Origin of the sequence: Streptococcus sp. LPB0220 (assembly GCF_008727815.1) — a bacterium.
GTDB lineage: Bacteria > Bacillota > Bacilli > Lactobacillales > Streptococcaceae > Streptococcus.
This window is the reverse complement of sequence record NZ_CP044230.1, coordinates 1839970-1897640: the sequence shown is the minus strand read 5'-3', so window position 1 is coordinate 1897640 and position 57671 is coordinate 1839970. Positions and strand designations below refer to the sequence as shown.

Annotated in this window: 58 protein-coding genes and 2 tRNA genes (2 of these 60 only partly in view); 48 read left to right on the top strand and 12 right to left on the bottom strand. The window is 43.4% G+C overall.

Translation table 11 applies throughout. The features are described 5' to 3' along the window. From jag to rsmA, 8 genes are all read left to right on the top strand, one after another. Positions 1-17: the 3' portion of an RNA-binding cell elongation regulator Jag/EloR gene (jag, locus tag LPB220_RS09700; protein WP_049483648.1), read on the top strand. Its footprint begins 931 nt before the window's first position; only the last 17 of its 948 coding nucleotides appear in the window; its start codon lies off the left edge, out of view; its stop codon occupies positions 15-17. A 75-nt stretch (positions 18-92) separates the two neighbouring features. Further along, positions 93-722 carry a ribonuclease P gene (locus tag LPB220_RS09695; protein ID WP_150906605.1) on the top strand — a complete coding sequence of 210 codons (630 nt, stop codon included), beginning with the start codon at positions 93-95 and terminating at the stop codon, positions 720-722. Positions 723-869: 147 nt separating this feature from the next. Then, positions 870-1004, top strand: coding sequence for a 50S ribosomal protein L34 (gene rpmH, locus LPB220_RS09690; protein WP_003003086.1), 135 nt, complete (start codon positions 870-872; stop codon positions 1002-1004). Between the two features lie 125 nt (positions 1005-1129). Next, a complete protein-coding gene (locus LPB220_RS09685) occupies positions 1130-1900 on the top strand; it encodes a TatD family hydrolase (RefSeq protein WP_024055123.1) in 771 nt (256 codons plus the stop codon). Beyond that, positions 1872-2462 (top strand): ribonuclease M5, encoded by a 591-nt coding sequence (gene rnmV / locus LPB220_RS09680; protein WP_191904634.1) that lies wholly within the window; start codon positions 1872-1874, stop codon positions 2460-2462. Before LPB220_RS09685 ends, rnmV begins: the two co-directional genes overlap by 29 nt. Before the next feature lie 132 nt (positions 2463-2594). Continuing rightward, positions 2595-4004 carry an SseB family protein gene (locus LPB220_RS09675; protein WP_049471810.1) on the top strand — a complete coding sequence of 470 codons (1410 nt, stop codon included), beginning with the start codon at positions 2595-2597 and terminating at the stop codon, positions 4002-4004. Between the two features lie 88 nt (positions 4005-4092). Further along, positions 4093-4806 (top strand): hypothetical protein, encoded by a 714-nt coding sequence (locus LPB220_RS09670; protein WP_049471809.1) that lies wholly within the window; start codon positions 4093-4095, stop codon positions 4804-4806. A 19-nt stretch (positions 4807-4825) separates the two neighbouring features. After that, a complete protein-coding gene (gene rsmA, locus LPB220_RS09665; RefSeq protein WP_150906604.1) occupies positions 4826-5701 on the top strand; it encodes a 16S rRNA (adenine(1518)-N(6)/adenine(1519)-N(6))-dimethyltransferase RsmA in 876 nt (291 codons plus the stop codon). A gap of 43 nt (positions 5702-5744) precedes the next feature. On the opposite strand, the gene LPB220_RS09660 is transcribed toward rsmA, so the two are convergent. Beyond that, a tRNA-Ser gene (locus tag LPB220_RS09660) sits at positions 5745-5833 on the bottom strand. Positions 5834-5837: 4 nt separating this feature from the next. Then, positions 5838-5920 (bottom strand) — tRNA-Leu (locus LPB220_RS09655). 248 nt (positions 5921-6168) lie between these two features. On the opposite strand from LPB220_RS09655, the gene rsgA reads away from it, so the two are divergent. The 16 genes from rsgA to glnA all read left to right on the top strand — a co-directional run bounded on the left by rsgA (position 6169) and on the right by glnA (position 25712). Continuing rightward, positions 6169-7047 (top strand): ribosome small subunit-dependent GTPase A, encoded by an 879-nt coding sequence (gene rsgA, locus LPB220_RS09650; RefSeq protein ID WP_049491707.1) that lies wholly within the window; start codon positions 6169-6171, stop codon positions 7045-7047. Positions 7048-7061: 14 nt separating this feature from the next. Then, positions 7062-7721: a ribulose-phosphate 3-epimerase gene (gene rpe / locus LPB220_RS09645; RefSeq protein WP_049483642.1), complete on the top strand. Its 660-nt coding sequence runs from the start codon at positions 7062-7064 to the stop codon at positions 7719-7721. Further along, positions 7714-8346, top strand: a complete 633-nt coding sequence (locus LPB220_RS09640) for a thiamine diphosphokinase (protein WP_150906602.1) — start codon at positions 7714-7716, stop codon at positions 8344-8346. Before rpe ends, LPB220_RS09640 begins: the two co-directional genes overlap by 8 nt. 1 nt (position 8347) lies before the next feature. Next, positions 8348-9598, top strand: coding sequence for a DNA recombination protein RmuC (locus LPB220_RS09635; RefSeq protein WP_003012406.1), 1251 nt, complete (start codon positions 8348-8350; stop codon positions 9596-9598). Further along, entirely contained in the window at positions 9585-10529 is a 945-nt protein-coding gene (locus LPB220_RS09630; protein ID WP_150906852.1) for a 3'-5' exoribonuclease YhaM family protein, read from the top strand. Before LPB220_RS09635 ends, LPB220_RS09630 begins: the two co-directional genes overlap by 14 nt. 135 nt (positions 10530-10664) lie before the next feature. Then, a complete protein-coding gene (gene purR, locus LPB220_RS09625) occupies positions 10665-11480 on the top strand; it encodes a pur operon repressor (RefSeq protein ID WP_037599408.1) in 816 nt (271 codons plus the stop codon). A 23-nt stretch (positions 11481-11503) separates the two neighbouring features. Beyond that, positions 11504-12040 (top strand): hypothetical protein, encoded by a 537-nt coding sequence (locus LPB220_RS09620; RefSeq protein ID WP_150906600.1) that lies wholly within the window; start codon positions 11504-11506, stop codon positions 12038-12040. 205 nt (positions 12041-12245) lie between these two features. Then, on the top strand, positions 12246-12659 hold the full coding sequence (rpsL, locus tag LPB220_RS09610; protein WP_003003125.1) for a 30S ribosomal protein S12: 414 nt from the start codon (positions 12246-12248) through the stop codon (positions 12657-12659). Between the two features lie 19 nt (positions 12660-12678). Next, on the top strand, positions 12679-13149 hold the full coding sequence (rpsG, locus tag LPB220_RS09605) for a 30S ribosomal protein S7 (RefSeq protein WP_003003105.1): 471 nt from the start codon (positions 12679-12681) through the stop codon (positions 13147-13149). A 303-nt stretch (positions 13150-13452) separates the two neighbouring features. Further along, positions 13453-15534 carry an elongation factor G gene (fusA, locus tag LPB220_RS09600; RefSeq protein WP_003003071.1) on the top strand — a complete coding sequence of 694 codons (2082 nt, stop codon included), beginning with the start codon at positions 13453-13455 and terminating at the stop codon, positions 15532-15534. 279 nt (positions 15535-15813) lie between these two features. Then, positions 15814-16824, top strand: coding sequence for a type I glyceraldehyde-3-phosphate dehydrogenase (gap, locus tag LPB220_RS09595; RefSeq protein ID WP_023919220.1), 1011 nt, complete (start codon positions 15814-15816; stop codon positions 16822-16824). A gap of 234 nt (positions 16825-17058) precedes the next feature. After that, positions 17059-21849 (top strand): endo-beta-N-acetylglucosaminidase, encoded by a 4791-nt coding sequence (locus tag LPB220_RS09590; RefSeq protein WP_150906598.1) that lies wholly within the window; start codon positions 17059-17061, stop codon positions 21847-21849. Positions 21850-22052: 203 nt separating this feature from the next. Further along, complete coding sequence (locus tag LPB220_RS09585) at positions 22053-23252, top strand: phosphoglycerate kinase (protein WP_003008876.1); 1200 nt, start codon at positions 22053-22055, stop codon at positions 23250-23252. Between the two features lie 113 nt (positions 23253-23365). Next, on the top strand, positions 23366-23899 hold the full coding sequence (locus LPB220_RS09580) for an FUSC family protein (protein WP_070466639.1): 534 nt from the start codon (positions 23366-23368) through the stop codon (positions 23897-23899). Between the two features lie 67 nt (positions 23900-23966). Further along, a complete protein-coding gene (locus LPB220_RS09575; RefSeq protein ID WP_150906596.1) occupies positions 23967-24326 on the top strand; it encodes a MerR family transcriptional regulator in 360 nt (119 codons plus the stop codon). A gap of 39 nt (positions 24327-24365) precedes the next feature. Further along, positions 24366-25712 (top strand): type I glutamate--ammonia ligase, encoded by a 1347-nt coding sequence (glnA, locus tag LPB220_RS09570; protein ID WP_023919214.1) that lies wholly within the window; start codon positions 24366-24368, stop codon positions 25710-25712. Positions 25713-25964: 252 nt separating this feature from the next. Here glnA and rnjA read toward each other — a convergent pair whose 3' ends face one another. After that, entirely contained in the window at positions 25965-27647 is a 1683-nt protein-coding gene (rnjA, locus tag LPB220_RS09560) for a ribonuclease J1 (protein WP_150906594.1), read from the bottom strand. A gap of 3 nt (positions 27648-27650) precedes the next feature. After that, positions 27651-27881 (bottom strand): DNA-directed RNA polymerase subunit epsilon, encoded by a 231-nt coding sequence (locus LPB220_RS09555; protein WP_021153967.1) that lies wholly within the window; start codon positions 27879-27881, stop codon positions 27651-27653. A 292-nt stretch (positions 27882-28173) separates the two neighbouring features. On the opposite strand from LPB220_RS09555, the gene tsaB reads away from it, so the two are divergent. The 11 genes from tsaB (at position 28174) to LPB220_RS09500 (ending at position 36187) form a co-directional block, all read left to right on the top strand. Further along, complete coding sequence (gene tsaB / locus LPB220_RS09550) at positions 28174-28857, top strand: tRNA (adenosine(37)-N6)-threonylcarbamoyltransferase complex dimerization subunit type 1 TsaB (protein WP_023919210.1); 684 nt, start codon at positions 28174-28176, stop codon at positions 28855-28857. After that, positions 28854-29291: a ribosomal protein S18-alanine N-acetyltransferase gene (gene rimI / locus LPB220_RS09545; RefSeq protein ID WP_023919208.1), complete on the top strand. Its 438-nt coding sequence runs from the start codon at positions 28854-28856 to the stop codon at positions 29289-29291. Before tsaB ends, rimI begins: the two co-directional genes overlap by 4 nt. Continuing rightward, a complete protein-coding gene (gene tsaD / locus LPB220_RS09540; RefSeq protein ID WP_150906592.1) occupies positions 29281-30291 on the top strand; it encodes a tRNA (adenosine(37)-N6)-threonylcarbamoyltransferase complex transferase subunit TsaD in 1011 nt (336 codons plus the stop codon). The genes rimI and tsaD overlap by 11 nt, the downstream gene beginning before the upstream one ends. Before the next feature lie 20 nt (positions 30292-30311). Beyond that, entirely contained in the window at positions 30312-31400 is a 1089-nt protein-coding gene (locus LPB220_RS09535) for a hypothetical protein (protein WP_225305913.1), read from the top strand. A 51-nt stretch (positions 31401-31451) separates the two neighbouring features. Beyond that, positions 31452-31997 (top strand): hypothetical protein, encoded by a 546-nt coding sequence (locus LPB220_RS09530; RefSeq protein ID WP_150906591.1) that lies wholly within the window; start codon positions 31452-31454, stop codon positions 31995-31997. Between the two features lie 37 nt (positions 31998-32034). Then, complete coding sequence (locus tag LPB220_RS09525) at positions 32035-32952, top strand: hypothetical protein (protein ID WP_225305912.1); 918 nt, start codon at positions 32035-32037, stop codon at positions 32950-32952. 94 nt (positions 32953-33046) lie between these two features. After that, positions 33047-33715 (top strand): DUF443 family protein, encoded by a 669-nt coding sequence (locus LPB220_RS09520; protein ID WP_023919199.1) that lies wholly within the window; start codon positions 33047-33049, stop codon positions 33713-33715. Position 33716: 1 nt separating this feature from the next. Continuing rightward, positions 33717-34304, top strand: coding sequence for a hypothetical protein (locus LPB220_RS09515; RefSeq protein WP_023919197.1), 588 nt, complete (start codon positions 33717-33719; stop codon positions 34302-34304). A 109-nt stretch (positions 34305-34413) separates the two neighbouring features. Then, positions 34414-35109, top strand: coding sequence for an AzlC family ABC transporter permease (locus LPB220_RS09510; RefSeq protein WP_023919195.1), 696 nt, complete (start codon positions 34414-34416; stop codon positions 35107-35109). Next, complete coding sequence (locus LPB220_RS09505; protein WP_023919193.1) at positions 35096-35422, top strand: AzlD domain-containing protein; 327 nt, start codon at positions 35096-35098, stop codon at positions 35420-35422. The genes LPB220_RS09510 and LPB220_RS09505 overlap by 14 nt, the downstream gene beginning before the upstream one ends. Before the next feature lie 102 nt (positions 35423-35524). Next, positions 35525-36187: a hypothetical protein gene (locus LPB220_RS09500; protein ID WP_070665650.1), complete on the top strand. Its 663-nt coding sequence runs from the start codon at positions 35525-35527 to the stop codon at positions 36185-36187. 35 nt (positions 36188-36222) lie between these two features. Here LPB220_RS09500 and LPB220_RS09495 read toward each other — a convergent pair whose 3' ends face one another. From LPB220_RS09495 to larA, 5 genes are all read right to left on the bottom strand, one after another. Beyond that, the gene (locus tag LPB220_RS09495) at positions 36223-37395 is read right to left on the bottom strand and encodes an NAD(P)/FAD-dependent oxidoreductase (protein ID WP_150906589.1); all 1173 of its coding nucleotides are present in this window, start codon (positions 37393-37395) and stop codon (positions 36223-36225) included. Between the two features lie 138 nt (positions 37396-37533). Beyond that, entirely contained in the window at positions 37534-38247 is a 714-nt protein-coding gene (gene larD, locus LPB220_RS09490; protein ID WP_049489294.1) for a D/L-lactic acid transporter LarD, read from the bottom strand. A 20-nt stretch (positions 38248-38267) separates the two neighbouring features. After that, entirely contained in the window at positions 38268-39701 is a 1434-nt protein-coding gene (gene larC / locus LPB220_RS09485; RefSeq protein ID WP_150906587.1) for a nickel pincer cofactor biosynthesis protein LarC, read from the bottom strand. Further along, positions 39701-40468 (bottom strand): nickel pincer cofactor biosynthesis protein LarB, encoded by a 768-nt coding sequence (larB, locus tag LPB220_RS09480; RefSeq protein ID WP_023919185.1) that lies wholly within the window; start codon positions 40466-40468, stop codon positions 39701-39703. The genes larC and larB overlap by 1 nt, the downstream gene beginning before the upstream one ends. Positions 40469-40476: 8 nt before the next feature. Then, complete coding sequence (gene larA, locus LPB220_RS09475) at positions 40477-41751, bottom strand: nickel-dependent lactate racemase (RefSeq protein ID WP_049507509.1); 1275 nt, start codon at positions 41749-41751, stop codon at positions 40477-40479. 160 nt (positions 41752-41911) lie between these two features. Between larA and LPB220_RS09470 the strand changes: the two genes are divergently transcribed. The 4 genes from LPB220_RS09470 (at position 41912) to LPB220_RS09455 (ending at position 44417) form a co-directional block, all read left to right on the top strand. Then, positions 41912-42577 (top strand): Crp/Fnr family transcriptional regulator, encoded by a 666-nt coding sequence (locus LPB220_RS09470; protein ID WP_191904609.1) that lies wholly within the window; start codon positions 41912-41914, stop codon positions 42575-42577. A 1-nt stretch (position 42578) separates the two neighbouring features. Further along, a complete protein-coding gene (larE, locus tag LPB220_RS09465; protein ID WP_023919180.1) occupies positions 42579-43427 on the top strand; it encodes an ATP-dependent sacrificial sulfur transferase LarE in 849 nt (282 codons plus the stop codon). Between the two features lie 3 nt (positions 43428-43430). Further along, positions 43431-43955 carry a DUF924 family protein gene (locus LPB220_RS09460; protein WP_023919178.1) on the top strand — a complete coding sequence of 175 codons (525 nt, stop codon included), beginning with the start codon at positions 43431-43433 and terminating at the stop codon, positions 43953-43955. Between the two features lie 162 nt (positions 43956-44117). Continuing rightward, on the top strand, positions 44118-44417 hold the full coding sequence (locus LPB220_RS09455; RefSeq protein ID WP_003005613.1) for a YbaB/EbfC family nucleoid-associated protein: 300 nt from the start codon (positions 44118-44120) through the stop codon (positions 44415-44417). Between the two features lie 207 nt (positions 44418-44624). On the opposite strand, the gene LPB220_RS09445 is transcribed toward LPB220_RS09455, so the two are convergent. The 3 genes from LPB220_RS09445 to LPB220_RS09435 all read right to left on the bottom strand — a co-directional run bounded on the left by LPB220_RS09445 (position 44625) and on the right by LPB220_RS09435 (position 48159). Next, entirely contained in the window at positions 44625-45218 is a 594-nt protein-coding gene (locus tag LPB220_RS09445; RefSeq protein ID WP_150906583.1) for a 3'-5' exonuclease, read from the bottom strand. A 53-nt stretch (positions 45219-45271) separates the two neighbouring features. Then, positions 45272-45766, bottom strand: a complete 495-nt coding sequence (locus tag LPB220_RS09440) for a DUF536 domain-containing protein (RefSeq protein WP_003008835.1) — start codon at positions 45764-45766, stop codon at positions 45272-45274. 104 nt (positions 45767-45870) lie between these two features. Next, positions 45871-48159, bottom strand: coding sequence for a Xaa-Pro dipeptidyl-peptidase (locus tag LPB220_RS09435; RefSeq protein WP_150906582.1), 2289 nt, complete (start codon positions 48157-48159; stop codon positions 45871-45873). Between the two features lie 101 nt (positions 48160-48260). Between LPB220_RS09435 and LPB220_RS09430 the strand changes: the two genes are divergently transcribed. From LPB220_RS09430 to LPB220_RS09390, 9 genes are all read left to right on the top strand, one after another. Beyond that, positions 48261-49538, top strand: coding sequence for a DUF308 domain-containing protein (locus tag LPB220_RS09430; protein WP_412180391.1), 1278 nt, complete (start codon positions 48261-48263; stop codon positions 49536-49538). Between the two features lie 107 nt (positions 49539-49645). Beyond that, positions 49646-50413, top strand: a complete 768-nt coding sequence (locus LPB220_RS09425; protein WP_150906578.1) for a CppA N-terminal domain-containing protein — start codon at positions 49646-49648, stop codon at positions 50411-50413. Positions 50414-50423: 10 nt separating this feature from the next. Next, entirely contained in the window at positions 50424-51365 is a 942-nt protein-coding gene (locus tag LPB220_RS09420) for a serine hydrolase domain-containing protein (protein WP_191904608.1), read from the top strand. A gap of 172 nt (positions 51366-51537) precedes the next feature. Then, positions 51538-52416, top strand: coding sequence for a mevalonate kinase (gene mvk, locus LPB220_RS09415; protein WP_191904633.1), 879 nt, complete (start codon positions 51538-51540; stop codon positions 52414-52416). Beyond that, complete coding sequence (gene mvaD, locus LPB220_RS09410) at positions 52398-53348, top strand: diphosphomevalonate decarboxylase (protein ID WP_150906572.1); 951 nt, start codon at positions 52398-52400, stop codon at positions 53346-53348. The genes mvk and mvaD overlap by 19 nt, the downstream gene beginning before the upstream one ends. Beyond that, the gene (locus LPB220_RS09405; protein WP_150906570.1) at positions 53338-54345 is read left to right on the top strand and encodes a phosphomevalonate kinase; all 1008 of its coding nucleotides are present in this window, start codon (positions 53338-53340) and stop codon (positions 54343-54345) included. The genes mvaD and LPB220_RS09405 overlap by 11 nt, the downstream gene beginning before the upstream one ends. Beyond that, positions 54342-55346 (top strand): type 2 isopentenyl-diphosphate Delta-isomerase, encoded by a 1005-nt coding sequence (gene fni / locus LPB220_RS09400; protein WP_150906568.1) that lies wholly within the window; start codon positions 54342-54344, stop codon positions 55344-55346. The genes LPB220_RS09405 and fni overlap by 4 nt, the downstream gene beginning before the upstream one ends. A gap of 412 nt (positions 55347-55758) precedes the next feature. After that, positions 55759-57420, top strand: a complete 1662-nt coding sequence (locus LPB220_RS09395; protein ID WP_150906566.1) for a C69 family dipeptidase — start codon at positions 55759-55761, stop codon at positions 57418-57420. Continuing rightward, a protein-coding gene (locus LPB220_RS09390) for a PrsW family glutamic-type intramembrane protease (protein WP_150906564.1) crosses the window boundary here: on the top strand, positions 57413-57671 show its 5' end (the start). The gene runs 569 nt beyond the window's last position; only the first 259 of its 828 coding nucleotides appear in the window; it begins with the start codon at positions 57413-57415; its stop codon lies off the right edge, out of view. The genes LPB220_RS09395 and LPB220_RS09390 overlap by 8 nt, the downstream gene beginning before the upstream one ends.

Genomic DNA, 57671 nt, shown 5'->3' with positions numbered 1-57671 from the left:
TAGACATCGAAGGATAATCTAGCTATTATTTCCCATAAGGGAGAGACGGGATTGAGCCGATCTCTCCTTTTTTAGGTTTAGAAAGGAAGCAAATGGCATTTGCAGCGATTCGAGAGTTTTTAAAACTTCAAGGGATGAAATATCAGGCACCAGCAAAGGCAGGGGTGCTAGCCTCGGAGATGGAGCAGTATCGTGTCTTAGCTCAAGCGGCTCGTAAGGAATTCACCGATTTGGTCTCGGCCTTTCAGCAGCGTCACCCTTACTTGGAGCAGGATCGGACCAGCCAATGGATGAACCAGGCCCAGGTCTTGCGGCCTCATTTTTGGGCCTATCTAAAAGGAGAAGGGACGATGGCAGAACCTATGTTTGCCTTGAGGCTCTATGGAGATGCAGCTGATTTTGGAGTTTCCTTAGAGGTGAGTTTTATCGAGCGAAAAAAAGATGAGGAGAGTCTTCAAAAACAACACATGGTTCTCACCCTTCCCATCACTCAGCCAGTTTATTATTTCGCCCAGAAAAATGGAGAGAGTCAAAGGGTAGAAGGAACAGAAAAGAATCGCCATGATCTGTTACAAGCAGTAGCAGAAGGGGCGGTTCGTAAGGTCCTCGTTAAATACGATGTTTCTCTAGTTGAGGAGAGTTCCCTAGAGAATATCCTGGATCAGTTGCAAGAGGCGCTGGTGGCTCTGGAACCCTATTACTTGGCAACCCGTCAGGTGTAGAAAGGTGTTCTCCGACCTGTATTTGCAACAATTTTGCCATAGCTATTGACAAATAGAGTCGAATCCGATAGAATAGTAAAGTATGTTTAGTAACTGATCACAACTAGCCGGCTAAACGAATACAAAATCTATGAGGAGGTATTCATCGTGAAACGTACTTATCAACCAAGTAAACTTCGTCGTGCGCGCAAACATGGTTTCCGTCACCGTATGGCAACTAAAAATGGTCGTCGCGTATTGGCAGCTCGTCGTCGTAAAGGACGCAAAGTTTTGGCTGCCTAATTCAGATAAAAACCTAAAAACCAGTAGAAACTCGAGACTACTGGTTTTTGTTTTGTCCGAAAGTGAATTTAGAGGCGCTTTCTGCTATAATAGAAAGAAGAAAAACTCGGAAGAAAAGGAAGATCATGCAGATTTTTGATACCCACACACATCTTAATGTGGAAGAATTCGCAGGAAAAGAACAAGAAGAGCTCGACTTGGCCAAGGAAATGGGCGTTGTAGCTCATAATATTGTTGGTTTTGACAAGCCGACGATTGAGCGTGCCATGGAGTTGGCAGATCAATATCCAGAACTCTATCTCACGCTTGGCTGGCACCCCACTGAGGCAGGAGATTATAGTCCTGAAGTGGAGGCCTATTTACTTGAACAGCTAAAACATCCCAAAGTCGTCGCACTCGGAGAAATCGGTCTGGATTACCACTGGATGACGGCACCAAAAGATGTCCAAGAAAAGGTTTTTCGTCGTCAGATTCAATTGTCTAAAGACTTGGACCTCCCCTTTGTGGTGCATACACGTGATGCTTTAGAAGATACTTATACCATCATCAAGAGTGAAGGAGTCGGGCCTCGCGGTGGGATCATGCATTCTTTCTCAGGAAGTTTAGAAGAAGCGAAACGCTTCATGGATCTGGGGATGATGATTTCCTTTTCTGGAGTGGTCACTTTTAAGAAAGCCACAGATGTCCAAGAAGCGGCAGCTGGCCTTCCGTTAGACAAGATCTTGGTTGAAACAGATGCTCCTTACCTGGCACCAGTTCCCAAACGTGGTCGGGAAAATAAAACAGCCTACACTCGTTATGTGGTAGATTTTATTGCAGAACTACGTGGCTTAACAACAGAAGAAGTATCTCAGGCAACCTATGACAATGCAAGAAAGGTATTTGGCCTTGACTGAGAAAAGAAAAATACCAGAAGTGATTGTCGTGGAGGGCAAGGACGACACAGCCAATCTCCGCCGTTTTTATGAGGTGGATACCTATGAAACCCGAGGTTCTGCGATCGATCAAGATGACTTGGAACGAATTGCTACCTTGCAAGAGTTGCGTGGGGTCATTGTCTTTACGGATCCAGACTACAATGGCGAGCGAATTCGCAAGATCATTATGCAAGAGGTGCCCCAGGCCAAGCATGCCTTTTTAAATCGTGGCGAAGCAGTCCCCAAATCCAAGACTAAGGGGTGTTCCTTGGGAGTGGAGCATGCCAGTTTTGAAGACTTAGAAAAAGCCCTAGCTGGACTGGTCGGGTCTTACGAAGATGAAAATTTCTTTGATATCACAAAGACCGACTTGATGCGTCTCGGTCTTTTGATGGGAAGCGATAGTCGCAAACGACGAGAATACTTAGGAGAAGCCTTGCGCATCGGCTACTGCAATGGCAAGCAATTGATCAAACGCTTGGAGTTGTTTGGAATTAGTTTGGCTGAGGTTGAAGCTACCATGAAAAGTTATGAGAATTGAGAAACTCCCCCAAAAGCAAGGGGAAGATGACGCAATAGAAGTAAGTATATACGGTTTAATCAGGCTTGGTTGCAAGCATTAGAAAAGTGACTCCATAGGATTTGTTATGAGTGTAGATAATGAGGATAATTTATGGGAATCTTCGATTTTTTAAAAAAGACAGAAACAACTGAAGCAACAAACAAAACAGTAGAGTCAATTGACAAAACATGCTTGGGAGTTCTAGAACTATTTCCGATAAAGGAGACGAATGAGTTATTGATTATTGGGAGCTTAGAGGGCGGACTCAAGGTTGGGGATTGTCTGCAATTTTGCAATCCCGATCAAGGTATGGACGCTCTTGGTTCTGTAGTCGTGAAAAAACTCATTAATCAAAATAAGGATGTAGATGTTCTCACGGATGAATCTCTAGCTCATTTGGTCATCGATATGGAAACTTCCTTGGTTAATCTTAAAAAGGGAAGTGTTCTCTATAGTTATGGTGTCGATGAGGAACAACGGCTATCAAGCTATACAGATGCTCTTTATAACGCGTTTGTAATTGTCCAAAAAGGTCAAATGTCCAATGAAGACTATCAAGCCGCTAGTCTTGATGATAGCATAGAAATATTGCGCCTCTTTTTATGGGAGTGCCGTCAAAATCAGAAAACTGAAAGTGAAGAAAGCTATCAAGCTAACACTCGAAAGCTAGAACGCCTAGCAGAAATCGTCAAGGACAAGTTGTTAGCAGCAGATTCGATTTACGCGGTCTTTTCAGAAAAAACGGGGGAAGCGTATCTTTTCTCAACGACCTATGATAAAGGTGAAGAGGGCTATCTCTGTTCAGACCCGATGATCATGCTATATACGCCGCGTTGGTATCACCAATTTAAGGAAACCATTGATCGTCGACCAAATTCAGTTGTGAAACTGATTGAAAATACAGCAGATAAAAAAGGAATTGAGAATTTTCTTGGGACAGCCTTTTACTTAAATGGAGCTTTGGGAGCAGCCTTTAATACCAAGGAAGTCAGCATTAGTGCTTCTGTTTTGGTTCAGAAACCAGATTTTTCGAACCTACCAGAGATACAAGTTCCTGTTATGAATCCTGATATTGTAAGATGGATGCTGTTGATGGGGCAGATGGATAAGCCTACAACAGATGACGAAGAAGTAATATATAAGCTCTATTATAAATTCTTCTCAGCAGCCATGCCAAAAGCCAAACTCCTCATTCCTTTAAATGCTACTTCGGGATTCCCCGATAAGAGTCAGGGAGCCAACTCCTTTGTATTGAAAGAAGACGCTAAGTTCAGCATCCCAGTCAGAGAAGGAAAAGATGGGCGCAATTCTGTGCCAGTATTTACTGATTGGAAACGTCTGCGAATGGTCTTTGATGAAAAGTGGAATGGCATGATTGAAGAAGCTGGTGGCATGATTGAAGGCTTTGACTATGCCATAAATCCAACGGAGTATTATGAAGCGGGTGCCTATGTTAGCCTAACAGCTTTTAAGGAAATGCAAAAGTTTAGTGAGGAACTAGAAGGCAGAGATAAAGATTAGAGAGTTTCTTTCATTGGGAAACTATATAGTTTTATCTACATCTTACCTGAACCACTACCCTTTTTCAAAGATTTTGAAAGGAAATGGAATGGCGAATAGAAGTTATATTTACTTAAAAAACGGAGATGAAGCTCGTATCTTAACAGAGGGAATTTACACGATACCTTATTTTTGGCAATTGTTTTGGGATGAAGAAGATTTAAAAGCTCCTATTGCTCTCTGGGAAACAGCAGAAGAACTTGAAGAAGATGAAGAACAAGCAGAAAGATTTTACCAAGAGCAGAATGTAGATATCTTGCTTCCTATTGAAAAATTCCAGCAAAACGCCCTCCAAAATCGGTCTTTTTTAGAAGAAAATGCTTCTCAGACCTTACAATTATATGATGCCTTTGTTCGTTATATTCTTGCAAACGTAAAAGATGGTGATGTGCTCGGATTTGATGTCTTAGATGTTGTTTTTATGGACCAAGTGTCTGTTGTTTCTGATAAACTGTTAAAAAATATACGAGCTATTCGGGAAAATCAACCCAAAGATTTAGATTTTTCTTTGACAGAAAAGAACTTAATTGGTCTTGCTATGGGCTTTCCTGATTATTATGCTTCAGAATTATTGCCAGAAGACAATATTCTAGATTCGGTTGCCTATCAGGATGAACTGAAGAAAATGAACCCCCAAGAAGATAAGAAAGCGATCGATATGACTGGAGCCGATTCACAAGGGAACAAGTCTCGTGTTCTTTTAGTGTTTTGGATTTTGTTGGCACTAGGAATTATGTGGGTTTTATATATTGTTTTTAGCTAATAAATAGAAAAGAGAATACATGAGAATTGCAGATTATAGCGTGACCAAGGCAGTGCTGGAGTGTCACGGATTTACCTTTAAAAAATCCTTCGGTCAAAACTTTTTGACCGATACCAACATCCTTCAAAAAATTGTGGATACGGCAGAGATCGATAAGCAGGTCAATGTCATCGAAATCGGTCCTGGAATTGGAGCTTTGACTGAGTTCTTGGCGGAAAATGCGGCAGAAGTCATGGCCTTTGAGATCGATGACCGCCTGGTTCCCATTTTGGCGGATACCTTACGGGATTTTGACAATGTCACGGTTGTCAACCAAGACATCCTCAAGGTAGACCTCAACCAGTACATCGCAGAGTTTAAAAATCCAGACCTTCCGATCAAGGTGGTGGCTAACCTTCCGTATTACATCACAACTCCTATCCTCATGCACTTGATCGAATCCAAGATTCCTTTCCAAGAATTTGTGGTCATGATGCAAAAAGAGGTGGCAGACCGCATCTCGGCTGAGCCCAACACCAAGGCTTATGGTTCTTTATCCATTGCAGTCCAATACTATATGACTGCCAAGGTAGCCTTTATCGTGCCTCGCACCGTCTTTGTGCCAGCACCAAACGTCGACTCTGCCATTTTGAAGATGGTCCGTCGCGAAGAACCAGCAGTAGCAGTCAAGGATGAAGATTTCTTCTTCTCTGTCAGCAAGGCTAGCTTTGTCCACCGACGCAAAACGCTTTGGAACAACTTGACCAGTCGCTTTGGCAAGACCGAAGAAATCAAAACCAAGCTGGAAGCAGGAATCCAAGCTGCAGGCCTGCAACCTTCTGTACGAGGAGAAGCTCTTAGCTTAGAAGACTTCGCTCGCCTAGCAGATGGCCTTCTAGAAGCAGGAATAAAATAACAGAAAAGCCATAGGTTATAACCTATGGCTTATTTGTATCGTAAGGAAAGGACGGGATTTGAACCCGCGCGTGAATAAAATCCACTTGCCGGATTTCGAGTCCGGTGCCGTACCGAGCTGGGCCACCTTTCCAAGATGCGGAGAAAGGGATTTGAACCCTCACGCCCGAAGGGGCACATGCGCCTGAAGCATGCGTGTCTGCCGTTCCACCACCTCCGCATAGTTCTATTATACACTTTTTAGGAAAAATGCCAAGGAAAAAAAGGAAGGTGCCCTTTCCCGAATTCTGCTAAAAGACAAGTCATAACGGATACTCCGTCTTCTGTTTCTATCCGTTTAAAAAACGAACCTATTCGTTTCTAAAAGCGTTCGGAGAGGTTCACTTTTCGTTTTTTATTATCAAGCAATCCAGCCTTATTTCTCATTTTTTGGTATAATAGATAGTATTAATCTCAAAGGAGTGCGATTTGCAAGGAACAATCGTCAAGGCCTTGGCTGGCTTCTACTACGTGGAGTCAGATGGTCACATTTACCAGACACGGGCTCGTGGAAATTTTAGAAAAAAAGGACAGACTCCTTACGTGGGGGATCAGGTGGAGTTCTCTGCTGAAGAGAATTCAGAAGGCTACATTTTGAGCATTGCGCCTCGAAAAAATAGCCTCGTGCGCCCTCCTATTGTCAATATTGATCAGGCAGTAGTGATTATGTCAGCTAAGGAACCGGATTTCAATGCCAATCTTTTAGATCGTTTTCTGGTTCTTTTGGAGCATAAGGGGATTCATCCCATTGTCTATATTTCAAAACTGGACTTATTAGAAGATATGGAAGACATCCACTACTACCAAGGAATCTATCAGGCTATCGGCTATGATTTTGTCTTGTCGATTGAAGAACTCTTGCCCCTTTTGACCAATCAAACCACGGTCTTTATGGGACAGACCGGTGTAGGAAAATCGACCTTGCTCAATAAAATTGCTCCGGATCTGGAGCTTGAAACGGGTGAGATTTCAGATAGTCTGGGGCGCGGTCGACACACGACCCGAGCTGTCAGCTTTTACCATTTAAATGGAGGAAAGATCGCAGATACGCCTGGCTTCTCCTCCCTCGATTATGAAGTGACGACCAGTGAAGACTTAAATCATGCCTTCCCAGAAATCGCCGATGTGAGCCACTCTTGTAAATTTCGTACCTGTACCCACACGCATGAGCCTGCTTGTGCGGTGAAACCAGCCGTTGAACGAGAGGAAATTGCACCTTTCCGTTATGAGGATTACTTGCAATTTCTAAGTGAGATTGAAAACCGTCGCGAAACCTATAAAAAAGTTTCGAAAAAAATGCCAAAATAGGAGATACTACAACGATGAAAACAATGAAAATTGCACCCTCAATTTTGAGTGCCGATTATGCCAATTTTGAAAGTGAATTGAAACGCTTAGAAGCAGCTGGAGCTGACTATGCCCATATCGATGTCATGGATGGTCATTTTGTGCCCAATATCAGCTTTGGAGCTGGTGTCGTAGAGAGCATGCGTCCACATAGCAAGTTGGTCTTTGATTGCCACTTGATGGTCACCAATCCTGAACACCATATCGAAGAATTTGCCCGTGCAGGAGCAGATATCATCAGCATCCATGTGGAAGCTACTCCCCATATTCACGGAGCTCTTCAAAAAATTCGTCAAGCAGGTGTGAAGGCCAGTGTTGTGATCAACCCAGGGACTCCTGTAGACAGTATCAAACATGTCTTGAACTTGGTGGATCAAGTCTTGGTCATGACCGTTAATCCAGGATTCGGTGGTCAAGCCTTCTTGCCTGAAACCATGGACAAGGTGCGCGAATTAGCCGCTCTTCGTGAAGAAAAAGGCTTAGACTTTGATATCGAAGTGGATGGAGGAATTGATGGCCAAACTATTTCCCAAGCCAAAGAAGCTGGGGCCAATGTCTTTGTAGCAGGCTCTTATGTCTTTAATGGAGATGTTAATGAGCGCGTTCAAACGCTCCGAGATGCTGTAAATGGATAACATCGCAATACTGGCAGGAGGTGACAGCACGCTCTTGCCAAAAGATCAAGAACTTTACGTAGGTGTCGACGGAGGCTGTTTGAAGTTACTGGAACAAGGCCTGCCTTTAGATATAGCTGTGGGGGATTTCGATTCTGTCTCTGAGACTGATTTGAATAAGATCCGAACCCAAGCCAAGCAGGTTGTTCAGTCCGTTCCTGAAAAGAATGATACGGATTTGGAATTGGCCTTGAAAGCAGTCTTTGAGGCCTATCCAGATGCTGGTGTCACCGTTTATGGTGCTTTTGGCGGTCGTTTGGATCACTTTTTGTCCAATATCTTTTTGCCGACCGACCCAGACCTAGCTCCCTACATGGAGCAAATCCAATTAGTCGACGGTCAAAATCGCTTGATCTACAGACCAGCCGGCTGTCATGAGATTCAGCCAGATCCAGCCATGTCCTATGTTGGTTTTATGCCTGTCGGAGAAGGCCACTTAGAGATCGCAGGGGGCAAGTATCCGCTCCATCAGGAGAATTATTTTTTGAAGGCCATGTATGGCTCCAATGAATTTTTGGATCAACCGATTCAAGTGAGTCTTGACCGTGGCTATCTTGTCATTGTTTATAGTAAAGACAGAGGTTAATATGAATATCATTCTGCTTCTGATTGGCCTGCTCAATCTAGGCCTCCTCATCTATCTCTTGCAACGGTCAGATGACACAAGACCGGCATTAAGAGAGATGCTGGAAGATCATGAGGATCATTTGACAGACCAGTTGGACTATCGTTTTGAAAAAGAAAGACAAGCAAGCCAGATTGCCAATCAGCAGTTAGAGATCGCCCTGACAGATCGCTTAACCGAGATGCGAGTGGAGATCCACCAGCAGACGACGGCTCTGCGCGCTGAGATGAACGAGCACTTTACTAAAAATCGGGACAAAACAGATGAGCGCATGCGCCAGATCCAAGAGTCCAATGAAGTGCGGCTAGAACAGATGCGCCAAACGGTAGAAGAAAAATTGGAGAAAACCTTGCAGCACCGCTTACAGACCTCCTTTGAGACGGTTTCAAAACAATTGGAGTCGGTCAACAAAGGGCTAGGAGAAATGCAGACGGTGGCGCGGGATGTCGGAACCCTTAATAAAGTTCTCTCCAATACCAAGACGCGTGGGATTATGGGCGAATTGCAGCTGGGTCAAATCATTGAAGATATCTTGACTCCAGCCCAGTATGAGCGGGAGTTTGTCACCGTTCCCCAATCCAGTGAGCGCGTGGAGTATGCTATTAAGCTTCCAGGACAAGGAGAGGAGCCAGTCTATCTGCCGATTGACTCTAAATTCCCACTGGAAGACTACTATCGTCTGGAAGAAGCTTATGAATCAGGAGAGAAAGAGGAGATCGAGCGTTACCGCAAGGCCCTTCTTGCTAGTATCAAGCGTTTTGCTAAGGATATCCAACAAAAATACCTCTTTCCACCAGCGACAACGAATTTCGGAATTCTCTTTTTGCCAACTGAAGGCCTCTATTCCGAAGTGGTTCGCAATCCAGAATTCTTCGATCGCTTGCGTCGGGACGAACAAATTTTAGTGGCTGGGCCAAGTACGCTATCAGCCCTCTTGAACTCCTTGTCTGTTGGCTTTAAAACGCTCAACATCCAAAAGAGTGCAGATGACATTAGCAAGGTGTTGGGATCGGTCAAATCAGAATTCCATAAGTTTGGAGGGATTCTGGCCAAGACTCAGCGCCATTTAAAGAATGCTTCCAATAATATTGATGATTTGCTAACCAGACGGACCAGTGCCATCGAGCGGACACTCCGCCAAATCGAAAGCGATGAGGACCTGCTGGGACTAGATGTATATATAGAAGATGGAGAAGATGATGGTCAAAATTAACCAAATGAAAAAAGATGAATTGTTCGAAGGATTCTATTTGATCAAGTCAGCAGAAGTGCGTCAAACGCGGGCCGGGAAAAACTACCTCGCCTTTGTCTTCCAGGATGAGACCGGTACAATCGAAGGTAAACTATGGGATGCCCAACCTCACAATGTAGAGAGCTTTACAGCTGGGCGCGTGGTCCATATGGCTGGTCGTCGGGAGGTCTACAATAATACTCCGCAAGTTAATCAATTGAATATGCGCTTGCCACAAGCAGGAGAGCCCAACAATCCAGCAGACTTCAAGGAAAAACCACCAGTAGATCCCAAGGAATTGCATGAATACCTGTCAAACATGATTTTCAAAATTGAAAATCCAGTTTGGCAACGGATTGTCCGTGCCCTCTATGGGAAATATGAGAAAGAGTTTTATAGCTATCCAGCTGCTAAAACCAACCATCATGCCTTTGAAGCAGGTCTCGCTTATCATACAGCGACCATGGTCCGCTTGGCAGATAGTATCGGCGATATCTATCCTCAGTTGAATAAGAGCTTGCTCTTTGCAGGGATTATGTTACACGATTTGGCCAAAGTGATTGAGTTGACGGGACCTGAAAATACAGAATACACTGTTCGAGGCAACCTCATCGGCCACATTGCACTGATCGATGAAGAAATCACCAAGGTCTTGCAAGACTTGAAGATTGATGATCAAAAAGAAGAAGTGATCGTCCTTCGCCATGTGATCTTGAGTCACCATGGCTTGCTCGAATACGGTAGTCCCGTTCGTCCAAAAATCATGGAAGCAGAGATTATTCATATGATCGATAATTTGGATGCGGAAATGATGATGATGACAACAGCACTTGGCTTAATTGGTCCTGGCGAGATGACCAATAAAATCTTCGCTATGGAAAATCGTTCCTTCTATAAACCGAATCTCGACTAGTAAAAACAGAGATAAATACGGGAATGATTCTGCCAAAAATAAAATAATCAGGAAAAAACGGCCTTCTGTAAATCAGAATGTTCGTTTTTTTCGCTTCTTATGGTATAATGATAGAAAAAACTACATGGTGAGAAAATGAAATTAAGAAGAAGTGAACGGATGGTCGTAATTTCTAATTACTTGATCAACCATCCCTATGAATTGACTAGCCTCAATACGTTTGCGGAAAAGTATGAGTCTGCCAAGTCTTCCATCTCAGAAGATATCGTGATTATTAAGCGGGCTTTTGAAGAGATGGAAATCGGAAATATTGAGACCATTACAGGAGCTGGTGGAGGCGTGATCTTTACACCGTCTATCTCAGATCAAGAATCCAAAGAAATCGTTGAGGATCTTTGCAAGCAACTGTCTGAAAGTGATCGTATCCTTCCTGGTGGCTACATTTACTTGTCTGATCTTTTGAGCAATCCGAAGATTTTGAATCGGATCGGACGCATCATTGCCAAAGCCTTCCGAGATAAGAAGATTGATGCTGTCATGACCGTAGCGACCAAGGGAGTTCCACTAGCCAATGCAGTAGCTAATGTCTTGAATGTTCCATTCGTCATTGTCCGTCGTGATTTGAAAATCACAGAAGGGTCAACCGTTAGTGTCAACTATGTTTCAGGCTCAAGTGGGGATCGCATTGAGAAAATGTTCCTTTCAAAACGGAGCCTAAAAGCAGGAAGCCGGGTCTTGATTGTCGATGACTTCCTTAAAGGTGGCGGAACGATTAACGGGATGGTCAGCCTCTTGTCTGAATTTGATTCTGAATTAGCAGGAGTAGCTGTCTTTGCGGATAATGCTGCAACCGACCGTGAATTCTTTGAACACAAATCCTTATTGCGCGTGACCAACATCGATGTAAAAGAAAATAAATTGAGTGTCGAAGTTGGGAATATCTTTGATTAAGAGCAGCAAAGGAGGATCAAAAAGTGAAAAGAATTTTAGATCGATTTGATAATAGCCCTTTGTGGATTCGCTTGGTGACAGTTCTGTCTCTATCCTTTATATTGGTAGCTGGTTTGTATACCGTTAAAAAGAATACGGCTGCCCAGGTAACGACAGAAATTCAACCTGCTAAAAAAATAGGTTCCCTTCCAGTGAAAAAGGAAACAAAGGAAGAAAAAGAAAAGAAGGAAGAAAAGAAAAATACAGAAGCTGCTGAAAAAGCAGTCGTTCAAATGGAAACAACCCCAAGTCAAGATTCTGTGAACGCTGCCCAAGCTGCTGTGAAGAAAGTCAAAGATGCGACTCAAAAGCAATCGCTTGATGCCCGTATCCAATACATCGCTAACTATTATGGACTGACCTATGAGAGTGACACAGCGGCAACGCAGCAGACTCAAACAGACGCTAATACCAATGCTGGAGTAGCTGGAGCCAATGCGACAGTTCAACCACAACAGCAACAACAGTATGCTCCGGCTGCAGATGCAGGGGCAGAAGTACCTGCTGAAGCTGGTCAATAATGAACTTTTTCGACTTCTTTAAAAAATAAAAAAACATCTTGCAATCAAAGTGCCGTCATGTTATAATAATAGACGGTACTTTTTACTTTTGGTCTCTCAAGAGTGTACAGGGACGTGCTGACAAATGTTGCAAAAGTACACACAGATGGTAGCTGTCACCAAGTGTACCATCACCAAAAATAAAAAATTTCACAGGAGAATGTAGATGCCTACAATTAACCAATTGGTTCGCAAACCGCGTAAATCAAAAGTAGAAAAATCTAAATCACCAGCTTTGAACGTTGGTTACAACAGTCATAAAAAAGTTCAAACAAACGTTTCTTCACCACAAAAACGTGGTGTTGCAACTCGTGTTGGAACAATGACACCTAAAAAACCTAACTCTGCCCTTCGTAAATTTGCCCGTGTACGTTTGAGCAACTTGATCGAAGTAACTGCTTATATCCCAGGTATCGGACACAACTTGCAAGAACACAGCGTGGTTCTTCTTCGTGGTGGACGTGTAAAAGACCTTCCAGGGGTACGTTACCATATCGTCCGTGGAGCACTTGATACTGCAGGTGTAAACGATCGTAAACAAGGCCGTTCTAAATACGGTACTAAAAAACCAAAAGCATAAGGAAAGGGGATAAAGAAAAATGAGTCGTAAAAACCGTGCGCCTAAACGCGATGTATTGCCAGATCCGCTTTACAATTCACAATTAGTTACTCGTCTTATCAACCGCGTTATGCTTGATGGTAAACGTGGTACAGCTGCTTCAATCGTTTACGGAGCTTTCGAACAAATTAAAGAAGCTACTGGAAACGATGCTCTTGAAGTATTCGAAACAGCTATGGAAAACATCATGCCTGTACTTGAAGTACGTGCTCGCCGTGTCGGTGGTTCTAACTACCAAGTCCCAGTTGAAGTTCGTCCAGAACGTCGTACAACACTTGGACTTCGTTGGTTGGTAACAATCGCTCGTCAACGTGGTGAACACACAATGGTTGATCGTCTTGCAAAAGAAATCTTGGATGCAGCGAACAACACTGGTGCAGCTGTTAAGAAACGTGAAGATACTCACCGTATGGCTGAAGCTAACCGTGCATTCGCACACTTCCGCTGGTAAGATCATGATGCTAGGAACGGTAAGGATGCAAAGTGAAAATAGGAAACTGACGCAGTATTCGATGAATACAAGGAAGTTTATCTTTTTCACACAGCATCCCGTTCCGGCTCAAATCGGCTAACTAACTTTAGCCCTGGTTCAATTAAGCTTCGTCAGCTCTTGGACCCAATTCAACTCTTCTTACAAGTTGGAACCAAAACTTAGCATGAAAACACTGAAAACGGGTAGGTCCTGCCTATCCGTTTTTATTAAATCATGTTATAATAGAATATAGAAATAAAAAATATAGGAGAAACAAACCTCATGGCACGCGAATTTTCACTTGAAAAAACTCGTAATATCGGTATCATGGCTCACGTCGATGCTGGTAAAACAACTACAACTGAGCGTATCCTTTACTACACTGGTAAGATTCACAAAATCGGTGAAACTCACGAAGGTGCGTCACAAATGGACTGGATGGAGCAAGAACAAGAACGTGGTATCACTATCACATCTGCCGCTACAACAGCTCAATGGAAAGACACTCGTGTAAACATCATCGACACACCAGGACACGTGGACTTCACTATCGAAGTTCAACGTTCACTCCGCGTTTTGGACGGTGCTGTAACCGTTCTTGACTCACAATCAGGTGTTGAACCTCAAACTGAAACAGTTTGGCGTCAAGCAACTGAATACGGAGTTCCTCGTATCGTATTCGCTAACAAGATGGATAAAATCGGTGCTGACTTCCTTTACTCAGTAAGCACACTTCATGACCGTCTTCAAGCAAACGCTCACCCAATTCAATTGCCAATCGGTGCTGAAGATGACTTCCGCGGAATCATTGACTTGATCAAGATGAAAGCTGAAATCTATACTAACGACCTTGGTACAGATATCCTTGAAGAAGATATTCCAGCTGAATACCTTGAACAAGCTCAAGAATACCGTGAAAAATTGGTTGAAGCAGTTGCTGAAACTGATGAAGACTTGATGATGAAATACCTTGAAGGGGAAGAAATTACTAACGAAGAATTGAAAGCTGGTATCCGTAAAGCTACAATCAACGTTGAATTCTACCCAGTACTTTGTGGTTCTGCCTTCAAGAACAAAGGGGTTCAATTGATGTTGGATGCAGTCCTTGACTACCTTCCAAGCCCACTTGATATCCCTGCAATCAAGGGTGTAAACCCAGATACAGACGAAGAAGAAGAACGTCCAGCATCTGATGAAGAGCCATTTGCAGCTCTTGCCTTCAAGATCATGACTGACCCATTCGTAGGTCGTTTGACATTCTTCCGTGTTTACTCAGGTGTCTTGAACTCAGGTTCATACGTATTGAACACTTCTAAAGGTAAACGTGAACGTATCGGACGTATCCTTCAAATGCACGCCAACACTCGTAAAGAAATCGAAACAGTTTACTCTGGAGATATCGCTGCTGCCGTTGGTTTGAAAGATACTACAACTGGTGACTCATTGACAGATGAAAAAGCAAAAATCATCCTTGAATCAATCGAAGTTCCAGAACCAGTTATCCAATTGATGGTTGAGCCTAAATCTAAAGCAGACCAAGACAAGATGGGTATTGCCCTTCAAAAATTGGCTGAAGAAGATCCAACATTCCGCGTTGAAACAAACCCTGAAACTGGTGAAACAGTTATCTCTGGTATGGGTGAGTTGCACTTGGATGTCCTTGTTGACCGTATGAAACGTGAATTCAAGGTTGAAGCTAACGTTGGTGCTCCTCAAGTATCTTACCGTGAAACATTCCGCGCTTCTACACAAGCACGTGGATTCTTCAAACGTCAATCTGGTGGTAAAGGTCAGTTTGGTGATGTTTGGATCGAATTCACTCCAAACGAAGAAGGTAAAGGATTCGAGTTCGAAAATGCGATCGTCGGTGGTGTGGTTCCACGTGAATTCATCCCTGCAGTAGAAAAAGGACTTCAAGAATCTATGGCGAACGGTGTTCTTGCTGGTTACCCAATGGTTGACGTGAAAGCTAAGCTTTACGATGGTTCATACCACGATGTCGACTCATCTGAAACTGCCTTCAAGATCGCTGCATCTCTTGCACTTAAAGAAGCTGCTAAGACTGCACAACCAGCTATCCTTGAACCAATGATGCTTGTAACCATCACAGTTCCTGAAGAAAACCTTGGGGATGTTATGGGTCACGTAACTGCTCGTCGTGGACGTGTAGATGGTATGGAAGCACACGGTGCAAGCCAAATCGTTCGTGCTTATGTGCCACTTGCTGAAATGTTCGGTTACGCTACTGTCCTTCGTTCTGCAACTCAAGGACGTGGTACCTTCATGATGGTATTTGACCACTACGAAGATGTACCAAAATCAGTACAAGAAGAAATCATTAAAAAAGCTAAAGGTGAAGCTTAATTTACCAATGCTTAAAAACTCTTCCCACTTTGGGAAGAGTTTTTGTTCGTTCCAAAAGTGAGTACAAGTAAAATAGCGCTTTTCCTATCGATCAAGACTTTGTGAAAAACTTTAATAAAAGAGGTGGTGATCTATGATAAATCTTGCTTTTCGTTGGGAAATAGTTGCTTTTTAATGCAATAAAGTATATAATAGAGACTGTTAAAAGATGTTTGGCGCTGTGTCAAGTTACTCTTTTCACAAAAAATTTTTTTGATTTTCATAAGGAGGAAATCACGAATGGTAGTTAAAGTTGGTATTAACGGTTTCGGTCGTATCGGACGTCTTGCTTTCCGTCGTATCCAAAACGTAGAAGGTGTTGAAGTTACACGCATCAACGACCTTACAGATCCAGTTATGCTTGCACACTTGTTGAAATACGATACAACTCAAGGTCGTTTCGACGGTACTGTGGAAGTTAAAGAAGGTGGATTCGAAGTTAACGGTAAATTCATTAAAGTTTCCGCTGAACGTGATCCAGAACAAATCGACTGGGCTAACGACGGTGTAGAAATCGTTCTTGAAGCAACTGGTTTCTTTGCTACTAAAGCAGCTGCTGAAAAACACTTGCATGCTGGTGGTGCTAAGAAAGTTGTTATCACTGCTCCTGGTGGATCAGATGTTAAAACAGTCGTATTTAACACTAACCACGATATTCTTGATGGTACTGAAACAGTTATCTCAGGTGCTTCATGTACTACAAACTGCTTGGCTCCAATGGCTAAAGCTCTTCAAGATAACTTCGGTGTTGTTGAAGGATTGATGACTACTATCCACGCTTACACTGGTGACCAAATGATCCTTGACGGTCCACACCGTAAAGGTGACCTTCGTCGTGCACGCGCTGGTGCTGCTAACATCGTTCCTAACTCAACTGGTGCTGCTAAAGCAATCGGTTTGGTTATCCCTGAATTGAACGGTAAATTGGACGGAGCTGCACAACGTGTTCCTGTTCCAACTGGATCAGTTACTGAATTGGTAGTTGTTCTTGACAAGAACGTTACTGTTGATGAAGTGAACGCAGCTATGAAAGCAGCTTCAAACGAATCATACGGTTACACTGAAGATCCAATCGTTTCTTCAGACGTTGTAGGTATGTCTTACGGATCATTGTTTGACGCAACTCAAACTAAAGTTATTGACGTTGACGGTAAACAATTGGTTAAAGTTGTTTCATGGTATGACAACGAAATGTCTTACACTGCACAACTTGTTCGTACTCTTGAATACTTCGCAAAAATTGCTAAATAATTCATGCGTATGATGAGAGGAGGGAAACCTCCTCTTTTTTTGTACTTTTTTTAGGGCTTTCTCATCATATTATAGGAATTGGCAAAATAGATTGACAGTGCTAAATAGATTAGGGTATCCTATTCTTGATTGGAGATTTCTAATACAATAAAATGAAAGCGATTACAGTTCGTAGAGAAAGGAGCCAATGGAAATCGCTCAAGAAAAAGAAAAAAACCATACAAGGAGGTCAAGATGAAAGGTCATCTATTTGAAAAGAAAGAACGATTTAGTATACGAAAATTCAGTGTGGGAGTTTGCTCCGCATTGATTGGGTTAGCATTTTTAGGAACAGGAGCTGTCTCTGCAGATGAGACAGTTTCTACTAGTGAACAACCCTTAGAAACATCTTCAGTAGCGACAGAAGATGTCAATCATCTAGTGAGAGAAGCTGGCGTCTATACTGCAGATGCGGCCTTGCCTGCTGCAGAAACGGAAAAACCAGTCGCAGAAGCGGTCGCTCCGGAGGCTAGTCCTACAAGTACAGAAGCTAGCTCGACAACTACAGATACTCCAGCTGTTTCAGAGACTGAAAAACCGAAAGCTGCTGCAGAAAAAGTGGCCGATTTACCAACCAATGAAGAAAAACAATTAAGACCCAAAGAAGTTAAGTTCGATACCTGGGACGATCTCTTGAAGTGGGAACCAGGAAAACGAGTGGATGACGATATGAACAGAGCAAGCGTTCCACTTGCGAGCCGCTTTCAAGGGAAACAAATTAATGAACAAGCCAACCCTGAAGCGAAGATCCAAGCGCTGTCAAACATGAACTCCAAAGCCAAGGATCATGCGTCTGTCGGCGGGGAAGAGTTTAAAGCCTATGCTTTTGATTACTGGCAATATTTGGATTCCATGGTCTTTTGGGAAGGACTGGTTCCATCAGCAGATGTGATCGATGCAGCCCACCGAAATGGGGTTCCTATTTATGGAACAATCTTTTATAACTGGTCTAGCAGCATCAAGGATCAAGAACATTTTGCAGAAACCTTGAAAGAAGATAGTGAAGGCTCTAAAACTTTCCCGATCGCTCGTAAATTAGTCGAACTTGCCAAGTACTATGGCTTTGATGGTTACTTTATCAACCAAGAAACGACCGGAAATCTTGTAGAACCATTGGGTCCAAAGTTGAGAGATTTTCTTCTTTATACCAAGGAATATGCGAAGAGTCTGAACTATCCGATTAAGTATTCCTGGTATGATGCTATGACCTATGAATATGGCCGTTACCATGAGAATGCGCTGGGGGAATACAACTACAATTTCATGCAGCCAGAAAATGGGGAAATTCCAGTTGATACCTTCTTTGCTAACTTTAACTGGGGCAAATCAGAAGTTGATTATTCCATCAGTACAGCCAAATGGATTCATCGGAATCCTTATGATGTTCTTGCTGGACTCGAGCTCCAAAAAGGAGGCTCTTATAAGACTAATGTAGACTGGAATGCCATTTTAGATGAACATGGCAAGTTGCGTCTATCCCTTGGTCTTTATGCGCCAGATACCATTACGGGCCTAGGAAAGACTGGTGAAGGTTACCATACCCATGAAGATCTATTCTGGACAGGTTTCCAAGGAGATCCGACTAAAGGAAAACCAGCAGACCAATCTTGGTACGGTATGTCCAATCTAGTAGTGGATAAAACTCCTATTACAAGTGAAGATTTCAATACTTCCTTCAATACTGGACACGGAAAACACTGGTTTGTCGATGGCAAGATTTCTAAAGAAGGGGAGTGGAACTACCGTTCTGTTTCTGGCTACCTTCCAACCTGGCGTTGGTGGGTAGAGCATAGTGAAGATAGTGCGCCATTGAAAGGTCGTTATGATTTTGATCAAGCCTACAATGGAGGAAATTCTCTAGCCTTTGAAGGAGATTTAAAAGCCAATAGCAGTCAAAATGTCATGCTCTATTCGACCAAGATTCCTGTGACAGAAACGACAAAATTGAGCGTCAGTCATAAAGGTGGGATCGGAGCTGCTGCCTGGGTAGCTGTTGCCACCAAAGAAGACTACTCTGAATACGAATGGAAAGAATTGACACCGAGTGCGGATTGGTCTACTCAAACCTTTGATTTGGGAAGTTTGGCTGGCAAGACCATTTATGCTGTGAAGATGTTCTTTGACCATGATACGGATGTCAAAGACTACAAATTTAATCTTGGCCAATTGTCGATTACGTCGAATCAAGAGAAACCAGCGACTCCAGCAGAAGTATCCGTTCGTGCAAAACGTCTACAAAATGCGCAAGAAGCAGAAGCAGTCCTTAATTTTAAAGGGGTAGCAGATGCGGATTATTATGAAGTCTATGAAAAAGATGGCGATAACTGGCGTCTCTTAACAGGGTCTTCTGCGACAACCGTCTATCTACCAAAAGTTAGCCGTTCAGCAAGTGCCGAAGGAACCACTCAGGAACTCAAGGTTGTGGCAGTTGGGAAGAACGGTCAACGTTCAGATGCGGGAACTGTAGCCTTTGATTGGGGCATGACCGTGTCAGATACCAGTCTACCAAAAGCTTTAGCGCCAAACGTAGTCATTGGAGCCAAAGTGATCGGTTCGAGCTTCCCAGATGCGGATGGTAGTGAAGGCATTGAAGGCATGTTAAATGGGACCATTACCAGTCTTTCAGATAAATGGTCTTCTGCTCAATTAAGTGGAACCGTCGATATCCGCTTGACACAACCTCGGACAATTGTTCGTTGGGTCATGGACCATGCCGGTGCTGGTGGGGAATCTGTCGATGATGGCAAGATGAATACCCGTGACTTCGACCTTTACTACAAGGACGAAGCCGGTGAATGGAAGCTCGCTAAGGAAGTTCGTGGCAATAAAGCCCATGTATCTGACATTACACTTGATCATCCGATCAAGGCTCAAGACTGGCGTCTCCATGTCATTACAGCCGATAACGGCACCCCATGGCAAGCCATCCGGATTTACAACTGGAAGATGTATGAAAGTCTGGATACTGAAACGGTCAACATCCCGATGAAACATGCTGCAGCGCAAAACCTAGGTAATCATTTTGTCCAAGTCGGTTTCAAAGATGTTCCGGCTCATACTACTCTGACTCTTTATGCCGATAAAGAAGCCACTAGTCCAATTGCGACCATGACAGCCGATCAAGCTGGAAATCTCATCTTTAAACCACTCGCTTTTGAATCAACCCCGTCTCTTCTTTACTATCGCGCACAAGTTCCTGGTAAAGATATCAGTAATGTTTTGGCGATCGAAGTTCCAAAGAATGATAAAGAAATTGCAGGACTTCAATTTGAAGATGGATTGACTAAGAAGGTCTACCGGGAAGGTGATGCCCTTTCCTTGAAAGGGGCAACTCTCCGCGTTCATTATAAAGATGGCCAAGCAGATCAACTGGTCAACCTCACCAACTCAGGTATAGAGATTCATGGATTTGACAGTAGCAAGCTGGGAGAACAACATCTAGAAGTCTCTTACCTTGGTCAGAAATTGGATAAGACTCTCACTGTTTTTGTGGTCAGTGCAGAAGAAGCAGGTGAAAAAGCAGTTGCTGGTCTAGAATTGACCGACAAACCAAAAGTGGAATATATTGTCGGAGAAGCATTGGAGAAAGAAGGCGGACGCTTTACAGTCGTCTTTGAAGATGAAACGACCGAAACACATGCCTTGACAGATGAAGGTGTGGAAGTAACTGGCTTTGATACGACTAAGGAAGGTCGTCAAACCATCACGGTCCATTACAAAGGAGCTAGCACAAGCTTTGATGTCCTCGTGAATCCAAAACCAGCTCTCAACGATGAATACCTCAAGCAAAAATTGGCTGAAGCTGAAGCTGCAAAAGCCAAAGTAGACTTTACTTTTGCGACTTCTGAAGTCAAAGAAGCTTTGCTGGCTGGAATGGCTGCTTCTGAAAAAGTCTTGAAAGAGCATGATACCAGCACACAAGATCAAGTCAATGAGCAGTTGAACCAATTGACCGCTCTCTTGAAAGCCTTGGATGGTCAATCCAATCTAACAAAAGAAAAAGAAGCTCTCTCTGCTCTGACAACAGAAGCGACTGCTCTATTAACAAGCAAGCCAAATCACCCTTCTGGAGAGGCTTTGCAGGCACTGGTTGAGAAAAATAAGGAGCTCCTAGCTTCTTCAGAGCTCACTCCTGAAGCGCTTGAAACAGCTAAGACAGGTCTAGAGACCTTGATTGCGCTCCTGAAAGAAGATAAGCCAGCGGTCTTTGTAGACCCTGCGACTGGAGTCGAAGTTCAATTCTCCAACTTAGAGCCAACCGTTGTCAAAGGACTAAAAGTCGCAAAAGTTGAAGCCAATCAGGTAGAAAAAGAAGAGCTGAAGGGCCGAGAAGGAATCGTATTTGATATTGAAGGCGTGGATGCAAGCGGTCAAGATATCGATACCCACCATCCATCCCTTGTGAAAATCCCTGTGGATAAGGATAAAGAAGTGGAGCAAGTTCTCTTCTTCCCAGAAGGTCAAGCTCCTCAATCCTTGGCCTTTGAGAGAGTTGGAGATGTAGTCATCTTTACAGCTCCTCACTTTACTCACTATGCGATTGTCTATAAGCCAGCACAAACGGAAGGACCAGATCAACCGATCCAACCAGAGGAACCGGCTAAACCTGATCAGCCTGTTCAACCAGCTCAACCAAATCAACCAGTCCAACCAGCTGCCCCAGTGACTCCGGATCCAGCTAATCCATTGAAGCCTACAGAGTCTTCTCAAGTGGATCAGTTGGCCCCAACGACTTCTACTCAAGCGGGTCATCAAGAGGAAGAACACAAGGATATGGTTGATCAAGAGATCCATCAGTTGTTAAGTGCCCACCAAGGAGCGAACTCACAGCCAACAGTTCAGCAAGAAACAAAAGATGCCAGCAAAGAAAGTCAATCGGAACACTTACCAAATACGGCAAGCCTAGAAGCTTCCTTTGCAGCTGAAGCTGTTCTCCTATCAGCCTTAGGCGGATTCCTCTTGGCTGGTAAGAAGAAAGAAGAGTAAGCCTTTTACAGGATTCTTTCGTTCTTTTAAAAAGTCACTCTCAAAAAAACCTCTCTGGTGAAAACCAGAGAGGTTTGATCTTGTATCTAGAAGTGTCGTTCGGATCCTGTGAATTAGAGGGGAAAAGCATTGGATTTTTCTACCTCTTTTACAGCTTTTGTGATATAATTATCATGTATTAAAAAAAGAAGGAGTCATATCTAATGGCAAAATTGACTGTTAAAGACGTTGACTTGAAAGGGAAAAAAGTTCTCGTTCGTGTTGACTTCAACGTTCCTGTAAAAGATGGCGTGATCACTAACGATAACCGTATCACTGCAGCTCTTCCAACTATCAAGTACATCCTTGAACAAGGTGGACGTGCAATCCTCTTCTCTCACCTTGGACGTGTAAAAGAAGAAGCAGATAAAGAAGGTAAATCACTTGCTCCTGTAGCTGCTGACTTGGCTGCTAAATTGGGTCAAGAAGTGAAATTTATCCCAGGTGTTACACGTGGTGCTGAATTGGAAGCAGCTGTTAACGCTCTTGAAGATGGACAAGTTCTCTTGGTTGAAAACACTCGTTTCGAAGATGTTGATGGCAAGAAAGAATCTAAAAACGATCCTGAACTTGGTAAATACTGGGCATCACTTGGAGATGGTATTTTCGTAAACGATGCATTTGGTACTGCTCACCGTGCACACGCATCTAACGTTGGTATCTCTGCAAACGTTGATAAAGCTGTTGCTGGATTCCTTCTTGAAAACGAAATTGCTTACATCAAAGAAGCAGTTGAAGCTCCAGAACGTCCATTCGTAGCTATCCTTGGTGGATCTAAAGTATCTGACAAGATCGGTGTTATCGAAAACTTGCTTGAAAAAGCTGATAAAGTCCTTATCGGTGGTGGGATGACTTACACATTCTACAAAGCACAAGGTATCGAAATCGGTAACTCACTTGTAGAAGAAGACAAATTGGATGTGGCGAAAGCTCTTCTTGAAAAATCAAACGGTAAATTGATCTTGCCAGTTGACTCAAAAGAAGCGAACGCATTTGCTGACTACACTGAAGTGAAAGACACTGAAGGTGAAGCAGTTGACCCAGGATTCCTTGGTCTTGATATCGGTCCTAAATCAATTGCTAAATTCGACCAAGAATTGACTGGTGCGAAAACAGTTGTATGGAACGGACCTATGGGTGTATTTGAAAACCCTGACTTCCAAGCTGGTACAATCGGTGTGATGGACGCTATCGTGAAACAACCAGGCGTTAAATCAATCATCGGTGGTGGTGACTCAGCAGCTGCTGCGATCAACCTTGGACGTGCAGACAAATTCTCATGGATCTCTACTGGTGGTGGAGCTTCTATGGAACTCCTTGAAGGTAAAGAACTTCCAGGATTGGCTGCTCTTACAGATAAATAATCTAATGAGAATGAAAAGAGTTGGGAAACCAACTCTTTTTTTCTTTCTATTTTTACCTGTTCTCTCCTTTCTGAAAATATGGTAGAATAATAGAAATAGAAAGATAGGTGACCATGGATTACTTTAAACGACACAAATTTGATTGGTCCAAATTCCGTTTGGGGATGAGAACCTTTAAAACAGGGATTGCCGTTTTTATTGTGCTACTTATTTTTGGAATATTTGGCTGGCGAGGCCTTCAGATCGGGACTTTGACAGCTGTTTTTAGTTTGAGGGAAGACTTTGATAAGAGTGTCCACTTCGGTGCTTCGCGTGTCATGGGCAATAGTATCGGAGGTTTTTATGCTGTATTGTTCTTCCTTTTAAAAACGCTCTTTCATGGGGCATATTGGGTGACTCTGATTTTTGTACCTATTGCGACCATGTTAACCATTATGACAAATGTCGCTATGAATAACAAAGCAGGAATTATCGGAGGAGTTTCGGCAATGCTGATCATTACCCTTTCGATTCCTAACGGAGAAACCTTCTTGTATGTTTTTGCCCGAATATTTGAGACCTTTATTGGCGTTTTCGTTGCGATTTTGGTCAATTCGGATGTGGATCGCATTCGCGATTTTCTCAAGAAACACAAAAAAACTATGTAAGATTATATAACATTTAATCTTGACATAGATTTTTTTTTCGATATAATAGAATAGAAAGAGGAATGGTATGAAGGAAAAGGAATTACGACGCTCGCTGGCAGTCTTTCCGATTGGAAATGTTATGAAGCTGACTGACTTGACAGCTCGCCAGATTCGTTATTATGAAGATCAGGGATTGATTTCTCCTGATCGGACAGAAGGCAATCGCCGCATGTATTCGTTGGACGATATGGACCGCCTACTTGAGATCAAAGATTATATCTCAGATGGCTTCAATATTGCGGATATTAAGAAGAAATATGCGGAAAAAGAGCAAGAGCAAACCAAGGTTGTCAGTCAAGAAGAGATCCGTAAGGCTCTTCATCGTGACATTCGTCAGCAAAGTCGCTTCACATCTTCCCCATCGCCATATGGTCAATTTCGTTGATCATTTCATAAGCTTGTAATCTATTTTAAGGAGACAAAAATGTCAATTACTGCTGCAGATATTCGCCGTGAAGTAAAAGAAAAAAATGTTACTTTTATTCGCTTGATGTTCTCTGATATTTTGGGAACCATGAAGAACGTCGAAATTCCAGCTACCGATGAGCAACTGGACAAGGTTCTTTCAAACAAAGCCATGTTTGATGGTTCTTCTATCGAAGGATTTGTCCGTATCAACGAGTCAGACATGTATCTTTACCCAGATTTAGATACATGGACAGTTTTCCCTTGGGGAGATGAAAATGGTAGCGTAGCTGGCTTGATCTGTGATGTCTATACGACAGAAGGGGAACCATTTGCAGGAGACCCACGTGGCAACTTGAAACGTGCCCTTCGTCATATGGAAAAACTTGGATTCAAATCCTTTAACCTTGGACCAGAACCAGAATTCTTCCTCTTTAAGTTGGACGAAAATGGAGATCCAACTCTTGAAGTAAATGACAAAGGTGGCTATTTTGACTTGGCTCCAACAGACCTTGCAGATAACACTCGTCGTGAAATCGTAAATGTCTTGACCAAGATGGGTTTTGAAGTAGAAGCCAGCCACCACGAAGTAGCCGTTGGTCAGCATGAAATTGACTTTAAGTATGACGAAGTTCTCCGCGCTTGTGATAAGATTCAAATCTTCAAGCTTGTCGTGAAAACCATTGCCCGTAAACACGGTTTGTATGCAACCTTTATGGCCAAACCAAAATTTGGAATTGCCGGATCAGGTATGCACTGTAATATGTCTCTCTTTGACCAGGATGGCAACAATGCCTTCTTTGATCCAGAAGATCCACGTGGAATGCAATTGTCAGAAACTGCTTATCACTTCTTGGGTGGTTTGATCAAGCATGCCTACAATTTTACAGCTGTGACCAATCCAACCGTCAACTCTTATAAACGTTTGGTTCCTGGATATGAAGCACCTGTTTATATCGCTTGGGCAGGTCGCAACCGTTCTCCATTGGTACGTGTGCCAGCATCACGTGGTATGGGAACTCGTTTAGAATTACGTTCCGTAGACCCAATGGCCAATCCTTATGTAGCTTTGGCAGTCTTGCTTGAAGTCGGCCTTCACGGTATTGAAAATAAAATCGAAGCACCTGCTCCGATCGAAGAAAATATCTATGTGATGACACCGGAAGAACGTAGAGCAGCTGGAATCACAGATCTACCTTCTACCCTTCACAATGCCTTGAAAGCCTTGACAGAAGACGAAGTGGTGAAAGCTGCCTTGGGTGAACACATCTACACCAGCTTTCTTGAAGCCAAACGAATCGAATGGGCAAGCTATGCGACCTTCGTATCCCAATGGGAAGTAGACAACTATTTAGATCTTTATTAAGAAACAAGAGTAAAGAGGCTGGGACAAAAGTCCTAGCCTCTCAATTATTTTTGGATTGTCGAGCAAGACGCAGTGGTTGAGTGGGCTCTACTACGTTGATTTCATCAGCTTTTACAGCCCTACTCAACTGTGCGGAGGTGGGACGACGAAATCGAATTCTAACGAATTACCGATTTCTGTCCCACTCTCTTTTTGATCCTCAAAAAGTCATCATAAAACCAGTTGAAACAGTGGTCTCAACTGGTTGTTTTTTTAATTTTCGTCATCTGGTGTGAGAATCATTGGGATAATGATAGGTTCACGTTCCGTGCTCTCGTATAAGAATGGACGAAGGGCATTAACAATCGCACCATTAACGGTTTGGATATTGGCATCTTTGTTCTTCAAGGTGATACGAATAGCATTGAAGAGAATGCGTTGGCTTTCACGAATCAGATCTCCTGATTCACGCATGTAGATGAAACCACGGCTCAAGATGTCTGGTCCAGCCAGTATCATCTTCGATTTGAAGTCAACAGTCGCAACAGCAAGCACAACACCGTCTTCGGAAAGGTCTCTCCGGTCACGAAGGACAGCAGCCCCGATTTCACCGATACGATTTCCATCGACATATATATCTTGGGCGTTAAAGCTTCCTGCGATCCGAGCAGAGTTGGCTGTAAGAGCGAGGACATCACCATTACTCATGATGTAGATATTGTCTTTTTCCACTCCGCAATCACGCGCAAGTCCTGCGTGGATCTTCTGCATCCGGTATTCACCATGGACAGGCATGAAGTATTTTGGTTTGATCAAGCGGAGCATAAGTTTTTGTTCTTGTTGCCCCCCGTGTCCAGAAGTATGGATATTGTTGATCTTCCCGTGAATGACCTCTACACCCGCTTCAGAAATCGTATTGATCAATTTATTCACACTGGTTGTATTTCCAGGAATTGGACTAGAAGAGAAGATCACAGTATCTCCTGGTTGGAGTTGCACTTGGCGGTGCGTTCCGTTGGCAATCCGAGAGAGGGCTGCCATTGGCTCTCCTTGGCTTCCTGTACACATGATCAGGATCTCATTGGCCGCATAGTCTTTGATCTCATTTGGCTCGATAATGGTTCCAGCGGGGACCTTGATGTAGCCAAGCTCGATTCCATTGACGATGGCTTTTTCCATCGAGCGTCCAAAGACGACGATCTTGCGACCGGTCTTGACAGCAGCCTCAGCAGCTTGTTGGAGACGGAAGATATTCGAAGCAAAGGAAGCAAAGATGATGCGTCCGTGGATCCCTTCGATGATCTTCATGATGGATTGGCCAACCACTTTTTCAGAGTTGGTAAAGGTTGGGATTTCCGCGTTGGTTGAGTCTGAAAGCAGGCAGAGAACGCCTTCTTCTCCAAGAGCTGCCATACGATGGAGGTCAGCTGGTTCCCCAACAGGTGTGAAGTCGAATTTGAAGTCTCCGGTACAAACAATCTTTCCTTGAGGGGTGTGAATCACAATCCCTAAAGGTTCTGGAATCGAGTGAGTCGTACGGAAGAAGGTTGCTTTAAGATTTTTAAATTGAAGTTCAGTGTTTTGGTTGATTTCGTAGAGTTTGGCATCACGAAGAAGACCATGCTCTTCTAATTTTCCACGGATTAAGGCAAGCGCCAAAGGCCCAGCATAGATAGGGACATTGGCTTGCTTCAAAAGGAAAGGAATCCCACCGATGTGGTCTTCGTGCCCGTGGGTAATGAGGACCGCTTTGACGCGATCGATATTGTCAACGATATAAGAGTAATCTGGGATTACATAGTCGATCCCAAGGAGGTCATCTTCTGGAAATTTGATCCCGGCATCGACAATGATGATTTCATCTTGGTATTCGATCCCGTAGGTATTTTTTCCGATCTCTCCAAGTCCACCAATGGCAAATACACCAACTTCTTCAGGTTTTAAGGTATAAGCCATGGATTAGTACTCCGTTAGTTCAAAAGCACCTGACTCTTTCTCGTAAGCAAGATGTTGCTCAGAAAGTGGTGTGATAAATTCAATGTTGAAATCTGTGTTTGCTTCAACCAATTGACGTGCTTGGATGCGTCCTTCGCGTTCATTCGGTGCATCAATATCGAGATAAAGTGCATGCGTCGTTTCACGACGAGGGTTCCGTTCTTTTGTTTCCTGATAAAAAACTTTGTAAATCATGAAGTAATTTTCCTTTCATTATTTCGGTCTATTTGTTAGCTGCGAAGGAGTGCAATCACTAGAGTTTTCTACTCGCAACTAGTGGACCTGATTCGATACAATTAATTATCATTATATCATAAATTCGCCTGTAAGTAAAAGATAGACTGGAAAAGTCAGAGAGGCAAAGACCTATAATAGAGAAGCTTTTGAGAGGTTTTGGATATGAAAATCCTGCACTCTAAGGGAAAGTTTCGCTGGGATTTGAAGGGAATTTGTAGTATAATATAATCCAGTTCAAGAGGAGTAGGAAATGAAATTATTAGCATTTGATACCTCGAGTAAGGCTCTTTCTGTAGCGATTTTAGAAGATGAGACTCTACTTGCAGAAACAACTTTAACCATTAAAAAGAATCATAGTATCACCTTGATGCCGGTCATCGATTTTTTGATGCAACAAATCGACTTGACACCCAAGGACTTGGACCGCATCGTGGTGGCAGAAGGTCCTGGGAGCTATACTGGGCTGCGCATTGCAGTCGCAACCGCAAAGACCTTGGCTCATACTTTAGGGATTGAATTGGTCGGGGTTTCAAGCCTCTTAGCCCTAGTGCCGGATGATCTAGAAGGTTTGGTAGTACCTGTCATGGATGCCCGTCGGAACAACGTCTATGCGGGTTTTTACCAAGGAGATCAGCTGGTCGCGCCAGAAGGGCATTTTCCATTTGAGGAAGTCCTAGAGCGTGCAGCAACGAGTGAGCAGGTCACCTTTGTCGGAGAGGTCACGGCTTTTAAGGAGCAGATTGCCTCTAGCCTGCCAAGTGCTACTTGCTCTGAAACACTGCCAGATGCAGTGAAAATCGGACGTCTCGGCCTCAAACAAGTACCTGCTAGCCTCCATGATTTTGTCCCCAATTATCTCAAACGGGTCGAAGCGGAGGAAAACTGGCTCAAAGACCACACGGAAACAACGACCTCCTACATCAAGCGTCTATGATCAAAGTAGAAATCAAAAAGGGGCGAATTCAGGATGCAGCCGCTATTCTCTCTGTGATGGAAGATGTCTATGAAGCTAGTCCCTGGAAGTTGGAGCAGATCGAAGCCGATTTAGAGCAGGAATCGATCTCCTATTTCCTAGCTGTGGATGAGGGACAAGTCCTTGGGTTTGTCGCCATTCAAGATACTCTCTATGAAGCAGAGGTTTTGCAGATTGCGGTCAAGCGCGCCTTTCAGGGCCGAGGCCTAGCTCAGCAGTTACTCGCGCAGTTGCCGGACCAAAAAGAGATTTTCTTAGAAGTGCGCGTGTCCAATCAACCGGCCCAAGGCCTATACAAAAAAATGCATTTTGAAGAAATTGCACGGAGGAAAAACTACTATCACGATCCGATAGAGGATGCCGTGATCATGAAGAGGAACCCAAATGAAAGATAGATATATTTTGGCTTTTGAGACATCGTGTGATGAGACCAGCGTGGCTGTCTTGAAAAATGACGACCAACTCTTATCCAATGTCATTGCCAGTCAAATCGAAAGTCACAAGCGTTTTGGTGGAGTAGTGCCTGAGGTAGCCTCTCGTCACCATGTGGAAGTCATCACGGCATGTATTGAAGAAGCCCTAGAAGAAGCCGGCATCACAGAAGACGAGGTCACTGCTGTAGCCGTTACTTACGGCCCAGGCCTGGTTGGGGCTCTTTTAGTCGGCTTGGCTGCAGCTAAGGCCTTTGCCTGGGCGCATGGACTCCCTTTGATTCCAGTCAATCATATGGCAGGGCACTTGATGGCCGCTCAAAGCGTCGAGCCCTTAGAATTTCCGCTCTTAGCCTTGCTGGTGAGTGGAGGACATACCGAGTTGGTCTATGTCAGTGAAGCGGGGGATTATAAGATCGTCGGAGAGACCCGTGATGACGCTGTAGGAGAGGCTTATGACAAGGTCGGGCGCGTGATGGGCTTGACCTATCCAGCAGGACGTGAGATTGATCAGCTAGCCCACCAAGGGGCTGATATTTATGATTTTCCACGGGCCATGATCAAAGAAGACAATCTGGAATTTTCTTTTTCAGGGCTCAAATCGGCCTTTATCAATCTGCACCACAATGCCCAGCAAAAAGGGGAAAGTCTCTCTAATGCGGACCTGTCAGCGAGTTTCCAAGCAGCCGTCTTAGACATTCTCATGGCCAAGACCAAGAAGGCTTTGGAGAAATATCCAGTCAAGACTCTAGTCGTTGCGGGTGGGGTCGCAGCCAACCAAGGTCTCCGTGAACGCTTGGCTTCTGACATCACGGATGTTAAGGTCATCATTCCGCCTCTGCGTCTCTGCGGGGACAATGCAGGGATGATTGCCTATGCTAGCGTTAGTGAATGGAACAAAGAAAACTTCGCAGGCTGGGACCTCAATGCCAAACCAAGCTTGGCCTTTGAAGGAATTGAATAAGAAAAAGGAGCCAATTGGATGTGCAAGGTCCAATGGCTTTTTTGCTGGAATCTCACCAACTAGTAGCGGATTTGCGAGGTGAAAGAAAATTCGGTATGATAGAAGGAATGAAACTGAGGTGGAAGAGAATAGATATGAAGAAAGAGAAGAGCTATAAATATAGAATTGGTACGATTCTTGTCTTTGCTGTCTGTTTGCTACTGGTTGCAGGATGTGAATCAAAAAAGAAAATTGAAAAAAGTGACAAAGATAAAGAGTCTTACGAATTCTCGGTCTATAATGCGAAATCTGATATTAAAGACTTTCAATTTATCCATGCAAAAAATGGGCTTGTGGTCGAATGGAAGTTTGATGAAAAAGAACGGAAGAAATCTTTGAAGTCTCCTGATTCATCAGATTGGGTTGAGGTGAACTCTAATTATTTGGTTAGACAAAGGAACAGAGTAAGAGGTATTATTCCATCGAAAAAAATGAAATCAGATGAATTTGCCCATTTAGAGATTTATGATTTGACAGGGAGTAAGGCGAAACGAAAGGAAGTCGATCTTTGGAAGATGATGGTGGAGTATGTAAAAAACGATGATTTTGAGCTCTATAGTCCTTTCCCTACTCTTCGAAAAATGAATGGGAATGACTACGCTATCATTAAAATTATGAAGCAAACTCAGTCACGTTATTTCTTGCTTAATCTTAAAACCCTTAAAATCGATAAAGAAATAACGGAAGAAGAAGTTAATGAGAAAAATAGAGTGTATCTCTCCATTTCTACCCGTAAAGGCTACACTGCTGGAGTTCTTCCGTTTGATAATTATTTTTGGAAGGAAAAATCTTTCAAAGGGGATATCAATTTAAGAGCATCTTATCCGACAGCATTTAAACTCTTTTCAAAACCAGAAGGTTTTGCGTATAAAGTGATCAATTCTGAGAATGGTGCCATTACGAATGGAAAAGAATTGATAGATCTTGAATCAGAATTTCTTAAATTAGGTTCTTCTGTGTACGATCATGCTTACCTACCTAAAGAACTGAGTATAGAAAATAAGGATACGAAAATCTCTCAGTTCGACGAGATTCAAAAGTATTATAACGGTAAATCTTTTTCATATTGATACTGAGAGAATTTTTAGAAAACATACAAGGAGAGTGAAAAAGAGGTTGTTATGCAAACAATGATTAATTTAGGAATATGGGAGAACAAGAATTTCCATTTTGATTGGGAGGAAAAAGTCATACTAGAAGAGACATCTTCTCTTAACTACTGGTCTTATGTACTGCTCCCTATTACATTATTTATTATCAACAAAATTTCGGATGGATTAGCGGAGGCTGGAATATTTGACAATCAGTTGGTACGACTTGGAACGATTCCAATTTTAGGTGTCTTCTCCTACTTTCTTGCGGCGTGGATCATTCGATATTACCATGCGAGTCTGAAATTACAGCCATCCAAGTTAGAGGAGGATCAAGGAAAAAAATTGATCAGTTCCTTGAAGAGACGAAGGGTGTACTTCACCTGTATCCTTAATCTTTTTAGACTCCTAACTGTAGCCGCGATTCTTTTGTTTGTGATTGGCAATGAAACCATTGCAGTCCTCTTTTTGCTCATTAGTTTTTTAGTGATATTTATGTTTAAATTTGATTACCAATTATCCAAATGGCCTTATATGATAGAGATCATATCTCAAGAAGTGGAAAATGGTAAGTAAGAAAATCTCTGATGGTCAAGAGGATTTTGAAAAGTAGGTGGATGTATTGAAAAAAATTTTAAGTTTGAAACTGGTTTTCATATTGGGTGTTATAGTTGGTTTGGTGTTTTATTTTAAACCTTCAGAGACTAAGAAAAAACCTATCGAAAAGAGACCTAGCTCAACAAAAATCATTCATGAAGGGAATCTCAAGGATGTTCAGCTATTTGGTGAGAAAAATCAATTTGTTTTGAGTAAGGATCTGACCTTGGTTGATGGGAAGTATCTGGTTGGTTTTGACTATGTAAAAACCGATGACAGAATAAAATGGGAGTATGTCGGATTCCGATATTACGAGATTGACAATCATTTTAAAGAAACAACCGTAAATGCTTTAGATGAGATTCGTAAGACAGCACCAAAAGCCTTTATTTATGATTATCAAATAAATGTTAATAGTGGAGTAAGTGTTGTAGATCTAATCTATTTTGATTCTCGTAGCGCAATGGAACGTAGTATTGGAAATGGGAAAAATATTTATTACAAGTTGGATGAACAGAAATACTATAGCAAATATGCCATCCCAGAGGGCAGTGCAGTTAAGGAAAAAATAATAGACTATACAAATTTAATGGAATTAATCGATAAGAATACCGGTTTTGACCTTCAAGCAGGATTTAAATTTCAGAAACAGGCTAAGAATGTAAATACAGATATCAATTTATTTGTAATTTATCCGGAATTCAAAGAGAAAATGTTGAGTGGTGAGTACTGGATTGAACCTAGATTACAGTTGTTAAGTAGTAAGGAATGGTTTGATACTCTTCTTCACTGGTTTGCACCTAAAGGACAGGACACCTTACCTGGTGTAAAAATTGAAGCTCGGTACTCAATAGATGGTCAAGAACATGAAATTCGTTCTTATGATGAGTTTAAACAATACTACAATGGAAAAGGTGGTGAATTGGCTGAGTAAAGCCTCATCTGGAAGGTTGGGAGAAGAAAGCTGGATTTGATCAGGTTAGTACCGTCTAGGACGCTATGTTGAAAGCATGTAGGAAGTAAATAGGATGTTAGAATATAAAGAAACAAGTATTTTCTGTCACCAACTGGTAGAGTACAATGGCAAAAAATTTCTGTTAGATGCTAGTACCATGAAGCCTAAGCTCTATTATTGGGGGATGCCAACGGAAGCTATCACTGTTGAGATGATGGAAGTAAATAAAAAAGTTGAAATTCCAGGCACACCCATCAATAAAATAAAAGGAGGGACAGCAGCCATTATAGTCCAGCCATTTGTTGGAGTGGTTTATAGACTCTTACAAAATCTATTCAGTGAGTATGATATTAGTCAGCAAATTTTTCTAAAGATGGTCTTATTCATGGTTGCCATGCTTATATCTTTTGCGTTCTTTCGATTTTCTATAGCAAAGGCTCGTAAAAAAGTTAAGAATCTATTTCCTACAGCGAGGAAGAGATACAGGGTGACTTTCAAGCCGATACCAGAAAGAAAGCAAATTTTTGATGCCCATCTATTAAATGTTGTCTTACTGGCCTGTTTAGCCATGTATTTATTCAACAATAATGGACAAGAGGGGATCTTTTTGGTGATAGGCGGTATTCTTACGGCTTTTCTATTGACCTTTGAATTTGGTAAAGTTCCAGTTCTTTTAGGAGCTAAAACAGGGAATTTACAGTTTGATAGTGTAGAAGAGATAGTCATCGAAAAAAGTAACTAGAATGAAATGGACAAGAAAAAGGAGTAGAAATGATGAAAAAACGATCGTTTTGTTAGTAGCGCTTCTATCATTAACAGCATGCGTCCAGTCTCGACAGGAATCAAAAGATTCTTCGCAGAGCAAAACGGAGCAGATTTCAAAAGAGTCTTCAACTGTTAAAAATGAAAAAGGCTTGCAGTTTGTGGTGGGACCACAGTATGAAGGAAAAGAATCAAATGTAATTGAATTAGGGAAGAAATTAACCAAGGAACATCCAGAACTTGGAAATAAAGGAAGCCTATCGATCAACTATACTGGAGCAACTTTCTCATCTAATCAACAAGAATATGCCGTTTTTCTATTGATTAACAAAGCTGGATTTCAAATTGATAAGGATTTTGACTTTTCATTAAATTGGAAATATGATGGGCAATTCATTTATCAACATCAACGGATTGGCTATAAAATTAGTGACAGTGGAGCATTGCCGGATCAATCTGCTACGATTTTGATCTTGCCAATATCCAGCGAGCAAAAACAAATTGTCGAGAGCATGACACAAGAAGAAAAGATGTCATTAGAGATGTCGGATTTAAAAGTGAATCATTAGGGGAGAGATAGAAATATATCGAGGCTTATCCATTCTCTCTCATTGGTCCCTTTTCAACTTTTTTTCTTGTGTTATAATAGAGGTCAATGATTCAGAAAGGAGTGAGAGAGTGGAAAAAGATTTTTGGCAGGGGGTGAGGGACGCGCTACCGACTGCTTTGGGCTATATCAGTATTGGCCTAGCTTGCGGTGTGGTGGCGTCTCCCTATCTTTCTCCTTTGGAGATGGCCTTGATGAGTGTCTTGGTCTATGCTGGGGCAGCTCAGTTTGCGATGCTCTCTCTGATTGCGGCCCACTCTTCGATTCTGAATATGGCCTTGACGGTGTGTTTGATCAATCTCCGGAATATGTTGATGAGTCTGCATACGTCCACGGATTTTAAGGATGCGAGCCTTGCTCATACCATTGGGATTGGAAGTCTCCTGACCGATGAGAGTTATGGGGTCTACTTGAGTGAGAAGTTAAAGACGGATACCATTACAGTTCCTTGGATGCATGGGAACAATCTAGTAGGCTATGTGGCTTGGATCAGTGCGACGGTTATCGGAACAGCTCTGGGATCTCTCCTACCTGATCCAAAGGCTTTTGGGCTTGATTTTGCCTTAGTGGCTATGTTTATTGGGATTTTTGCAGCCCAGTTTCAAGGAATGCAACTAACAGAAAAGACCAAGACCATGCTCATGGTGCTGTTAGCAGTAGCAGTGAGTTTCTTTCTCTTACTCTTTTTTGTTTCGCAACCTCTAGCAGTGTTAGCTGCGACCTTGATCGGCTGTTTTGTGGGGGTGGTCTGTGATGCGCGTGAATAGTTATATCTTCATGGCCATTCTGGCCTCAGCCCTCGTTACCTGGATTCCTCGGATCTTGCCCTTCCTCTTAGTCAAATACAAGGGACTGCCGGCTCCTGTGACCCGCTTTCTCAAATACCTGCCCATTTCCATTATCTTTGCCTTGGTTTTATCAAGCTTAGTAGATGGAAAAATTGGAAGCCTCCCGCAGTTTCACTGGTTGGACCTAGTAGTGACCATTCCCAGTCTCTTTGTCGCCTTTCGTTACAAAAACCTTATGGGAACCGTTTTGTTTGGAATTGTCTTGATCGCCCTATTGCGATTGGTGTTTTAAATGGAAAAATATGTTACAAAAAAATTACAATTGTTACAAAAAAACTTGATTTTTGTAACAATTGGAGTATAATGGAAGTCAGAAAGATAAAGAGGTGATCGTATGAAAAAATCAATCTTCCGTTGGAGTGCCGCTGTTCTGGTGGCTGCTTCACTTGGTCTAGCTCTCGGTGGTTGTGGTGCTAAGGATAAAAAAACAGCTTCCTCATCCGAAAAAGCATCTACCAGCAAGGTAGAGAAAAAAGCCAAAAGTAATAGCAAAAAGAGTGCGGCATCTTCCTCTCAGGCAAACGATACAGCTAGCTCTTCGACTCAAGCCAGTAGCGCGACAGCTGCAAAAGACTCTAGTAAGACTGACAATGCGTCTACTACGACGCAAGCTACTGTCCCTGCAGAACTGGTGGGAACTTGGGTAGGATCTAGCCCACAAGCGGATGCGATTAAAATGACAGTGGATGCCAATGGAGATGTGACAACAGTGGTTAGCTTCAAAAATGATAGCGAACCAACTCGGACAGCTACCTATACAGCAAGAGCAGTAAAAGCAACAGGCAATATCTACTATTGGGAGTCAGAAGGATTGGATGGAGCTGATGCCTTGCTTCCTGGGATCACAGGGCTAGGTGTAGCCAACTTCCGACTGGAGCCAGGTTTTGTCTTGGAAGAAGGCCATTATACCCCGATTGTTTTCACAGCGCCTGTCAATACAGAATTTGACTACACCAAATACAATGATTTCCGTTTTTCATTAACCAAAGAACAATAAAAAGACGAACTCGATGGAAAATCGAGTTCGTTTTTTTAGTAATGAGGGCTCCCTGCTACCCAACCGGTGCAGAGGGCGGCTGTAATATTGAAACCGCCTGTATGGGCATTGATATCGAGGACTTCTCCTGCAAAGTGGAGTCCAGGAACGAGCTTACTTTCTAGGGTTTTAGGATTGATTTCTTTAAGGCTGACACCGCCCTTGGTGACAAAGGACTTGGCTAGTGACATCTTCCCAGTGACGGGGATAGGCAGCTCTTTGATCTTTTGAATGAGCTCTTCTGTTTGAGGAGGAGTGAGTTGCTTGGCTTTTTCAGGGAATCCTTGCGCCAAGAAATCAGCTAATCGTTCAGGAAGCAGGGCTTTGAGGCTATTTTTAATCGCCTTTTCTCGATGCTCTTCTAGAAAGTCTTTTAACACTTGAGAAGAAGTGGTCGGAAGGAGGTCTAGAGATAAGATTTCCCCGCCTTTAACAAAGCTAGACATCCGAAGGGCTGCAGGGCCAGAAAGTCCAAAATGGGTAAAGAGCAGGTCGTGTGTGATGATGTGTTTGCCGTAGCTGAGGGTCACATCTGTCAGAGAGATCCCTTGGAGGGCCTTGTGTGGAAAATCTGTCAAAAGAGGACTTTCTGCCGCTTCTAGATCGGTGATGGTGTGTTTGAAGTGGCGGGCGATTTCGTGTCCGTAGCCAGTAGAGCCGGTAGAAGGGTAGGATTTGCCTCCAGTCGTAACGATCAGCTTATCGGCTGTCCAAGTATTTTCAGATGATTTGACGATGAAGACGTCTTCTGGCTTGGTGACAGAGACCACTTCACAGTTGGTGGCAATGCTAGCACTAAGCTCAAGAATCTTATTTTCTAAGGCTTGAATAATGGTGCGAGATTGATCACTAACAGGAAAGACCCGGCCATGGTCTTCGACTTTTAACTTGACGCCATTATCGGTAAAAAATTGGATGATATCATGATTATCAAATTGGGAAAACACACTGTAAAGGAAACGGCCATTTCCAGGGATACCGGCCATCAAATCGTCTAAGGTCCCGTTGTTTGTGACATTACAGCGCCCCCCTCCGGTACCTGCAAGTTTCTTACCCAGCTTTTTATTTTTTTCGATCAGTAGCGTAGGTTGGCCATAAGAGGCGCTGGCAATGGTCGCCATCATACCTGCTGGGCCACCGCCGATGACAATGGTGTGAAAATGAGTCATGTCGTTCTTCCTTCTTTTGTTTCTTTCATGATTTGCTTTGTCCATTATATCATTTTATGGACGGCTTCGGAAAATGAAGGAATCAAAAAAACAAGCATCTTTCGATGCTTGCTTTTGAATGATTCTTCGATCAACTTATTACATGATTCCAAGGAAGTAACGGATGAAGAAGAAGGCAAGGACAGCACCAACAAATGGAGCAGTACCTGGTACAAGAAGACCATATTGCCAGTCGTTGTTTACTTTATCTTTGATTGGCAAGATTTGGTAAGCGAAACGAGGTCCAAGGTCACGCGCTTGGTTCATCGCGAAACCTGTAGTACCACCAAGACCCATACCGATAGCCCAAACGATCAAACCAACAGTGAATGGAAGCATTGCTTCGTTGGCGTGTTCAGCAGCCATGATAGATGTCAAGAAGATAAATGTTGCGAACGCTTCGACGAAGTAGTTACGTGGAAGGTTACGGCAGTTAGGGTTAGTTGAGAAGATGTTACGGATAGCAACACCATCAATTTGACCTTCAGAAATCTTGAAGTGGTCTGCGTACATAAAGTAAGCAATGACTGCACCAAGGAAGGCACCTATCATTTCAGCGATTGCAATTGGGAAGAATTGAGCGATTGTCAATTTACCAAGAAGGACTTTCAACAAAGCCATAGCAGGGTTCATTGAAACGCCGCCAAAGACGAACAAGCAGACAGTGATACCGAATGCCCATGTAGTGATCGCGAATAAGTGTCCAGTTCCAGCATATTTTGTTTTCTTCAAAACGTCGTCACAGTGTACGCCAACCCCGAAGATAATCATCAAAGCTGTACTCATAACTTCTGCAAGTAATTGATGTGTCATGTTAATTAATGTCTCCTAAATTAATAAATGTATTTTTGTAATTGGTGATAAACTTCTTGAATCGGCAACTGCATCTCCGTAGCAATACGCTGACAGTCTTCGTATTCAAGTGTTTTTTTAGTGGTAGATCCGTACTGGTTAATTTTTACCGTAACGGGTCCAAATTCCGTATCGATTTGTTCAAATCGACGTTGCATGACCTTTCGGTCGACTTGTTGGTATCGAAAACCAATGGTACTGGTTTCTTTGAACAAGAGGGCTGAAAAATCTTCCAACTGACTTCCTTGAATCAAGAGAATCAATTCAAAGCCAGGGCGATTCTTTTTCATAACGACGCTACGATAGTAGACATCTAAAGCTCCAGCGTCCAGGAAACGGTGGATAATATAACCAAGTTGCTCTGGTGTTTGATCATCGATCGTAGTGGTGATCTCAATAATTTGATCTTCCGTGCGATGAACAACAGTGGTGCTGTGAGTGGTGTCTTCTTTCAATAGCGAACCGCGTAAAGCATTGAATTTTCCAGTCTCTCTTTTACCAAATCCATATCCCACACTTTCGATGGAAAGGTGAGAGGGGATTGGTTCAAAGATTGGTGACAATGCTTTAAGGAGGGCTAACCCTGTCGGAGTAATCAACTCCGTTTTAACTGTGAAGTCTTGAGTAATCGGAATAGTCGTTCCTTTTCTCAACTGCATCACAGCGGGAACCGGAACAGGCATTTCTCCATGGGCAACTGAAATGGTCCCACTTCCCTCAGTGAGAGGAGTAGAGTAAACTGTATCGATACCGAGCGATTCCACTAGGATGAAAAAGCTAACGATGTCGACGATGGAATCAATTGCACCAATTTCATGGAAATGAATCTGTTCGACAGGCATGTTATGCACAGCTGCTTCGGCCTTTGCGATATCAAGAAAGACTTCAAGACTCTTTTCTTTCACAAAAGGACTCAACTGTGAAGCGGCAATCAGATCGTGGATATCCGCATAACTGCGAGCATCCGCGTGGGAATGGTGATGATGGTGTTCATGATCGTGATGGTGTTCATGATCGTGATGATGTTCGTGATCGTGATGATGTTCGTGATCGTGATGATGTTCGTGATCGTGATGATGTTCGTGATCGTGATGATGTTCGTGATCGTGATGATGTTCGTGATCGTGATGATGTTCGTGATCGTGATGATGTTCGTGATCATGATGATGTTCATGATCGTGATCAAAATCACCTTCAATCCCCGTATCTTTCTCCCCGTGGTGAAGGTGAACATCGAAATCAGTTCCCCAAATTGCGCTTTTTGCGACGCGATGAACGTGGAGGTGGAAACCATCCACTCCCAGTTTCTCGAGTTCTGTGTGAAGAAGCTCGACATCTGCCCCAAGGTCCACAAGAAGACCATTGAGCATATCGCCACTTATTCCAGAAAAAGGTTCTAAAAATAGACTGGTCATCAGTTTTCCTTTCGATTGTGGTTGAGTCGATTGATCATACATGCTGAATAAGCTGCACCAAATCCGTTATCAATGTTGACGACCGTTACGCCAGAAGCGCAAGAGGTCAACATACTCATCAGGGTCGTTAGCCCTTGAAGGTTGCTTCCGTATCCAATACTAGTCGGAACGGCAATAACGGGGACATCCACAAGGCCTCCTACGACACTGACAAGAGCTCCTTCCATACCAGCAATCACGATGATCACACTGGCTTTTTGGATCTCTTCTAAGCGATTGAAGAGGCGATGGATGCCGGCGACTCCCACATCATAGATTCGGCGAACCGAATGGCCAAAGGTTTCTGCAGTGACTGCAGCTTCTTCTGCAACAGGAACATCACTTGTCCCTGCTGTGACGACCGCAATGTAGTGTTCAGGATCGGCTTCTTCCTTTTTAGAGTTGAGAACGAAGCAGCGGGCTTCTGGATAATAGTGGCCAGTCGGAAAGCGCTGAGAAAGAGCCTCTCCCTTTTGGAGAGAGACTCTTGTTGTGAGGATCGGCAATTCTTTTTGTGAAAGAAATTGCAGGATTCCTTCAATTTGCTCAACTGTCTTTCCTTCGCCGTATACGACTTCAGGGAAGCCGTTGCGACGTTGCCGGTCAGTATCAATTGCTGCATACCCTAGTTCTTTAACCCCGTTGATTTGCTCAAGCGCATCCTCAACGGAGAGATGACCTGCTTGCAAAGAACGGAGTGTTTGTTCTAGATTGGGTTGAAAATCCATGTTTGATTCTATTCAACAACGACAGAAAGTCCGTCGCGGATAACTGCTACTTTAGCATCTTTTCCTTCACGAGCAAAGGCTTTTTCAAGCGCTTCGTCAAATGAAGTTGCAAGTTCCATATGCATACCTGTGATCAATTCAGGATCTACAAGGTCAGATACAAAGATAACATGGTGGTGTACCAAAATACGTGCCAAGATTTGAGAAGTCCATTGGTCTGGGACAGTCTCTAAACGAGGTGTATTGATGGCTTGTTCCAAGAATTCTTTTGGATCTTCTACGTCAGCAAGGTTGCGATAGAAACCTTCTCCACCGTGACCATCTGCACATCCAGCCACCATGATGATTGTTCCGCCTTCTTTGTTAGAAGCTTCGGCTGCAGTCATCCCTTTAACAGCTTGGTAGATATTTTGGTCAAGTGGGAAACCACCGTTTGTTGAAATTGTGATGTCGCTTTCGATCTTAGACACATGTGCCAAGTCTGCAACGAAGTCACAACCAACTTTGTGGGCTTCAACCATGTCCCCAGCGAAAGATCCGATGATGTGTTTTTCGCCGTCCAATACAACGTTGACGATGAAGGCCAAGTTTGCAGTACGAGCAGCGTAAAGCATATCTTCGTGGATTGGGTTGTGGTCAAGGTTACCAGTACGTGCCTTATCAGAATTGATGAAGTCACCTGAGTGGTTCGCCATGATAGTTTTGTATGATGCGATACCTGGAAGGACTGATTTACGTCCACCTGAGAATCCAGCGAAGAAGTGAGATTCGATGAATCCTTCTGCTATCAACAAGTCAGCTTCAGCAGCGATTTTGTTGATGATACAGTCACCACCTGAAGGGAGTTGTCCAATTTTAACCATGTCATCGTCGTTTGTTGAAATGTGCATAACGATTTCTTCATTGTCAACGATTTCTTGGCCGTATTTATTGATCAATTCTTCACGAGTTGAAGGACGGTGGAAACCAGTAGCAACCAAGATACGCACGCGTGCATCAGGGTTAACTGAGCGAATACGACGCAAAATGATTGGAGTGATGATGTGAGAAGGAACGGGACGAGTGTGGTCAGAACTGATCAACACGATGTCTTTTTTGCCTTTAGCAAGTTCTTCCAAAGTAGGGCTGCCGATAGGGTTGTCCATTGAACGTTCAACAGTTTCTTCTTCAGACAGTGGGTTATGGAAGTTTTCCGCCTTAGACTCTAACAATCCTGCAAAGTTTTCATCTGGAATCTTTGCAACAATCGATTTTTTGTCGTACGGTAATTTAATTTCTACCATTATTTGCGATCTCCTTTATTAATACTGATACTTATAGTATAATTCTTTTTAAAAAGAGGTGTGCATCAATTGATGTCAACAAATGTTAACTATATTGTTTAAGAACAGGTGTATCATTAGTGTGATTTCAAGAAAGAGCAGATGGGGAGGAAAAACCGTCGTGAATTCAGAATTTTTAGTGAAATTTTTGGAAGATAGGCGAACGCCGATCGTCAAGAAAAAATACCATAGTTACCTCTCCTATCGTGGGATCAAAGAGGATTACATCTACATCTTGAAAGAAGGTGTGGTCAAGACAAGTGTCATCATGCGTGATGGGCGTGAGTTTAACTTTTCCTATCTAAAAGCCATTGACATTGTCTCTTTGATTCGTGATGAGGTGTCCAACTATACAGACTCACCTTTCAATGTGCGAGTGGAGACAGAAGAAGCAAGTTTTTATCGTATTCCTCGGGTCAAGTTTTGGAATTTTGTCAAAGAGCATAAAGAGCTGCAGGACTATGTGAGGGACTATTATCGTAATAAACTGTCTGAAAGTATGGAGTCTCAGCAGTATATGATGATGAATGGTAAAAAAGGGGCGGTTTGTTTTCATTTGCAAAAACTAAGCAGTTTGTTTGGTGTGGAGCAAGAAGACGGCTTCTTGATTGATTTTAATATTACCAACGAAGATATTGCTGGTTTTTGTGGGATCTCAACCCGAAACAGTGTCAACCGCATCCTGAACGAATTAAAGCGGGAGGGTGTTTTAGACATTCGACAGCAAAAGATCGTTATTTTGGACATCGAACGAATCGAAGAATTTATTGGAAGGGAAACATTCTAACATGGCAACAGAAGCACAAATCAGAAAAGAAAAAGAAGAAAAATTACAAGATATTTTACGAAAAATCGGAAAGGTAGCCGTTACCTATTCAGGTGGGATTGACAGCTCTTATCTCTTGAAGGTGGCCTTGGATACCTTGGGACCTGACAATGTTATTGCGGCCGTCGTGAACTCTGAGATGTTTTCAAATGAAGAATTCGATCTAGCGCTCGACTTGGCCGATCAGCTAGGAGCACCTGTGCTTGGACTGGAAATGAGAGAATTGAGTGATCCACGGATTGCTGCCAATACGCCCAATATTTGGTATTACACCAAACAATTGATGTACCAAACTATTAAGGATTCAGTTACAGAACTGGGCTTTAAGCAATTGGTAGACGGCAATATTATGGATGATATCGACGATTTTCGCCCTGGTATCAAGGCTCGGGACGAAGCGGGTGTCCGCAGTGTCTTGCAAGAAGCCGGCCTCTATAAGACAGAAATTCGTCAATTGGCCAAGGAAAGAGGGGTCTCCAATTGGAATAAGGTGCCATCTTGTAGCGTTGCCTCACGCTTCCCATACGGAGTGAAAATCACTTCAGAAAATGTACAACGGGTTTTTGAAGGGGAAGAGTTCCTTGTAGGACTTGGCTTTGAGCAAGTCCGTGTGCGTGTGCATGGAGACTTGGCGCGCATCGAAGTGGAAGAAGACCATCTGCTTAAAGCCATCCAACTGCATGACAAGATCAATGACTACATGAAAAAAATCGGATTTACCTATGTAGCCTTGGATTTGGCTGGATATAAGTACGGCCGGATGAATGATGCATTGGATGAAAAAACAAAAGAAAAAATTATGGCAGGTTAAGCAATGAAGGAAGTGATAAGGTTCTGGTTCGAAGAGTTGAAGCCAGAGGATTGGTTCAAAAAATCAGAAGCACTGGATCAAGAAATGCGGGAGCGCTTTGAGGAACTTTATTGGAAGGCCAGTCGTGGGGAATTGTTTCACTGGCGGGCTACGGCAGAAGGGCGTTTAGCAGAGATTTTGCTCTTGGACCAAATTCCTCGCAATATTTTTCGAGGGACTGCCCAAGCTTTTGCGACAGATTCCCTGGCCTTGGTCTTGGCCCAAGAAGGCTTAGAGCAAGCCTTGGATCTACCAGTTGTACAAAGAGGATTTTTCTACATGCCTTTTATGCATTCGGAATCTTTAACCATTCATGAAGAAGCTCTGCGCCTATTTGATCAACCGGGCTTAGAAAAGCGTTTGAAGTATGAGAAGATGCACATGGACATTCTTCAACAATTTGGGCGTTATCCACATCGGAATGCCATCTTAGGACGGCCTTCGACCAAGGAAGAAGAGGAGTATTTGAAAGAACATTCTGGCTTTTAAGGGAAGATGAGGCCCACAGATTTCAAAACTCTTTTCTCTCTTCATGAAATTGCCTGAAACAGCAGGCATGATGTCAGAGTTCCCTCACCTAGGCTTTTCCAAGCGTCTAAAAAATGGTATAATGAACTGTAAATTTCAGAAGTTGGAAGGAATGTCATTACTATGATGAATATGCAAAATATGATGAAGCAAGCTCAAAAATTGCAAAAGCAAATGGAGCAAAGCCAAGCAGAATTAGCCGCAACTCAATTTGTAGGGAAATCTGCTCAAGACTTGGTTGTTGCAACTCTTACAGGTGATAAGAAGGTTGTTTCCATCGATTTCAATGCTGCAGTGGTCGACCCAGAAGATACAGAAACTCTTTCTGATATGACGGTGCAAGCCATCAATGCTGCCATTGAAGAAATTGATGCGGCAACCAAGAAAAAACTCGGTGCTTTCGCAGGAAAATTACCATTTTAAGCTAAAGAAGTTTTCATTAATTCAAAAGAGGCTGGGACAAAAGTCCTAGCCTCTTAATTGTTTTTGGATTGTTGAGCCAGACGCAGTGGTTGAGTGGGCTCTACTACGCTGATTTCTTCAGCTTTTACAGCCCTACTCAACTGTGCGGAGGTGGGACGACGAAATCGAATTCTAACGAATTACCGATTTCTGTCCCACTCTCTCTTTTTATTCATCAAAAAATCCGGATAAGTCCAAGCCTCCGAAGGGGTTGGTGGAGAAGTTCTCTTGTTCTTCAAGGAGGGTGCGGCCTTGATCAAATTCGAGGAATTGTTCGTAGACAAGAGCTGTCATGCGGGCGTCTTCTAAGCTATCGTGTGATTTTCCTGCTACCCCCAAAAATTCTGCAACGGTGTGGAGTTGGAGATTTTTAATGCCGTGGAGGTCAGATGGACGACGTTCGAAAGCCTCGTCAAAGACATCGACAGCGTACTGGTCTTCTAGATCCAAGCCATTTTCAAGTAGGATGGGTAGGTCGCTCTTTTTGGCATTGTATCCGATCAAGGGCCGGTCTCCTACAAAGGCCTTGAATTCACTGAGGACCTGCTCGAGTTGAGGAGCATTTTGGATCTTGTCCTGGGTTATGCCAGTGAGGCCGTTAATAAAGCTTTTTAGAGGCTTATCGGTGTAGACGTAGGAGTCGTAGTGGTCGACTTCTTTACCGTCCGTAAAACGCACGGCAGACACCTGGATGATCTGATAGGCACCTTCGTATTGGTTAAATTCGAGATCGAAGGCGATATAATCTTCTAATGTTTTCATGGAAAATCTCCTGTGGTAGAAAAGAAAAGGGACTGGTAGGATCCAGCCCCAGATTATCGACGGAAAACGCGTGCCCAGAAACCTTTGCTTTCTTGCTCTTGAACTTTTTCATTGGCTTGTTCGAGTTCAAGTTTCAAGGTGTCGCGGTCATTCATTGCTTGTAAAGTCAATTGTTGTTGTTGGTCCAATTGCTTGTCTTTTTCAGCAATTTGAACGTCTTTCACGCGCAACTGTTCATCTTTCTTAGCGAGTTGCTCGTCTTTGGCTTTGAGTTGCTCGTAAAGACGGACGATTTCAGCATTTTTTTCATCCACTAAAATTTCCATCAATTCGCGTTGCTTCACATCATCGCTGACTGGCTCATCTTCAAAAATAGTTTTTTTGTAGATTTCTTCGAGCTTGATCAAGCCACTACGGGTTACAACGGTAACCCCTTTTTCGTTTTTTTGTGTATCTTCTGGAGCCAGCGCCTTGACACGGTTATTGACCGCCTGGCGGCTGACTCCTAAAATTTCAGCAATTTCGCTGACAGTTTTTTCAATCGCCATAACTTCCTCTAATATCTTTTTCTATGAAATACTCTATTAGATAGTAACATAAGTAGGCTAAGCTGTCAAATGAAGCAAAGAAAGGCTAAGCCTTGATACCACGATTAGTGGACCTCTGTCATTTCAGGAAGATGGAGGCTTGATTGTGCTAAGTCAATGGTGAGTTGGTAATCGGTTTGATCACGCACAGTGATTTCAAAGTCCGTCGTGTAAAGGACCAAGCGAAGAGTTGCACCTTTTTCGAGCTTGTAGATGGTTGGTTGGAGATCAAAGTCAAATTCCATCCACTCGCCTGGTGTTACGGCCTCAACCTCTAAGAGGTCATGCCGGTTTTGGAGGTTGAGATAACCTTTCGAAATCACTCGTTGGCCCGCTTCCTTGAATGGCAACTCGGTCAAGTTGTCTAGCATATGGTAGCGACCGTTATCCAGTGTACGGACCGATAAGACTGCAGGATAGGGTTGGAGGTATTTCTTGCTTCCAAACTCTAAGAGTTGGGCTGAGAGAAGGCCTTTATTGGTGCTGGAGTAAAGTCGCAGGTGAAGGCGAGCTTTCCCGTTGAGGTGCAGGTCTTCTTCGATTGGAAGATCGATTGTCACCTGTTGGGCCTTGTCTTGGTAAAGATCGCTTAAGAAGGTCGGATAAGCCTTGCCATAGCGCTCGTAATCTTTTGTCTCGTAGCGGTTTTGGATGACTTTTTCGTCATCTCCCAGGGAGAAGGTCCGCTGACTTGTTTGGTTGCCAAAATCATCCAAGGAAGTCCAACTTTGTTCTCCTGTGTTGTCCTGCCAGATGACAGTTGGCAATTCATAGTTTGAATCGTAGCCCAGCAATTTTTTAGAGAGAAGGGCATTCATGCTCTCACGGAAGTCAATGGATTGCCAGTTGTTGAGGTAAACATGGGCACCATTGTGGTAGAAGAGGTGCTTCTTGATGCTTGCTGGAAGAGCCTGGAACATATTAAAGACGTGAAGCGGTTTGACGTTCCAGTCTTGGGAACCGTGAGTGAAAACCACCTCAGCCTTCACCTGATCAGCATGTAAGAGATAATTGCGGTCGTGCCAGAACTGGTTGTAGTCCCCTGTTTTGCGATCCAATTGCTTTTTAACCTCTTCCAAATCAGCGACATGGGCTGCGTGGTGGCGGAGATAGTCTCCAGCCCGAAGGGCGCGGGAATAGGTCAACTCAGCAAGCGAATCAAAATCCTCTCCAGGATAGCCACCAGGACTCGTCACGAGGCCGTTTTCGCGGTAGTAGTTGTACCAAGAAGAGATCCCAGCCTCTGCAATGATGACTTCAAGACCGTCCACACCTGTGGTCGCAAGGCCGTTAGACATGGTTCCAAGGTAAGAGATCCCGGTGGTTGCGACCTTTCCATTAGACCAATCAGCTTTGACTTGGCGTTTGCGTGTGTGATCTGTAAAGGCCCGGCAACGGCCATTGAGCCAGTCGATAACGTTCTTGTAGGCTTCGATTTGTTGGTAATTTCCATTGGTCATCAAGCCTTGCGAATCTTTTGTCCCCACTCCAGATACGTAGAGATTAGCGTAGCCGCGTGGAAGGAGGTAGTCGTTGAGGGTATAGCTGGAATTGATATGGGTGAGAGTTTCTTCAGCTTCATCGACTAGCTCAGCTGAACCGACAGGATCCACCAATTCTAATTGAGGTACTTCTACTTGAATGGTATGAGGTTCTTTGACCTGGAGGTTCACATTCATATTGTAGAGGGCCTTGTCGCTGGCCTTATCGTTGGTCCCTTGGTGATAAGGACTTGCGGTCATAACAGCTGGAATCTTGCCTTCATAGCGAGGACGGATAATGCTGACCTTGACCAAGTCTGGCAGACCATCTTGGTCGGTATCGACCCGACTTTCCACATAGACGACCTCGCGGATGGCATCATGGCTCGTAAAGGTTGCGAGGCTCTTGCCGTTAAAATAGTGATACTGGTTATCTTCAGGAATCAAGCCATCGCTGACCAACTGATCGATGAGTAAATTTCCTTTTACTGTTCGAGTATTGAGAAGGTGATAGAGGTTTTCTACCAAGTTTCCATACTCAATCGGAAATTGGACTTCTTTCAAGAAGCTATCCGTATCTTCAAAATCAATAAAATAGCGGAAACCGAGTAATTGGAGGGCTACTGTGTAAAAAATGTTCGGAGACCATTCGCAGTCAGATTGGATATACGTTAAAAAGTCTGTTTTAGAATCCACCACTAGGTTAGAGAGGGGATAATCTGTATCTTTATAGGTGAAGTAAACCTTGCGGACAAACCATTCAAACAGTTCTTTTTCTGGGAGGTGGGTGGGAAGGTCAAACCCAATTTCTTTTAGTTCCTTAAGAATGTCTTTTTGGTCAACAGATAGATAGCTATATTGATTGTATTTCATAGACTGCTCCTTTTATCAGTTTCTTTTTTCTTTACTTCTTATATTATACTTGATAAAATAGTATTTGTCTAAAGACCTTTCGTCTATAAGGAGAAGGAATATTGAAAAAAATATCTTTTGAACAAGTTGCAAGAAGACGGACCTTATTGTTTGGGGTTCTTGCCGTCATTTTTGGGATTCTCATTTTTCGAAACGGCGTTGGTTTCACCAAATTTTCCTTGGATCTATTAGCCATTTACTTTTTAGTTGATGGACTAGGAAGCTTTCTTCTTCGCTTTTTGTTACGTAGCAAGTCTATTTCCTATAGCCACTCTATTTGGTTTATTTTTCTTTCACTTGCGTTGATCTGGTTGAATCGACTGAGTAGTCTGCCCGTAAACTTAGTTGTGATTTGTTTAGGGGCATATCAGTTGGGGAGTGCCATTGTCTATGGGATCACATTTTGGCTTTATAAGGCCAATCGGGTAAAAGGAGGCTGGCTCTATTTATGGGATGCGCTTTTAAACGGTGGGCTTGGTCTAGCAACTGTCTTGGAACATGGTTCAGATGGGCACTTCCAATTTATCCTCTTGGGGGCTTATCTGGTCTTGTTGGGGATTTCTAATATTCGAGATGGTATTTTATTTGACAAAGACCAACAAGGCCAAGAGTTAAAACGTCGCTTTCGTATTAGCCTACCGGTTATCTTTGCAGCCTTTATCCCTGCTAAGGAGTTAAAACGGTTTAACCAGTTTCTTCAAAAAGGGAGCTCGGCGGGACACACAGGCCCTTATCGATTGGTGAAAAAAGAAGAAGAGGCAAGGGAATTAGAAATTTTGGTTCATACTTCTGACAGCAACTTATTTGGAGCGATTGGGCATGTAGATATTTGTTATCAGGGAAAGGTCATTTCTTACGGAAGTTACGATCCCTTTTCAGAGCGTCTATTTGGGACGATTGGGGATGGCGTACTGTTTAAAGTGGATAAGGAACCATACATCGAACTATGTAAAAAAGAGAGTCAAAAGACGCTGTTTGGCTACAGCCTATCCCTTACCGAAGAAGAGAATCAGGCAGTAGAGAAGCGTCTAGCTGAAATTGATCAGTTGTTAGAACCTTGGGATCCACCTAGTAGGTTACTGGAAGACGGTCAGCCGACCTACGCTTACAAATTGAAATATGATTTAGGGGCTGAGCTATATAAATTTACTTCTTCGCGTTTTAAATCTTACTTTGTTCTGTCTACGAATTGCTGCCTGTTAGCAGATTCCATTGTGGGACAGGCGGGAACGGCTGTATTAGATGTGCGTGGAGTGATTGCACCAGGGACCTATCAGGATTACTTAGAATACGAATTTGAAGCTCCAAACGGGCGGGTCCATACACGAACAGTATATTAAGAAAAGAAAGACAGATTCTAAATTTTGAGAAATCTGTCTTTTCTTGCGCAAAATTTCTTGTAAAAAACCAGAAAATTATTTACAATAAAAAGAGCTTGGAGGAAGTTATGACAGCAAATCAGATCGTAAGAGTGATCCCAGTCTTGAAAGTGAATAACCGAAATGTCAATCAACGCTTTTATGAAGAGACATTGGGAATGAAAGTATTAGTGGAAGAAGGAGCTCTCCTATCTTTAGGAGATGCCTCAAAAGTAGAAAAAATCGTCTTAGAAGAGTCACCGAGTATGCGTTCGCGTAAGGTCGAAGGTCCAAAGAAATTGGGTCGCATCGTGGTGAAAGTGGCACAAGCTCAAGAAATTGATTATTTGTTGGCCCGCCAGCCAGAAACAAGCGCCCTTTACCAAGGAGCTAATGGTCGCGCCTTTGAAGTTGTGTCTCCTCAAGGAGATACCATTTTCGTGCATGCTGAAGAAAATCTTGAAAGCCTAGAACCGTTGGAGAAAGCGCCTCTTGTAGAAGCTCCCGAAGATTTCAAAGGTTTGACGAACTTTGATGTGGACTTTCTTGAGGTCAACGTGGCTGATCTTGCTGAGTCTGAGAAGTTCTATAGTAGCTTGCCAGATCTTGCCCGCTTTATCCATTTGCAGGAAGCTCAAGGAGAAGATCTCCAAGTGGAGAACAAGGTGACCTGGGATTTGAGCATGATCAAGATTGAATTGGCATCTTTTGATGTGGAAGTCTTGAAAGAACGCTTGGGAGAAGCTGTCGATTTTGTGCACCGTAAGGGAACTTTCTTGATTGCCAAGGATCCAAGCCAGATCGAACTCTGGTTTGAAGCCAATCAAGATCAGGTCCATATTTCTTATGAAGAATAAGAATGGAGTGATGAGCGTGAATGCAATCATCGAAAAAATTACCGAACAAATCCAAGAAGGCATCTATCCAGGTGCCTCTCTTGCGCTTTACCGCAATGGTCAGTGGAGTGAGCACTATCTAGGACTTGCGGACCCTGAAAAAGAAGAGCCAGTAGTGGCTGACCTGGTCTATGATTTGGCCAGTGTCAGTAAGGTCGTCGGAGTCGCTACCATCTGTGCCTTTTTGTATGCGAAAGGGGAGCTTCCGCTCGATCGCCCCTTTAAAGAGCTTTACCCGTGTTTTGCTCATGAGAAGACAACCATCCGGGAACTCTTGACCCATACGTCAGGACTTGATCCTTTTATCCCCAACCGGGATCAATTGGATGCGAGACAGTTGAAAACGGCCCTTGAAAATTTGCAGTTAAAAGAAGACAAGAGTTTTCATTACACCGACGTCAATTTTCTTTTGCTGGGCTTTTGGTTAGAAGACAGGTTTCACCAGCCCTTGGATCGCTTATTTGAAGAGTTGATTTTTGCGCCCTGGAAGATGATGGAAACACGGTTTGGACCGGTCGAAAAGGCGGTGCCAACGGTCCGTGGCCTTGCTTCTGGAAGTGTTCATGATCCCAAAGCGAGAGTTCTGGGTCGTCATGCGGGAAGTGCTGGACTTTTTTCAACTGTTGCTGATCTAGAGCGCTTCTTAGAGCATTATCTGAAGGATGATTTTGCGCGTGACTTGTCTCAGAATTTTGCGCGTGAAGAGGGCAAGACCCGCGCTCTCGGATGGAATCTAGAGGGTGACTGGTTGGATCATACGGGCTATACTGGAACCTTCATCATGTACAATCGAAAGAGGCAGGAAGCTGTGATCTTTTTGTCTAACCGGACCTATGAGAAGGACGAACGGGCCCAATGGATCTTAGACCGCAACTCTTTGATGGACTTGATCAAACAAGAATGTGAAAAATAGAAATGGATGGCTGGGATGACGGATCCCGGCCTTTTCTTGTCTGTCCATAAGAAGGAGCTCTTCTGGGTGATTCATTTTTGGACTCCGTCTTAGGTTGGATTTCCTTCAAAAGCATCGCTTTTTTGGCTGATTTATATTAAAATAGTAATGACCTTAGTAGAGCGAGATGAATATGCATAAAGAGATAGGCGTCGGAAAGGCGCATAGTAAAATTATCTTAATTGGAGAGCATGCGGTGGTTTATGGTTATCCGGCTATTGCCCTGCCACTCCATCATATCGAAGTGATCTGCCAGATCATCCCGGCAGACAGTCCATGGATTTTGTTTGAAGATGACACATTGTCCATGGCGGTTTTTGCGTCTCTTGAGCACCTCGGGATTCGTGAGGCCCGGATTCGCTGTCGGATTCAGTCTATGGTACCGGAAAAACGGGGGATGGGGTCCTCTGCGGCGGTCAGTATCGCAGCTATTCGTGCAGTTTTTGACTATTATCAAGAGGAGCTGGACGATGAGACCTTAGAAATCCTGGTCAATCGAGCAGAAACCATTGCCCATATGAATCCAAGCGGTCTGGATGCCAAGACTTGTCTGAGCGATCAAGCCATTAAATTCATCCGGAATGTCGGCTTTTACCCGCTGGAGCTGGGTATAAAAGCGAGTTTGGTGATTGCGGATACGGGGATTCACGGCAATACCCGTGAGGCGATTCAAAAGGTTGAAGCTAAAGGGCAGGAAGTTTTGTCCCATTTCCATGAGATTGGTCAGTTGACCCAGCAGGTAGAAGCGGCTCTGAAAATGAATGATCTAACGAACCTAGGACAGGCTCTGACTACTTGCCATGAGCACTTGAGAGCCGTAGGTGTCAGCTGTGAAAAAGCAGACCACCTGGTCGCCGTTGCCCTTGGAAATGGGGCCTTAGGTGCTAAAATGAGCGGAGGCGGTCTTGGAGGCTGTGTGATTGCCCTCGTCAAGGATTCTCGTGAAGCAGCAACCATTGCCCATGCATTAGAAAAAGAAGGAGCGCACCATACATGGATCGAAAACCTGTAAAGGCTAAGTCCTATGCTAATATTGCGATTATCAAATACTGGGGAAAAGAAGATGCCAAACAGATGGTCCCTTCGACCAGTTCGATTTCGTTGACCTTAGAGAATATGTATACAGAGACGAGTCTCTCTCCCTTGCCAGCAGATGCGACTGCGCATAAATTTTACATCGATGGGGAATTCCAAAATCCAGCTGAGCAAGCCAAAATTGGAGCTGTGATTGATAGCTTGAAGCCAGCAGATGAAGCAGGATTTGTTCGGGTGGATACCAGCAACAACATGCCAACCGCAGCAGGCTTGTCCTCTAGCTCGAGTGGCCTCTCTGCTCTTGTCAAGGCTTGCAATCAGTATTATGATTTGGGCTTGAGCCAGGAGGAATTGGCTCAAAAAGCCAAGTTTGCTTCGGGCTCTTCTTCACGGTCTTTCTTTGGTCCCTTAGCAGCTTGGGACAAAGAAAGTGGAGAAATTTATAAGGTTAAAACAGACCTGAAACTCGCGATGATCATGCTGGTTCTCAATGACAAGCAAAAGCCCGTTTCCAGCCGGGAAGGTATGAAACGCTGCATGGAGACTTCGACTAATTTCAAAGAATGGATCGAAGAGTCTCGACAAGATTATAAGGACATGCTGGACTATCTAGCTGGCAATGATTTTGAACAGGTCGGTCAGCTGACAGAGCGCAATGCCCTTGCTATGCATACGACGACTAGAACAGCCACTCCAGCCTTTAGCTACTTGACAGAAGAAAGCCACAAAGCCATGGACTTTGTCCGTGAGCTTCGCGCAGCAGGCCATGCTTGTTACTTTACTATGGATGCAGGGCCAAACGTTAAGGTTCTCTGTTTAGAAGAAGACTTGGATCAGCTGGTGCCTTTATTTAAAGCCCGCTATCGGACCATCGTATCTAAGACAAAGGACCCTCAAGATGAAGACTAAGTATCAGGTACAGACTGGAGGCAAGCTCTATCTAGCTGGAGAATACGCGGTGCTAACGCCTGGCTATGGAGCCGTGATTCAGTTTATTCCCATTTATCTGTCAGCTACTATCCAAGAATCTAGAAGCTATCAGCTAGCCTCAGATCTCTTTGGTTACCGGGTGGATTTGACCCCAAATAAGGACTACGCCTTGATTCAAGAGACCATTCAGCTCATGGAAGAGTGGCTGAAAGATCAGGGGATAGCCCCTAAACCCTTTGATCTTCACCTTAGAGGGACACTGGGCGAAGAGGGGAAAAAGTATGGGATTGGTTCCAGCGGAAGTGTGGTCTTGCTCGTGATCAAGGCCATGGCCACTCTGTATGAACTAGACCTAAGTCCAGATCTGCTCTTTCGACTAGCAGCAGTGGTCTTGGTGCAAAGAGGGGACAATGGTTCCATGGGCGATTTGGCTTGTATCGCCAACGAGGACTTGATTTATTACCAATCCTTTGATCGGGCTTGGTTGCATGAAGTCTTGACTTCTCAGCCTCTTTCACAAGTTTTAGACCTGGATTGGGACTACCAGATCCGCTTGATCCAGCCAGCCATCTCTTATGATTTCCTGGTTGGTTGGACCAAGGAACCAGCGATTTCAAGTGATTTGATCCGTCAGGTCAAGGGAGCGATCAAGGAAGAATTTCTTCAGGAGAGTCAGAGTGCAGTGAAGAATCTTGAAAAAGGCCTCCGTGAAGGGAACCAAAAGGAAATTGAGGCCAGTATCAAACGTGCGGATAAGAACCTAAAGGCCTTGAACTCTTTGATCTATACCCCAGCTCTAAAAGAGCTGCAAGAAGCGACAGAGGGACTTTCTGCCTGTGCCAAATCCAGTGGTGCTGGAGGAGGCGACTGTGGAATCGCCCTTAGTTTTGACCCAGTTGAGACTCAGACCTTGATAGACCGCTGGAAGGAAAAGAATTTTGAAGTCATTTACCAAGAAAGGATGGGAGATTCGTGAGCGAAAATCGAAAAGACCAGCATATTCGCTATGCCTTGGAGCAAAGCTCCTCCTATAATAGCTTTGATGAGATCGAGCTGATTCACCGATCCCTCCCCCTTGTGGATCTAGCGGAGATTGATTTGACAACCCATTTCGCAGGGCGTGATTGGGAGGTTCCTTTTTATATCAATGCCATGACAGGCGGGAGTAAACGGGCTAAAGAGATCAATCAAAAGTTGGCAGCAGTAGCCGAAGCTTGTGGGATTCTCTTTGTGACTGGCTCTTACAGTGCAGGGCTGAAGGATCCGAGCGATCAATCGTATGCGGTCAAAAAAGACCATCCTCATCTTCTTTTAGCGACCAACATTGGCATCGATAAAGAGCCAGATTTGGGCTTGCGAACAGTGGAAGAGCTACAACCCCTCTTTCTTCAAGTTCATGTGAATCTGATGCAAGAGCTGCTCATGCCCGAAGGGGAGCGGATTTTCCACACTTGGAAAGACCATCTCAAGAGCTATGGGCAGGGCTTTCCTGTACCTGTAGTCCTGAAGGAAGTCGGTTTTGGCATGGATCCTAAAACAGTCCAGTCGGCGCTAGATGCTGGGATCACAACCGTTGATATTTCTGGACGCGGTGGCACTAGTTTTGCTTATATTGAGAATCGTCGTGGTGGCAATCGCGCTTATCTGGATGATTGGGGACAATCAACTGCGCAGTGTCTCTTACAGTTACAGGATCAGATAGATCAGGTTGAGATCCTCGCAAGTGGGGGCATCCGTCATCCCCTTGATATGGTCAAGGCCTTGGTCCTTGGAGCACGTGGCGTAGGACTTTCCCGCGTTTTTCTTGAGATGGTTGAAAACAAAAGCATTGAAGAAGTGATCGTCCTTGTCCAAGGATGGAAAGAAGACCTCAGATTGCTCCTTTGTGCGCTCGGTTGTCAGAACCTGAAAGAGCTCCGTGAAGTTGACTATCTCCTCTATGGAAAATTATGGCAAGCGAAGCAACAGAGAAAATGAAGAAAAATCATTTTAGAAACTTTCCTTAGGTGAGTACGGACGTCAGCGAACTTCTACGAAGTTCTATGACTTAGTTTTGAACCTAAGGTTTCAAAACTCCCGAGTGCCTGAAATAAAAACGTTTCAGGCACTTTTCTCACAGCGGAAAGTTTTCGTATATTATGATTCATTTTGAAAATTAGAACTCTTTTATAGTTCTTTGAAGAATCACTTAACCTATTTTACTTAAAAATTAGTTTCTATACGTTTAGGATTGGCTTTAAAAAGTCAATCCTTTCTTTTTTTGAAAAAGTGTTCTCCTCAAAAATTCTGATAGTTTACGAATCGTTTACGGTTACTGGAATCGCTTGCAAAATAGGCTTGTAAAAGAGTATACTAAATAAGGAAAAACATTTTTAAAAAGGAGTTTAGGATGAAGAAGCACTATTTTCGATCAGCTGTAGCAGCCTTGCTTCCGCTTTTGTTAATTGCTCAACCTGTTGAAGCTTGTACAGGGTTCATCATAGGTAAGAAACTGACAGCCGACGGTTCGACCTTGGTAGGGCGTACCGAAGATTTAGAGCCCAACCATAATAAAAATTTTGTGGTCAGAGAGCGTGTCTACAATAAAAAAGGAGCCATTTTTGAAGATGCTGCCAACGGTTTTCAATATCCCTTGCCAGAGATTAGCTATAAGTATACAGCGGTTCCAGATGTCACCCCTGATCAGGGAATTTTTGACGAAGCAGGATTCAATGAATATGGGGTTTCCATTTCTGCCACTGTATCTGCTTCAGCAAATGATAAGATCCAAAAAGTGGATCCCTATGTTAAGGATGGCCTCGCAGAATCGGGCTTGACCAGTATCGTTCTCCCTAGTGTGAAAACCGCAAGAGAAGGGGTTGAACTCATTGCTAAAATCGTCGAAGAAAAAGGCGCTGCAGAAGGAAATATTGTGACCATTGCCGATAAAGAAGGCGTCTGGTATATGGAAATCCTATCTGGCCATCAATATGCAGCGATTCTCTTCCCAGAGGATCGATTTGCGGTCTTTCCAAATACCTTCTTCTTAGGGCATGTCGATCAATCGGATACCGAACGCACGATCGCTTCAAAAGATCTTGAAAAAGTCGCCAAAGAAGCCAATAGCTATAAGGAAGTGGACGGAAAATTCCACGTTTCTCAATCCTATAATCCGCCTTTGCAAGAAGCAGATCGCTCTCGGGTTTGGTCGGGAATCAAATCGCTAGACCCAAGCTCTCCTGTTAAATATGACGATGCGTCCTTTGACCTTCTTCATACAACCGATCGAAAATTAACCCTCCGCGATGCCATGAATCTCCAACGCAATCGTTTGGAAGGAACCAAATATAAACCACAGGATCAAATGGAGTTGGATGGAAAAGGCATTCCGAAAAAAGGGGAGTTTGATGCGGTTTATAAATACCCTATTTCCAATCCAAATGTCATGGAGGCCCATATTTTCCAACTGAAAGATGATGTCCCAGCGAGTGCAGGTGGAGGCACCATGTGGCTGTCGATGGGTAGTCCACGAAATGCTCCATACCTACCCTACTATGGCAATATTCTCAACACCTATCAAGCCTACCAAGAATTAGGGGATCATTACAATGATCGCTCTTGGTATTGGACCATTTCAAGAATCAATGACCTTGTGGCCAAGTATCCAGATTTATTCGAAGATGGGGCGATTCGTACTGAAATGGAACGATTGGAGTCTCAGTGGATGGTTGAACAAGATCTGAGTGATAAGGAACAAATTGCTCTTGCTTCTCAGCCTGAAGAAGCTAGTAAGAAGTCAACAGAGGAAAGCTTGGCGAGAGCTGAGAAAACCTTCGAACGCTTGCAAGAAATCAGAAAAGAAGCAGAGCAAAAGGTAGCAGATGAACACGGAAAAAGTGCCCTGCAAGATCTAGATGACGAAGAAGATGCTGCTTATGAAGAAAAGATTGATCTCGTTGAATTTGACTATGATTACATTCTAGCAGCAGGCTTATTCGGGGCAACCCTTCTAGCGATTGTGATCTACCTGATTCGCTCAAAGAAACAAAAGGGAGGAAAACAAGATGACTAAAATTCAAAGAGCCTCGATCTATCTTTTTCTACTGTTGGCAGGAATTGGCTTGGAGTTTGAACTCGGTCATCTTTCTCAACAAGAATTTAGCCAGTCTGCAGGCAGAGATTTGGTCTTAAACTTGTCTGTCTTAGCTGCTATTATTATCCCGCTCTATCTCTTTTCAAAACGATTGGCCAAGAAGTTGACTGTCCCAACCTATCTCTTATGGATTGCCATGTTTGGAGGAGCCTTCGTAGCAGGCTGGTTGA

Bases quoted from the DNA above. Each gene is read 5' to 3' on its own strand.
- LPB220_RS09590 (WP_150906598.1), top strand. From the start codon at position 17,059: ATGAAAGGTCATCTATTTGAAAAGAAAGAACGATTTAGTATACGAAAA.
- LPB220_RS09675 (WP_049471810.1), top strand. From the start codon at position 2,595: ATGGGAATCTTCGATTTTTTAAAAAAGACAGAAACAACTGAAGCAACA.
- tsaD (WP_150906592.1), top strand. From the start codon at position 29,281: ATGAAAGATAGATATATTTTGGCTTTTGAGACATCGTGTGATGAGACC.
- LPB220_RS09495 (WP_150906589.1), bottom strand. From the start codon at position 37,395: ATGACTCATTTTCACACCATTGTCATCGGCGGTGGCCCAGCAGGTATG.
- LPB220_RS09500 (WP_070665650.1), top strand. From the start codon at position 35,525: ATGAAAAAATCAATCTTCCGTTGGAGTGCCGCTGTTCTGGTGGCTGCT.
- LPB220_RS09685 (WP_024055123.1), top strand. From the start codon at position 1,130: ATGCAGATTTTTGATACCCACACACATCTTAATGTGGAAGAATTCGCA.
- LPB220_RS09585 (WP_003008876.1), top strand. From the start codon at position 22,053: ATGGCAAAATTGACTGTTAAAGACGTTGACTTGAAAGGGAAAAAAGTT.
- LPB220_RS09515 (WP_023919197.1), top strand. From the start codon at position 33,717: ATGAAATGGACAAGAAAAAGGAGTAGAAATGATGAAAAAACGATCGTT.
- LPB220_RS09460 (WP_023919178.1), top strand. From the start codon at position 43,431: ATGAAGGAAGTGATAAGGTTCTGGTTCGAAGAGTTGAAGCCAGAGGAT.
- LPB220_RS09575 (WP_150906596.1), top strand. From the start codon at position 23,967: ATGAAGGAAAAGGAATTACGACGCTCGCTGGCAGTCTTTCCGATTGGA.
- mvk (WP_191904633.1), top strand. From the start codon at position 51,538: ATGCATAAAGAGATAGGCGTCGGAAAGGCGCATAGTAAAATTATCTTA.
- rnmV (WP_191904634.1), top strand. From the start codon at position 1,872: ATGCAAGAAAGGTATTTGGCCTTGACTGAGAAAAGAAAAATACCAGAA.
- larA (WP_049507509.1), bottom strand. From the start codon at position 41,751: ATGGTAGAAATTAAATTACCGTACGACAAAAAATCGATTGTTGCAAAG.
- LPB220_RS09445 (WP_150906583.1), bottom strand. From the start codon at position 45,218: ATGAAAACATTAGAAGATTATATCGCCTTCGATCTCGAATTTAACCAA.
- rpsL (WP_003003125.1), top strand. From the start codon at position 12,246: ATGCCTACAATTAACCAATTGGTTCGCAAACCGCGTAAATCAAAAGTA.
- LPB220_RS09425 (WP_150906578.1), top strand. From the start codon at position 49,646: ATGACAGCAAATCAGATCGTAAGAGTGATCCCAGTCTTGAAAGTGAAT.
- LPB220_RS09395 (WP_150906566.1), top strand. From the start codon at position 55,759: ATGAAGAAGCACTATTTTCGATCAGCTGTAGCAGCCTTGCTTCCGCTT.
- larC (WP_150906587.1), bottom strand. From the start codon at position 39,701: ATGACCAGTCTATTTTTAGAACCTTTTTCTGGAATAAGTGGCGATATG.
- LPB220_RS09580 (WP_070466639.1), top strand. From the start codon at position 23,366: ATGGATTACTTTAAACGACACAAATTTGATTGGTCCAAATTCCGTTTG.
- rpe (WP_049483642.1), top strand. From the start codon at position 7,062: ATGAAAACAATGAAAATTGCACCCTCAATTTTGAGTGCCGATTATGCC.
- gap (WP_023919220.1), top strand. From the start codon at position 15,814: ATGGTAGTTAAAGTTGGTATTAACGGTTTCGGTCGTATCGGACGTCTT.
- rsmA (WP_150906604.1), top strand. From the start codon at position 4,826: ATGAGAATTGCAGATTATAGCGTGACCAAGGCAGTGCTGGAGTGTCAC.
- glnA (WP_023919214.1), top strand. From the start codon at position 24,366: ATGTCAATTACTGCTGCAGATATTCGCCGTGAAGTAAAAGAAAAAAAT.
- purR (WP_037599408.1), top strand. From the start codon at position 10,665: ATGAAATTAAGAAGAAGTGAACGGATGGTCGTAATTTCTAATTACTTG.
- LPB220_RS09695 (WP_150906605.1), top strand. From the start codon at position 93: ATGGCATTTGCAGCGATTCGAGAGTTTTTAAAACTTCAAGGGATGAAA.
- LPB220_RS09630 (WP_150906852.1), top strand. From the start codon at position 9,585: ATGGTCAAAATTAACCAAATGAAAAAAGATGAATTGTTCGAAGGATTC.
- LPB220_RS09670 (WP_049471809.1), top strand. From the start codon at position 4,093: ATGGCGAATAGAAGTTATATTTACTTAAAAAACGGAGATGAAGCTCGT.
- LPB220_RS09530 (WP_150906591.1), top strand. From the start codon at position 31,452: ATGCAAACAATGATTAATTTAGGAATATGGGAGAACAAGAATTTCCAT.
- LPB220_RS09440 (WP_003008835.1), bottom strand. From the start codon at position 45,766: ATGGCGATTGAAAAAACTGTCAGCGAAATTGCTGAAATTTTAGGAGTC.
- LPB220_RS09640 (WP_150906602.1), top strand. From the start codon at position 7,714: ATGGATAACATCGCAATACTGGCAGGAGGTGACAGCACGCTCTTGCCA.
- larE (WP_023919180.1), top strand. From the start codon at position 42,579: ATGGCAACAGAAGCACAAATCAGAAAAGAAAAAGAAGAAAAATTACAA.
- LPB220_RS09405 (WP_150906570.1), top strand. From the start codon at position 53,338: ATGAAGACTAAGTATCAGGTACAGACTGGAGGCAAGCTCTATCTAGCT.
- LPB220_RS09435 (WP_150906582.1), bottom strand. From the start codon at position 48,159: ATGAAATACAATCAATATAGCTATCTATCTGTTGACCAAAAAGACATT.
- fusA (WP_003003071.1), top strand. From the start codon at position 13,453: ATGGCACGCGAATTTTCACTTGAAAAAACTCGTAATATCGGTATCATG.
- larD (WP_049489294.1), bottom strand. From the start codon at position 38,247: ATGACACATCAATTACTTGCAGAAGTTATGAGTACAGCTTTGATGATT.
- tsaB (WP_023919210.1), top strand. From the start codon at position 28,174: ATGAAATTATTAGCATTTGATACCTCGAGTAAGGCTCTTTCTGTAGCG.
- LPB220_RS09555 (WP_021153967.1), bottom strand. From the start codon at position 27,881: ATGATTTACAAAGTTTTTTATCAGGAAACAAAAGAACGGAACCCTCGT.
- rimI (WP_023919208.1), top strand. From the start codon at position 28,854: ATGATCAAAGTAGAAATCAAAAAGGGGCGAATTCAGGATGCAGCCGCT.
- LPB220_RS09520 (WP_023919199.1), top strand. From the start codon at position 33,047: ATGTTAGAATATAAAGAAACAAGTATTTTCTGTCACCAACTGGTAGAG.
- larB (WP_023919185.1), bottom strand. From the start codon at position 40,468: ATGGATTTTCAACCCAATCTAGAACAAACACTCCGTTCTTTGCAAGCA.
- mvaD (WP_150906572.1), top strand. From the start codon at position 52,398: ATGGATCGAAAACCTGTAAAGGCTAAGTCCTATGCTAATATTGCGATT.
- LPB220_RS09420 (WP_191904608.1), top strand. From the start codon at position 50,424: ATGAGCGTGAATGCAATCATCGAAAAAATTACCGAACAAATCCAAGAA.
- rnjA (WP_150906594.1), bottom strand. From the start codon at position 27,647: ATGGCTTATACCTTAAAACCTGAAGAAGTTGGTGTATTTGCCATTGGT.
- LPB220_RS09505 (WP_023919193.1), top strand. From the start codon at position 35,096: ATGCGCGTGAATAGTTATATCTTCATGGCCATTCTGGCCTCAGCCCTC.
- rpsG (WP_003003105.1), top strand. From the start codon at position 12,679: ATGAGTCGTAAAAACCGTGCGCCTAAACGCGATGTATTGCCAGATCCG.
- LPB220_RS09455 (WP_003005613.1), top strand. From the start codon at position 44,118: ATGATGAATATGCAAAATATGATGAAGCAAGCTCAAAAATTGCAAAAG.
- LPB220_RS09635 (WP_003012406.1), top strand. From the start codon at position 8,348: ATGAATATCATTCTGCTTCTGATTGGCCTGCTCAATCTAGGCCTCCTC.